This is a genomic window from Streptomyces sp. NPDC058678 (assembly GCF_042714835.1).
Classification (GTDB): Bacteria; Actinomycetota; Actinomycetes; order Streptomycetales; family Streptomycetaceae; genus Streptomyces.
This window is the reverse complement of sequence record NZ_JBHXSG010000016.1, coordinates 1-55939: the sequence shown is the minus strand read 5'-3', so window position 1 is coordinate 55939 and position 55939 is coordinate 1. Positions and strand designations below refer to the sequence as shown.

The window sequence follows — 55939 nt, the reverse complement described above, 5'->3', positions numbered from 1 at the left end:
ACGACCGCGGTGTCGGCGCCGGCGCCCTCGCGGGTGAGCTCCTGCCGCAAGTGGGCCGCGGTCGCGCGGAAGCGGTCGTACGTCTCGAGTGACGTGTCGGAGCCGGGGACCAGGACCGCTGTGCGGTCGGCGTGGGCCAGGTCGCCGAAGACCTCCGTCGCGCGGCCGGAACCACGGCCGTCGAAGGAGAGGAAGTCACGGGACGGGTCGGCCATCGCCCGGTCCGCCGCGGCGCGCTCCCGGTCGCCGTGGGCGGCGGCCATGCGGGACGCCTCCTCGGCGTTGGCTCGGTTCGCCGCGTACGTCTCGTCCAGCGTGGCCGCCGTCACCGGGGCGAGGGTGGCCGGAGCCGGGGCGGGGACCTGCGGTCGGGCGGCGGCGGAGAGGGGAGCGACGACCGCGGCCGTGATGAGTGCGGCGAGGAGGCCCCGACACCATCTCTGCGCACGGCGCCGCCTGCCGGTCGCGCCAGCGGCCGTGGCCGCCTCGACCTCGGCTGCCGTAACCGCCTCGACCTCGGCTGCCGTAGCCGTCTCAGCCCCAGCGGCCGTAACCGCCTCAAGCCCAGCGGCCGTAGCCGTCTCGGCCTCGGCTGCCGCCGGCTTCGAACTCAGTGCCGTCGTAGCCCTTGAGGTCTCCCCCGTTTCGCGTCCCACGATCGCCTGCCCTCCCCATCCGCCGGCCCGTCGGGCCTGTCCGGATTGGAAGTTACGGATCCGTGGTCGTCGTCCGCGTCACGCCAGGGAGCTCACCTGCGGCCTAGCTCCCAGGTACTACGGGTACCTCCGGGTGGGCAACCACCGGGATGGGCTCCCCCGGACTGCCCACAGGGTCGGCCACTCCGGGGCGGGTCACCACGCCAACTGCGCGATCTCCTCCGCCACCACCGCACACGCCTCCGCCGCCGGGTCGATCAACGGGAAGTGGCCGACGTCACCCAGGAGTGTCAGGCCCACCACTTCCCCCGCCTTCGCCGCCGCGTCCGCGTAGGACTCGGCGACCGCCTGCGGGACGACCACGTCGGTACGGCCCTGGACGAGCGTCGTCGCGATGCCCGTCGGAAGCAGGAGGGCGGGGTCGGCGTAGGGCCGACGCTCGGCGAACGCGTCCTGCCCGCCGAGGAGTTGACGTACCGCTCCACCGCACACGTCCAGCTTCTCCGCCACCGCGAAGTCCGCGATCGGAGCGAGGGCGACCACCCCCCGCAGCGGCACCGGGCGGTCCGTTCGCCAGGGGGCGTCGGCCGGCAGCAGGTGGCGGGCCGCGGCCCACAGGGCGAGATGGCCGCCCGCCGAGTGGCCGACGACCAGCATGCGGCGCGGGTCGGCCTGCGGGAGGATCTCGCGGACGAGCGCGGGGAGCGCGTCCAGCGCGGCGGCGACGTCGTCGAAGGTGTCCGGCCAGCGCCCCGCGACCGGCGCGGACGCCCCGGACCCGACCTCAGCCCCAACCGCGTCCGCGGCTCCAGCCATTGGACCTGAACCAGACCCTGCCCCTGCCCCTGCCTCCACTCCAGCCCGGGCGTCCACCCCGGCCCCGTCCTCCGCCCCGGCGCCCTCATCCCCCCGCCGATACTCCACGCTCGCCACCGCGAACCCCCGACGTGCCAGGAAGTCCGCGAACGGCGAGATGTGACGGCGGTCGTACGGAGCACGCCACGCGCCCCCGTGCAGCACGACGACCAGCGGGGCCGGAACCCCGGGCACGACCTCGTAGTGCGGGGCATAGAAGTCGATCACCTGGTCGGGGTGATCGCCGTACGCCGAGGTGGCATCGGGGTCGACCGCCTGGTGCGAGAAGGCCGACTCCTCTTCGGCGGCGGCACGGGCAGCTGCGGCAGTGCGCGCTGCGGCGTCGTCCGGCATGCTCCAACCTCTCAACGACGATGGGGGTACCTCCCAGGCTTTCGGCACTGGGGGAGGATTTGGCGGACCGGGAGGCAATCCCGTTGGGAGATTCGGCCGTTGGCGGGGACGCTATCAGGCCCATGACGTGCGCGGACCCGGGGATGTCACGCTCGGTGAGGCTTAAACGGTTCTGCTGTTTCGTTACGCTGGCGCCGGGGACCGCGTACCCATCAACCCTGGCCCCCGCACATGGATCAAGGAGGCCGATATGTCCGCCGAGCCCGGCACCGTGCGCCCCGGAGGGCGTACCGCGCGAGTTCGTACGGCCGTACTGCGGGCGGCGGGGGACGTGCTGGCCGAGCAGGGCTTCGACCGGCTCGACCTCGCGGACGTGGCCCGGCGCGCGGAGGTCGGCAAGACGACCGTGTACCGGCGGTGGGGCTCGGTGACCGGCCTGGTCGCCGACCTGCTCGCCGACATGGCCGAGCAGTCGCTGCCGCGCACGCGCACCGGTTCCGTACGAGGTGACCTGCGTGCGAACGCCTCGCTGGTCCGGCGGACCCTCGCCGACCCGCGGCAGGGCGCGCTGTTCCGCTCGGTCATCGCCGCCGCGGCGTGCGACGACCGTACGGCCCAGGCGCTGCGGCGCTTCTACGAGGTACGGGTGGCGGAGTGGGCGCCATGCGTGGCGGAGGGCGTAGCCCGGGGCGAGCTGCCGGCCGGCACGGACGCGGCGACCGTCGTACGGGCGGTCTCGGCCCCCCTCTACTACGGCTTCCTCACCACCGGCGTCGCCCCCGGCCCCGCCGACGCCGACCGCGCGGCGGACGCGGCGGTCGCGGCGGCGGAGGCCGGCGTGTACACCGCCGCGACCTGACCGCACCGACACCGGGACGGCACGGCGGCGAGACGGCGGGAAGGGACAGCGCCAGGACGGCACAGCGGCACAGCGGCACAGCGGCACAGCAGACCGCAACTCGGCCGCCGCGCCGAGCGCCACCCCCAACGCCAACCCGACCCCGAGCCCCCGCCCCCAAGCGCCCGCCGCCCCCGTCAGCCGTCGCTTCCCGCACGCACCCGCAGCGTCTCCCCCAACACCCCCGCCGCCCGCTCCACGTCCGCGAATCCGACGTACAGCGGGGTGAAGCCGAAGCGGAGAACGTCCGGGCGCCGGAAGTCCCCGACGACCCCCCGTCCGATCAGCCGCTCCATGACCTCACCGGCGATGGGGGTATCTCCCGCTCGAGCGAAGCCGAGAGTGGGGGAGCACCGCAGGGCCACCTGGCTGCCGCGTTCCCCGTGGGCCACCGGCGTAAGTGACTCCACCAGGCCCGGTGGGACGTACTCGGCGACGCACTCCAGGAAGAAGTCCGTCAGGGCGAGTGACTTGGCCCGGACGGTGTCGATCGAGACGCCGTCCCAGACCTCCAGGGCCGCCTCCAGGGCGAGCATGGAGAGGATGTCGGGCGTGCCGACGCGGCCGCGCAGGGCTCCGGGGGCCGGTTCGTAGTCGGAGCGCATGCCGAAAGGTTCGGCGTGGGAGTTCCAGCCCGGCAGCGGGGAGTCGAAGCGGTCCTGTATCTCGCGGCGGACGTAGAGGTACGCCGGTGAACCCGGGCCGCCGTTCAGGTACTTGTAGGTGCAGCCGACGGCCAGGTCGACGCCGTGCTCGTCGAGGCCGACCGGCAGGGCGCCCGCGCTGTGGCACAGGTCCCAGACCGCGATCGCGCCCGCCGCGTGCACGGCGGCGGTCAGACCGGGCAGGTCGTGCAGCCGTCCGGTGCGGTAGTCGACGTGGTTCAGCAGGACGGCGGCGGTGCGGTCGCCCAGCACGCCGGGCACCTGGGCCGGCGTCACGGGGCGCAGGGTGCACCCGGTCATCCGGGCGGCCGACTCCGCCATGTACCCGTCCGTCGGGAAGGTCGTCGCGTCGACGACGATCTCGTCGCGGGCCGAGTCGCCGAGCCTGGCCAGTCGCACCGCTCCCACCAGTGCCTTGAAGACGTTGACACTGGTCGAGTCGCCGACCACGATCTGCCCGGCCGCCGCCCCCACCAGCGGGGCGATCCGGTCGCCGATCCGCTCGGGCGCGGTCCACCAGCCGCTCTCGTCCCAGGACCGGATGCGCAGCTCGCCCCACTGCCGTCGTACGACGTCGTCCACGCGCCCGGGGACGGCCGCCGGCAGCGCGCCGAGCGAGTTCCCGTCGAGGTAGACGACATCGTCGAGCACGAACCGGGACCGCACCCCTGCCAGCTCGTCGCCGGCGTCCAACTCCCGTGCTTTGAAGGCGAGTTCGGTGATGTCAGACATGAGACCGCGCCGTCCACAGCTCGGGGAACACGTTCTTCTGCGCGCGCTTCTCCAGCCAGGCGACGCCGGCCGAGCCGCCGGTGCCGGTCTTGGAGCCCATCGCGCGCCGGGTGGCGACGAGGTGGTCGTTGCGCCAGCGCCAGACCAACTCGGCCACGTCGGTCAGCGCCTCGCCGAGGCGGGCGAGTTCGTCGCTCTCGTCACCGGAGTAGAGGGCGGTCCACGCCGCCTCCACCTCCGGCGACGGCTCGTAGCGGCGGGACACGTCACGGTCGAGAACCGAGGCCGGGATCGCGTGCCCGCGCCGCGCCAGCAGCCGCAGCACCTCGTCGTACAGGCTCGGCTCGTGCAGCGCCTTCTCCAGCTCCCCGTGGACGCGGGGCGCGCCCCGGTGCGGGACCAGCATGGACGCGGACTTGTCGCCGAGCAGGAACTCCATCCGGCGGTACATCGCCGACTGGAAGCCGGAGCCCTCGCCGAGGGCACTGCGGTACGAGTTGAACTGGGCGGGCGTGAGCTGGCCGAGCGGCTTCCAGGAGGCGTTCAGCGCCTCCAGTTCCCGTACGGACCGCTTCAGCGCGGCGACGGCCGTGGGCACGTCGTCGGAGCGCAGGGCGTGTGCCGCGGTCTCCCACTCGTGGACGATGACGGTGAACCACAGCTCCATCACCTGGGTCGTGACCAGGAAGACCATCTCTCCGGGATCGTCGGAGAGGGTGTGCTGGAGGTGGGTGAGCACGTCCGCCTTGACGTAGTCCTCGTACGGCGTCGTGCCTGCGAAGTCGAGATGCGGAGTCTCGGGCTCCTGGGATTCGTGAGCCTCGTGGGACATCGCTGTCTCCTGATGTGTACTCCGGGTAGCGGTCCGCCCCTGCCGTTACCGACACGGGGGCCCCGGTCCCCGCCGGGCATCTTCTTCGATGGTCCGCCGAAATGGCAAGGCCCGCCTGATCACATCAGACGGGCCCGGGAGAAGGACGACGACTAGCCCAGGGTCTGGGCCGCCGCCGGTGAGGAGTCCTTCAGGAACTGCGAGCAGCGCTCGTACTCCTCCTGCTCGCCGATCGCCTGCGCGGCGCGGGCGAGGCCGTGCAGGGCGCGCAGGAAGCCGCGGTTCGGCTCGTGCTCCCAGGGGACCGGGCCGTGGCCCTTCCAGCCGTTGCGGCGCAGCGAGTCCAGGCCGCGGTGGTAGCCCGTACGGGCATAGGCGTACGACTCCACGACGCTGCCCCGCTCGAAGGCCTCGTCGGCCAGCTGGGCCCAGGCCAGCGAGGAGGTCGGGTACTTCCCGGCGACGTCCGCCGGCGCGGTGCCGTTCGCGAGCAGCTCCCGCGGCTCCGGGTCGTCGGGGAGGTGGGTCGGGGGCGGTCCCCCGAGAAGGTTTTCGTGAATGGACATGGGCCAAGTCTCCTCCATCCGACGCGCGACGGAGCGACGCGGGACAGAGCAACGCGGGACAGAGCGACGCGCGACAGGGCAACGCATGGCGGAGCAACGCATGGCGCGAGCAGTCGTGCCGCTACGCCAGCCGCTTCCGCGCCCGCTGTCCCTCCAGCGGCGGCGCCGTCACCGATGCGTGCGTGATGCACTCCGGCCTGCGGCAGTCCGGCGGAAGCTTCCGCACCGTCGCGAAGGCGACCACCGCCCCCACCACCAGCACCCCCGCACACACGGTCATCGCCCGTCCGAACGCGGCGTCGAAGGCGCCCGGCGAGCGGTACGCCTCCTCGCCCATCCCGGCGATCAGCGGCAGCGCCGCCACCGCGATCAGGCCCGCCGCCCGGGCCGCCGCGTTGTTGATCCCGCTGGCCAGCCCGGCCCGCGCGGTGTCCACGGACCCGAGGACCGTCGCCGTCAGCGGCGCGACCAGGGTCACCATGCCCAGCCCGAGGACCAGCAGCGCGGGCAGCACGTCCACGACGTACGACGCCCCCGGCCCGACCCGCAGCATCAGCAGCATCCCGGCGGCGCACAGCAGCGGCCCCACGGTGAGCGGGACACGCGGCCCGATGCGGGTGGCCAGGGCGCCCGAGCGGGCGGAGAACAGCAGCATCAGGGCGGTCGTCGGCAGCAGTGCCGTGCCGGCGCCGAGGGCCGAGTAGCCGACGACCACCTGGAGCTGGAGCGCGGCGAGGAAGAAGAACCCGCCGAAGGCCGCGTACACGCACAGGGTGACCAGGTTGACCGCGGTGAACTGGCGGGAGGCGAAGATGTCCGTCGGCATCATCGGATCGGCCCTGCGCCGCTCGACGACCACGAAGACCACGGCGGCGGCGACACCGAGTACGGCAGTCAGCACGACGACGACGGAACCCGCCCGGGCCTCGATCAGCGCGAACGTCACCAGCGCGAGCGCCAACGCGCCGAGCACCGCCCCCAGCACGTCGAAGCGGGTGTGCGCACGGCCGTCCCCCGACTCGGGAACGTGCCGTACGGCGATCGGCGCGCACAGCAGCGCCAGCGGCACGTTGAGCAGGAACACCCACCGCCAGCCGGGCCCGTCCACCAGCCAGCCGCCCACGAACGGCCCGACCGCCGCCCCGACCCCGCCGAACCCGGACCACAGACCGACGGCCCGTCCCCGGTCGTCGGGATGGAAGGAGGCCTGGATGATGGCGAGGGAGCCCGGCGTGAGCAGCGCGCCCCCGACCCCTTGAAGCGCCCTGGCGGCGATGAGGAACTCAGCGTTCGGGGCGATCCCGCAGAGCAGGGAGGCGGCGGCGAACCAGAGCACGCCGATCACGAAGATCTTCCGGCGCCCGAACCGGTCCCCGAGGGCCCCGCCGAGCAGGATCAGCCCGGCCAGCGTCAGCATGTACGCGTTGACGGTCCACTGCAGGGCGGCGAGGTCGGCGTCCAGGTCGCGGCCGATGCGGGGCAGGGCCACGTTGACGACGGTCGAGTCCAGCAGCGCCATGCTGGAGCCGAGCACGGTGGTGAACAGGATCCACTTGCCTTGCGGCGAGGACAGCCGGACATCGGGCATGCCCCCAGGTATACAGCGAGCCCGGTGCCGTGGCACCGGGCTCGCCGCAATCGCGTATGCGCTGCCGCTACTTGATCTTCGTGCCGCTGGAGCGCAGGTTCCCGCAGGCCTCGACGACGCGCGCGGCCATGCCGGCCTCGGCCAGCTTGCCCCAGGTGCGCGGGTCGTAGGTCTTCTTGGAGCCGACCTCGCCGTCGACCTTCAGGACGCCGTCGTAGTTGCGGAAGACGTGGTCGACGACCGGGCGCGTGAAGGCGTACTGCGTGTCGGTGTCGATGTTCATCTTGACGACGCCGTTCTCCAGCGCGGTCGCGATCTCCTCCGCGGAGGAGCCGGAACCGCCGTGGAAGACGAAGTCGAACGGCTGGGAGCCGGCCGGCTTGCCGTACTTGGCGGCGATGCCCTCGTTGAGGTCCTTCAGCAGGTCGGGGCGCAGGACCACGTTGCCCGGCTTGTACACGCCGTGGACGTTGCCGAAGGACGCGGCCAGCAGGTAGCGGCCCTTCTCGCCGAGACCGAGAGCCTCGACGGTACGCACCGCGTCGTCGACGGTCGTGTACAGGGAGTCGTTGATCTCGTGCGAGACGCCGTCCTCCTCGCCACCGGTCGGGGTGATCTCGACCTCGAGGATGATCTTGGCGGCGCGGGCGCGCTCCAGGAGCTCCTGGGCGATGGACAGGTTGTCGGCCAGGGTCTCCGCGGAGCCGTCCCACATGTGGGACTGGAACAGCGGGTTCTCACCGCGCGCGACGCGCTCCTCGGAGACGGCGAGCAGCGGGCGTACGTACCCGTCGAGCTTGTCCTTCGGGCAGTGGTCCGTGTGCAGGGCGACCGTGATGTCGTACTTCTTGGCGACGATGTGCGCGAACTCGGCCAGGGCGACCGCGCCGGTCACCATGTCCTTGCTGTGCTGCCCGCCCAGGAACTCGGCGCCACCCGTCGAGATCTGGATGATGCCGTCGCTCTCCGCCTCCGCGAAGCCTCGCAGGGCCGCGTGCAGGGTCTGGGAGGAGGTCACGTTGATGGCCGGGTAGGCGAACCTGCCTGCCTTCGCCCGGTCGAGCATCTCGTTGTAGACCTCGGGGGTTGCGATGGGCATCTGTCCGCTCCTTGGTATGTGCGGGTTGGCGTTCTGCGTACTACGGCCCTGACCTAGACCTTGGGGGTGACGTCATCGTCGGCCCCATCTTTCCAGACTTGGCCGGATGGTCCCTCCCTCGTGTCCAGCCTGTGGATAACCGGCCGGACAACGGCCGGATCAGTCCAGACCGAGCTCGTCCTTCGAGTACGCGAAGCGGTACGGCACCCCCGCACCTTCCTCGATCTTCTCGGCCGCACCGGTCGCCCGGTCGACGATCGTCGCGACGGCGACGACCTCCGCGCCGGCCTCCCGCACGGCCTCCACGGCGGCCAGCGGGGAGCCGCCGGTGGTGGACGTGTCCTCGACGACCAGCACCCGGCGGCCCGCGATCTCCGGCCCCTCCACGCGCCGCTGCAACCCGTGCGCCTTCGCGGCCTTCCGTACGACGAAGGCGTCCAGCTTCCTGCCGCGGGCGGCCGCCGCGTGCAGCATCGACGCGGCCACGGGGTCGGCGCCCATGGTCAGCCCGCCCACCGCGTCGAAGTCGAGGTCTTCGGTCAGGTCCAGCAGCACCTGACCCACCAGCGGGGCGGCCTCGCCGTCGAGGGTGATGCGCCGCAGGTCGACGTAGTAGTCGGCCTCCAGACCCGACGACAGGGTCACCTTGCCGTGCACCACGGCCTTGTCCTTGATCTGCTGCAGCAGCGTTCCGCGTACTTCCGTCATGCCAGCCAGCTTAGAGGCGGCGCCAGGCCCAGCTGGTCGAGGCCTCCAGCGGCTCCAGCGGCGTGACCAGGCGAGGCAGCGAGTTCAGCCCGTCGGGCGGCCCGGTCTGCGGCTCCACGCACACGGCCGCCTCCTGCTCGTCGTACACGACGACCCACTGCTCGGGACTGGTGACCTTCAGCTCCAGCTGCCCCGGCCAGGTGAGCGTGACGTCCACGCCGTCGGGCATGCCGAAGCAGTCGTCCCAGGGGCCGGGCTTCGGGTCGAGGCGGTTGCCGGTGGGCAGGTGGTCCTCGCCGCGCTCCTCCTGCCAGGCGGCCCGGAAGCCGAGCCGCACGTCCTCCTGCCCCAGGTTCCGGTTGAACCACGGGTGCCAGCCGATCTGGGCCGGGAAGGAGGAGTGGTACGTCTCCACGGACATGGTCAGCGTCAGGGCGTCCTCGGTGAGGGCGACGACCTGGGTGACCCGGCCCGGGTAGGGCCACGGGTCGACGAGGTCGTACGTGATGACCGCCTCGTCGGCGGTGGTGCGGGCGGTGCGCCAGGCACCGTCGCGCACGGTGCCGTGGATGGCGTGCGGCGGGGAGTTGAGGGGCATCTGGTGGACGGTCGCGCCGTCCCGGAACCGGCCGTCCCTGATCCGGCCGCACCAGGGAACCATCGGGAAGCAGCCGAAACGGTCGCCCTGGCGCAGGAGTTCGACCCCGCCGACGCGGAGCCCTCCCACCCGGCCGCCGTTGCCCGGCTGCACGGTCACTTCCGCGTCGCCCGCGGTCAGCGTGATGTCTTCGTTACTCACGGGACGACCCTACTGGGCTGATCAAGAGGGCAGTCGGGGGCGGACCGCAAGGACGGGGTGCCTGCGAGGACCCGGGGCAGTCCGAGCGCGCCTTCAGTGACGCCTGCGCAACGCCCTGCTCACCACGATCGCCGACGCCAGCGCCAACGCCGCCGCCGGTGCCGCCCAGCGGAGCGTCTGGTGGGGGGCGAAGCTCTGCGGGGCGGGGACGGGGGCGTACCGGCCGCGCGGCGGCGCGTGGTCGACCTCCTCCGCGCTGCGCCCGATCATCGTCCGCCGCGCGTGCGCCGCCTCGGCGGGGGGCTGGGCGGGCTCCTTGAAGTCCTCGGAGGCGCCGGACGGGGGGCCGGGTGGAGGGACGGGCGGTGGGGCCTCGGCCTCGAAGGCGGAGGGGGGCTCGGGTGCCGCATCGGGAGTCTCGTGGGCCTCCGGCGCGTCCGGCGCGTCCGGCGCATCCTTGGCTTCCAGCCCCTCCGGCGTCTCCGGACCCTCCTGCGCGTCCGGACCCTCCTGTACGTTCTTGGCTTCCGGACCCTCCTGCGCGTCCGAGCCCTCCGGCGCGTCCGTGGTGTCCGGAGCGTCCGGCGCCGTCGGATCCTCCGCCGCGGCACCCAGGTTCTCCGCGAACCGGTCGAGCAGTCGTGCGGCCGCCGAGGCCACGGCGTCCGGCGGGAGTTCCGTGACGCGGCCGTCCGCCGACGCCGTGCCGTCGAAGGTCACCGTGGAGCCGCCGTCCGTGTCCCGCAGGCGGAGGGTGAGCGTGAGCTTGACCGCGCCGGTGCCGCGGGCCTCGACGGCGTCGCCCTCGACGGCGTACGAACCGTCCGGCCGTGCGGATACGCGTGCGGAGCCGCGGTAGGTGACGGAGTGACTGCCGACGCGCACCTTCAGTCGCCCCGCGACGGGCTCGGCACCGGCGTCCTGCTGGAGCCCGGGGACCGCCCGGGCGACCCGCGCGGGGTCGGCCAGCGCCTCCCTGAGCCGATCGACCGGAACCGGAACGAACACCTCATGCTCCATAGCAGCCGAGACTACCCAGTGAGCGCCGTCGTGCACCCTCGTTGGTCGAAAGTGACCGCGCGTCGATGCGGGCCCTCCTCAGAAGCGCCCACCACCGCCCCACCACCGCGTCGGTACCGCCTCAGTACCGCCTCAGTACCGCGGATGTACCAAGGTCGAAGCCGGTAACTCCGGGATGCGCAGCCCCGCGGCCGCCCTGCCGTCGGCTCTCAGCGAGGCCTGCGTCATCGTCCGGGGGCGCGGCCCGTCCGGGTCCAGCCGCAGTCCCGGCCGCTCCCCCGGTGCCGCGAGCACGAACCCCCAGTCGTGCGGGGCTCTCGACGCGCCTGCCGAGCGGTCGGGGCCCGCGGCGAAGCCGGAGTCGCGGCCGCCCACGCAGTAGGGGCTGGTGCGGAGGTCGGCCGCGCGCATGGTCGTCTCCACCGTCCAGAAGACGCGTGGGCGGGAGACGACCGTGCCGGCGTGGACGACGAGGCGGCCGTCGTCGGTCAGTGTGCGCCGGGCCAGGCCGTAGAACTCCTGCGCGTACAGCTTGGTGCTCGCGGTGATGCCCGGGTCGGGCAGGTCCGCGATCACCACGTCGTACGTCGTCGGCGGCGCCCCGCGCAGCCAGTGGAAGGCGTCCGCGGTCGCCACGTGGACGCGCGGGTCGCCGTAGACGTGGCCGTTGAGCTTCGCGAGGGCGGGGTCGCGGCGGGCGAGTTGGACGACGGCCTCGTCGAGTTCGACGACGTCGACCCGGCGGACGCCGTCGTGGCGCAGTACCTCGCGGGCGGCGAGTCCGTCGCCGCCGCCGAGGATGAGCACGCGCGCGTGCGGGCCGCTCATCGCGGGGTGGACCAGGGCCTCGTGGTAGCGGTGCTCGTCGCGGCCGCTGACCCGCAGGCGGCCGTCGAGGAAGAGGGCGAGGGGGCGGCCGTCGGTGCCGCCGGTGAGAACGATCTCCTGCACGTCGCTCTGCAGCGCGACCCGTACGTTCGAGCCGTACACCGCGTGCCGCGCGGCCCGTTCGAAGTCGTCGACGAGGACGGCGGCCGTGGCGAGGACGGCGAACACGGCGAGGTTGCCGAGCAGCAGGAGCCAGCGGGCGCGGCGGGTCAGGTCGCGCCCGAACAGGCCGAGGACGAGTGCCCCGCCGGCGATCAGGTTGACCGTGCCGGTGAGCAGTGCGCCGGTCAGCTGGCCGAAGAGGGGGAGGAGGAGGAAAGGGAACGCCAGGCCGCCGACGAGTGCGCCGACGTAGTCCGCCGCGAACAGGTCGGCCACCGCGTCGCCCGCGTCCTGGCGCCGGATGCGCTGGATCAGCTCCATCAGCAGCGGCACCTCGGCGCCGATCAGCAGGCCGATGGCCAGGGAGAAGGCGACCAGGAGGCAGCGGGGTCCGCTCGCCCACAGGCCGCCCCAGTCGCCGGTCCAGGCGAAGACGGCGTACAGGGCCAGCGCGCTGCACCCGCCGACGAGGGCGAGGGCCGCCTCCAGCGCTCCGAAGGCGGCCGCCGCCCGCCAGCACAGCCGTTTGGCGGCGAGGGAGCCGATGCCCATCGCGAAGACCATGACGGACAGGACGACGGAGGCCTGGGTGACCGAGTCGCCGATCAGATAGGTGGCGAGGGCGACGAGTTCGAGCTCGTACACGAGTCCGCAGGACGCGCAGACGAAGACGCAGGCGAGGACGAAGAACCGGGCCGTGCCTGGGCGGACGGGCAGCCGCGCGGGGCCCGCCCAGGGCGGCGTGGTGCCGGGTGGGGCGGGCGCGTGCGGTTCGATCACGCTGCGACGTTACGTTACTGCAAGGGCACGCTTCGTCACCCACACGTGTGGAACTCTCGGTCAGTTGAGTACCCGGGGGTTTGGATCCTGCCGTGATCCCGCCGGGATCGTGTCGGCGTCCTGCTGGGCTCCCCGGACGCCGGACGGGCCGAGATGCACCTGCCGCGTCCCGCGTCGGGCCGCCGGCGCTCTCACCCCCACCCGCGTCCAGGTCGCCACCAACTGCCCGTCCTGCGGGTAGGCGTGCCAGGTCCGCCAGTGCACCTGCCCCTCGTGGCGCTGGGCCAGCAGCGCCGTGAAGGCGTGCGGGCTGCCGGGGAAGACGCCCGCGAGGCCGTTCGGATGGTCGGCGACCAGGGCCAGCAACTCCTGGGCGCGGCCCGCGAAGGAGCCGGGCGAGAGGACCTCGACCCGGGCCGCGAACTCGTACTCCCAGTCGCCCACCCGCTTGGCCACGCCCAGCGGGAGCGGTGTGCTGCTGCCCGAGATGCACGCCACCGTCTCCGAACAACTGCCCCGCTCCTCCTCCAGCAGCACCTGGTGGGACGCGCCGAGGAGTCTCAACTGAAGCTTTGTGCCCGCCAGTTCGAGGTCGAGCGTGGCCAGGGCGGGGAGCGGCTCGCGCCCCAGCGCCCAGGCGAGGTCGGCCGCGCGCGTGTCGGTGTAGGAGGTCTTCAGGGTCGTGAGCATGGGTCGGCTCCGCTAGCACGCAAGAAAGGGAGGTGTGGATCCGGCGCACCCCGGTCGGCACCGGGGATTCGGCCCGGTCGGCCCAGTCGGCGTGTGGGTCGGGTGTCCGCGAAATGTCCGAGGGGCCGGGTTGGCGATTTAGAGGGAATCATGAACTGTGGTGGCGCCACAGCGTTTTTACCCAACTTCGTGGCGTTTCCATCCCTCAGAGGGCTCCACAGCTCAACTGTTCAACCACGGCGTGCGCCGGGGCGGTCGGGGCGTGCGCCGGGGTGCTGTGGTATCGGCCGGGTGCCGGACGCAGAAGCGGGGGCGGGGGGGGGGGAGCGCAAGAGCCGCACCCACCCCCCCCGCGCCCGCAGGTGGCGTGGGGGGGCGCCGGCCGCCCCAACCACATCCGCACACCACGCCCCCGCGTCCCCCCGATGCGGATGCGGTTCCCCCTTCCGGGAGCTCAGCTGCCCCGTGTCAGCTGCCTCCCCCGCATCCGCCACCACCGCCGCCCCCGCAGGACGAGGACCCGCCACCGCAGGACGACGACGATCCGCTGCCGCAGGACGACGATCCGCTGCCGCAGGAGTGGCCGCCGGACGAGCCGCCGTCGTGCCTCGGGCCGCTGTCGGACGATCCCGAGCCGCCGTCACCGGTGGCGACGCCGCCGGCGGCCCACCAGCTCGCGTCGCTGCCGCTGCTGTTGTGGTGGCTGCTGCCACTCGACGACCGGCGGCCCCCACCGCGGCCCGCCGGCCGTACAGCGCCGCGTCGGCGGCTGTTGCCGACGGCGACGAAAACCCCGACAAGAACGAAGCAGACGATCGCCAGGATGATGCCGATGACCATGGCGTCACCCTCCTTCCGATTCCCCCGAAGCGGCCCCCCGTGGGCGCCTCGCTTGGTGCGTGCCGTGGAGATGCCCCTCCGCCACACCCGCCAAAGCAGAGTTGAGGAACTTCAGAGCCTTCTCGCGGGGCAACGGCCCCTGACCTGCATATAAGGGCAGTTCAGGGGCCGTCCGCACCTCACTGGGCCGTCTGTGGGCCGTGATCTTCCTGGGGGCCGCGCTGAAACACCATGTCGATGGCGCGGCGGGCACGCTGGCGACTGTCGGGCATCAGGTGGGCGTACACCCGCAGCGTCAACCCCGGGTCGGCATGTCCCATGTACTCGCTGACGGCCTTGATGTTCTCTCCTGCGTCCAGCAACGCGGAGGCGTAGAAGTGCCGCAGGGCGTGCATCCCGTGCTCGCGCGCCGAATCGTACTTCCCGTTCTCATCCGCTTCCGGCGAGATGAACCCCGCGGCCGCGAGAGCGGGCTTCCACTCCTTGCCGTTGAAGTTGCTCCGCCACACCATGCCCCCTTGTTCCGCCGTGAAGATCAGCCGGGCGCACACCTTCGGGCCCTCCGGCACGTCCCACGGCAACGTGATCTCTACGGGCTTGAAGGCGTCCATGTGCGTACGGAGGGCTTCCGCCACGGAGCCGGGCAGAGGCACGTCCCGCCTCTTGCCGCCCTTGGGGAGGGCGAACACCGGATGCCCTTCCACGTGCTTGATCTGCCGGACCACGTGGAGCGTGCGCCCGTCGGCGTCGATGGCGTCCTCCGCCAGTCCGAACACCTCGCCCTGACGCAGACCGCACCCGGCGCCAACATCGACCATCGCTCGGTACCGCTCCAGAAGAGCCGCTCGAACGGCGAACACCTGAGCGGGCACCCACGGGACCACGGGATGCGCGTCAGGCTTAGGCCGCCGCACGGTCCGCGCACCGCACGGGTTGCGCGACAGAAGGGTGTCATCGACAGCGGCAGACAGGACCGACTGAACGTCCGCGAAGATGTTCCGGGCGTAGGAAGGGCCCACGCCCGACTTCGCCTCCAGGGCCGAGACAAGCTCCCTGATGTGCTCCGGCCGAAAGGTCCCGATCGGCCGGGATCCGAGCACCGGGTAGACGTGCAGCCGCAGGCGCCGGCCGAGTTCCTATGCACGACGACGATACTGGCTTTCGTTGTGTGGCGACGCCAGAGCAGATGAGCTCCCGCAAGCGGTGATGGTAGGGCGCACAACGGAGCTCCGCTGAGGTTCCGACCATTTACAAGAGGGTCACCGCTTGACTCGTCCCCGGATCGCCAGCACGGCGAGACCGAGCAATACTGGTTCAGAAAATCGAGAAGCCATCTCGATGTAGCCGCCGGCTGTCGTCAGGTCTTGCCCGCTGGAGCGGAAAACCACTGAATTGAGCGTGACGCTGAGCGCCTTATCGAAGCGCTCTCCTGTGAAGTGATCACCTTGAGGATTTTGCGGGTCCCCTTGAGTGATCTCAAAGGTGACCTTCCCACCGCCAGACGGCACGGTCCCGATAGCTTCCTGTTTGGGGGAATCTTGCGGTAGGCCCACGCCCATCATTAACAGAATCGTTGTCAGCATCGCCAGGGATAGCCACGCGAGTGCTCGCGAAGCACGTAGTCCGTAACCGGACAGAAGCCAGTATGCCTGGAGCAGCCACCGCTCTGCCTGACTCCATGCGCGGCTGTGACGCCGCATCTCCATCTCGCCGTAATAGAAATCGGCGGCGCCTGGTTCGTCTTTCGCGTCCTCCCTGGCCTTGCGTAGCTGACGATAGACGATGGTGAGCGAAGCGAGGTTAGGAGCGGTCGGCTGCCTTTGAGGAAGGACTTCCCATCCTCTACGGAGATGAGCCGGACGGTCAGGAAGCGCGCGCCACTGGCGTTCTTCGTTGATGACGTTTCGCTGCGTCCATTTGAAAGGGAATCCCGAGCGCCATCGGCGTCCGAGTGGCGGGGCGCCAAATGTGCGATTGCCTTCAAGTCGTAGTAGATCCAGGTTCCTTGCGCCAACAAACGCACAGGCTGAAAGGTCGACATCTGACACGGTCAGGAAAGTGCAATCGACTCCCGCCAGGGACGCAATCTGAACGCCGGATGCATCAGTATCAGATGTAGACACTCCACTAAGGGATATGGAAAACGGTTGAGTTATTACTGCGTCCGATAGATCGACTATTCCGGACGATATTCGAACGGAAGCGATAGCTTCCCATCGCGCCATTCTGAGATCGATATTCTTTGTTGCCCCAAGAAATATCCATGGCTCACAGAATGTGGTGAGCGATAGATCTGCGGTTCTTGCGCAAGATATTGGACCCAATGTTCGAGATTTAGTGAATACGCTACCCTTCAGGTTAAAGTCTCGGCGGAACCTGCAACCGGCGAAGTTCGCTCTATCTGAAAATGAGCAGTCGTTGAAATCCGCGCGCGACCCAAAAGTGGTATTCTCGAAAATTGCGTATTGCAGGCTGGCGCCAGTGAAGATGCACGATTCAGTGAATTGCGCACTGTGGACAGAGAGTGCACCCGGACCCGATGAAGAGACGCCGTCGAACCTGGCTTGGCGCACGAATCTGACCGAATCAAATTTGACTTGCCCGGTGAACTCGGATCTGGCGAATGCGGCCGCGCCATTAAAGGACGAGTATGAGAAGTCGATCTCCTTGGCGCTTTTAATTTGGATAAATGTGGCGTCATCTTCAAAGGTGGCCGTTATGGTGCAAGTGTCAAGGAACTCTGAATCGTCAAATTGCGCGAAACTTTGAAACGTCGTCTCGGTGAAGTCTGCATTGCCGAACGTGCACTCTTTGAAATGCCCTACACCTTGAAAGATGGCACGCACGAAACTCGCGCGAGTGAATTCAGATTCTGCAAATATGCTTCCGCCTTGAAAGGTCGCTCGATTAAAGTCCGCCAGCCCTCGAAATTTACATCTATTGAAGAGCGCTAAATGCTCAAAAAGTGAATCGCTAAAATCGATATTCCCCTCAAAGGTGCACTCTTCGAAATTGGCGAGGCGTATACGTGCATTAGATTCTTCGTCTTCGGTGGCGTGGAGCAGATCGCGAAGCATCGACCCGGCGAAGCGAGTTCCACGTAGGTCGATATCGTCGCCAGGACGTAGCGAGGACAGGAAATCGTGGTATTCACCTGGCTCCAGGTGCGCGAGACATGCATCGTAGGTCCCCGCGACGTGGCCACGGCACCCAATGGGATCGTCAGGAGAGTTGGCCCTGAATCCGCAGTGAGGCCAGTCTGGAGGCTGGGAAGTCGACGACGGATCACTCATGCCCTATCGGTACCTCATCCGCGCAGAGGTGTCCGGGAGTTGCGCCATCTCGGACAGTCTGATCAAGGGAAGCAGACTCAAGGCCAGAGTGGGGAGATCCTCCCCTCAGTGGGCTATGCGTGGGCCAAAGACTGGGCATTGAGGCCCTCAATGACCGTCTTTGCAGGTCAGGACGGTTTCCGTACATCTCAGTGCGACGCTCTTGAAAACCGCGGCCCTCCGCCTGTCGTCTTCGAGCAGAGGGGCCGCGATCATACGCGATGCTGGCGGCGCTCACCGAGCGCAATCATAAAAAAGAGAGGTCCTGGTCTGGATGCCAAGACCTCTCTCAACCTGTCCGCGTCTCCTACAGGATCACCGTGAAGATCAGACCTTCCCGTTGGCGCCTCCGAAGGGTGGTGGAGGTTAGCCGACCGCCGATGTGCTCTTGATCAAGACCTGTTGACGTAGGTCAAGACCACGAAGATGAAACCGCCCAGCCCGAGTGCAGCTAGAGCCCCTGTGCTGATGGCCTCGTAGTACGAGACCCCCTCCATCGTTCGACGGAGGATGCCCGCGAAGCATCCGCCGATGATCGCGACCAGGACCGTGATCACGGCTTCCGTCTTCCTGTTCCTCGAGGACTCGTTCCCGGGCCCCGAGAGTTGCGGGTTGTTCTGCGTTGCCGTCATGGCTCGCTCAGCCTTCGTCAGCCGCCTGTGAAGGATGACCTGTCGGATTCGGGCTGGCGAAGTTGCCCGGCCGCTGACGCGGCTTCACCCCAAGGGCTGCTCGTTCGGTCATGGCGTGACCGCTCCGGCGACCCGTCGTGCTTGGGTCCTCCACTCCTGCCGATCCACTCCTGTCGACAGAGCATCCGGGCAGCAGCAGGACTCGGCGTCCGCTCAGATGGCCCCGTCGCCTGTGACGGGGGCTTGTCGTGGAAGAGATCGTGACGCACGCCACCTCGAAAGTCCCAACGAAACCGGACGTTTGGTGGGGATGGTCACCACCAGCCTGTTCGGCAGTGAAAAACGATCAATCCCCTTTTGGTCAACCTGGAGTTGATGTTCCGTCAGGTGTGAAGATGCGAACGAGGCGCGGGCGCACTGAGATCAGGCGGGCTAGCCGACCTGGTGATACGGGCACGTGGATGGTGCGCCTTGATTCAGATTCCCGTTTTCGGCATGCAGGGAACGGCAGCAAAAAACGTACGGATCGTACAGTCCCTTTCCGGAGCCTTCAGCTTCGGCTCGTTGTCCTGGTCTTTGTCCAGTACGCCGGCGGCCGCCACTGTTCACCGCCGTACGCGCGCCCCCTCCGACCTGGCCCGTGAACCCCTACGAACGCCTCGATGACCACGGGTGCGCTGACCGGGGTCAATGATCAGATCGAGGACATCGAGCGCGAGGGATGGCGCTTGGAGCACCTCTCGGTCGGCGAAGGTAAGGCCATTACAGGCGAGCGAGTAGCGATCATCTGTCTGCTCCGTCGAGCGTTGAAGGCCTAGCACCCCCGCTGTGCCCCTACCGTGCCCGATGGGCCGGGAACTGACGGGGAACCACGGTGATTGACGGGCAGTGCGCGTGAGAACGGCCCCCGTCCGTGGCCTGCCCGGTTGGGGATCAGGCGGATGCAAGCAGGTGGCGGCCGTCGTGGGCGCGTCCGTGGGCGTGGCCGTGGCGGGAACCTACGCGTAACTCGCAATCAGGGTCCCGATACCCGTAACTGGGATCTGGCCCCCGAAAGTCGACCCAGACTGGTGAAGATGCACACCAGGGGGAGTCGGACTAGCCTGGAAGCAGAATTATCGCATGCCCCGATGCAGCGGTATCACCCTCTACGTAGCCAGTAGAACTGGAAGTGCTTCGGATGCGCGATCATAGCCCTGAGGAATTTCTGGCCAAGCTGTCGACTGGCGAATTGCCCGACCCTAAAGAAATGTCAATTGTTGGCATGGTGAAGACTGTTGAAGGGTCCTCGTCGGTTGTGAGCTTCACAACGTCACTCTCGTGTGAGGACTGGCTGTCGCTTCCGATCGAGATAGTTGAATCTTTCGCTCATCTGAGAAATATCAGATGCAAAGACCACGAACACCCTCTTGTCAAGGTCACGTTCAAGTGGCCCAGTGAATTGCGACAGGACGTGGCGTTCTTTTTGGGTCTGTATTCTCGGATGCAGTCCTCCTTGGCTCGCGCTCGGCTGGACGCACTGTCCACTCCCCCCGCGCGGAGATTTGACGGCGGTGCTTCGACGCAGGATTGTGAAATCCTTACCTTCGATGGCGAGGCGTATGTCTGCTGCGATGGCGAATGCGGGGGGATTGTGTAATAGCGACGTGCCATGACGAGTCGTTTCTCGGGGTCGCTGTGGTACGTGAAGGGCCCAATCCATGCATGTGCTACGGCCCGACCGACCGTCGGCGTTGCTGCTCGGGTCATCAGGGCACTGATGTGGCCCGGCCATGGCGGCGTCTCGGGCAGCTCGTCAGCCCAGCAGGTGGCCGCAATGGGTGCGGTACAGCAGCGAAGTACAGCAACCACACCGACCGCGGCCGACCGCCACCTGCCGCAGGACCACCGATGGCGAGCCGAAAAGACCTCAGTGACCGCCTCGCCGATAGTTCGCATCGAGGGGGCTGAGCTTAAAAGACCCAGACGGCCCCGGCTCAGCCGGGGCCGTCCGAGGGCAGCCGACGACGACAGTTGCCGACCACTCTCCCCCTGCTCAGGGGCGGGACGTCAGATACCGGCGCAGGTGCCAATTCCCGAAGGCAAGTCGAGGGACCAATTCAGCCATTCGGCCTAGCGATAATTCTCTGAAATCGCACCCCATTGGCGTCGCCAGTAAAGTGTGCCCTGTCTGCGCCAGTAGGAGGTCGCCATGGCTACGCACCCACATCGAGAAGCAGAAGAAGAAGAGCCGGAAGAAGAGAATGCATATGAGGACGAGGAGGAGGAGTACGAGGACTACGCGTACGAGGACGAGGACGAGGCCTCAGCGACAGACACGCAATTCGGTGTCTTTAGGTTCGAGAGCCAATCCGGAATACCCGTCGATGACCTGTGCAGCCTCCTCCAAGCCCTAAATGCTGCATATTCCGAAATCGGCGAAATCAGAGGAGCCGTAGCGCTCGCTTTGGGACCTCGCAGCCGCGCCCCAGAGCGCGTCTATACTGGCGATTATATTCCTGATTATCTAGCCACTACTCACCGCTTGGTGTTCATGTCGGCACACGTTGACTCCCCGGGAGTATGGGAGTTCCTGGGCGTATTGAATCCCCTCCAGCAGATTCGCGAATACCTCAATGATAGGCACGAGCGCAAGAAAGACTACTCCTATCGCAACGAAACCGAAAAGCGTCAACTTGTGGCTGCCGCGACGAAGGCGGAAGTAGATGCCGTGAGTGACTTCGTAGCTCTTCTGCTTCAGGCCGGCTACAGCGAGGCCGAGATTCGGCAACGGCTGGAAGAAAAGTTCTTCCAGCCCATGCGTCAGCTTGAGTCATTTCAAGACCGGGGGCTCATTGTGGAGCCTGAAGTCTTGCTCCTTCCCGCTTCCGAGTAGCATCGGCACCATTAGACACAGTCGGAAATCCTCGATCTTCCGCCTGATCACTCTGCCGGGTCTCGTCCAAGCTCCGTCGCCGTGAGCATTTGGGTGCCGGACGGCTGCGAGACGCCAACGACCCAAGAGGCTCGGATGGGACGCTCGGGTCTCGGGTCTCTCATTTCGAGGTGGGCCGCCGGGCCGTCTGTGGGCCGTCCGAGGGCGGCCCACGACGACAGATGACGACAGTCGACGACAGTCCTCCCCCTGCTCAGAGACGGTGCACCGCTCACCAGCACAGGCGCCCATCCCCGAAGGTGAGTTGAGGAACTCCAGAGCTTGGGCGCAGGATGACCGGCATGACCTCCAGCGCACGCCCCCTCCTCAACCGCCGGCTCGCCGAGTTCGGGACGACGATCTTCGCCGAGATGTCCGCCCTCGCCCTGCGAACCGGGTCGATCAACCTGGGCCAGGGCTTCCCCGACACGGACGGGCCCGAGGAGATCAGGGAGGCGGCCGTACGGGCCCTGCGCGACGGCCGCGGCAACCAGTACCCGCCGGGCCCGGGCGTCCCGGAGCTGCGTACCGCGATCGCCGCCCACCAGGAACGCCGGTACGGCCTGTCGTACGACCCCGACACCGAGGTACTGGTCACGGCCGGCGCCACGGAGGCCATCGCCGCCGCGCTGCTCGCGCTGGTCGAGCCGGGTGACGAGGTCGTCGCCCTCGAGCCGTACTACGACTCGTACGCGGCCTGCATCGCGATGGCGGGCGGCACGCGCGTGCCGGTCACGCTGCGCCCCCACGTCGACGAGGAAGGCGCCACCTTCCGCCTCGACCTCGACGAGTTGCGCGCCGCCGTCACCGACCGCACCCGGCTGCTGCTGATCAACACCCCGCACAACCCGACCGGCACGGTCCTCACCCGCGAGGAGCTCACCGCGATCGCCGAGCTGGCCGTCGAGCGCGATCTGCTCGTGGTGACGGACGAGGTGTACGAGCACCTGGTCTTCGGCGAGGCCGAGCACGTGCCCCTCGCCACCTTCCCGGGGATGCGCGAGCGGACGGTGTCGATCGGCTCGGCCGGCAAGACGTTCTCGTTCACCGGCTGGAAGGTGGGCTGGGTGACGGCCGCCCCGGGGCTGGTCAGCGCGGTGCGTTCGGCGAAGCAGTACCTGACGTACGTCGCGTCGGGGCCCTTCCAGCACGCCGTCGCCGAGGCGCTGGCGCTCCCCGACAGCTACTTCACCGCCTTCCGTGACGACATGCTCGCGAAGCGGGACCTGCTGGCCACGGGCCTCACGGAGGCGGGCTTCGAGGTGTTCCGGCCCGCGGGCACCTACTTCATCACCACCGACATCCGCCCCCTGGGCGAGAAGGACGGCTTCGCCTTCTGCCGCGCGCTGCCCGAGCGCGCGGGCGTCGTCGCCATCCCGAACGCAGTCTTCTACGACCACCGGGACGCGGGCGCGCCCTTCGTCCGCTTCGCGTTCTGCAAGAAGACGACCGTGCTGGAGGAGGCGGTGACCCGGCTCAAGACGCTGGCGGGCTGAGACGGACCGTGGGAGGGTCCGACACCGGCCGCGAGCCGCTGTCCGACGGCCGGCGCCAGACGCACGGCCTCCTGCTCGGACAGGACGAGACGCGGATCGACGCGGCGGAGCGAGGTCAGAACGGCGACTGCCTGGGGGTCGGCGTCGGAGAGTGACGCCGGTTTCTGCGGCTGGTCCCGGGCGGGGGCGGGCGCCGCTTCGGTGGTGGTTGCCGAAACGGGCGGGGCTTTCTCGGCTGCAGCGACTTCCGGGGGCGGGGCGGCTTCGGCAGTCCCGGAGGCCCGTCCGGGTCCGGATCCGGGCCACCGCCGGGTACGTCGTAGAAGTACGTTCGGGTACGGACCTGCCCGGTGGGCGTTCGCTCGCGGCGGCGCTCCAGGAATCCGGCCGCTTCCAAGTCCCTGAGCGCTCGCGAGATGAGGATCTCCCCCTCGCTGAAGTGCTCGCACAGGGTGGTGATGGTCACGGAGGAGCCGTCGGGCAGCGAGGAGATGTACGCCGCGACGCCGACCGTGACCGCGCTTCCGCGTCGCTGGGCGAGGGCGTTGGAGATCACCGTGAAGTCGGGGAGGGCGGGTGGGCGGGTAGTTCTTTCTCCCGGTTCTTTCAGGAGGTCAGTGGCCCGCCGGACCCTCGCGGACAAGGGCCCGGGGAGCCCGGAACGCGGACGGCGGCCGGGGGCCGGCCGCCTCAGGGACGGCGGTGCCCGGCCTTCAACTCGCCTATGAAGGCGGTCCAGGAGGCGGCCTCGAAGCAGAACCCCGGACCGTGCGGGACCTTGCTGTCACGGACGGGGACGACGGCCCCCGGAACCCGTCGGCCACCTCCACGCAGTCGCCCCCTTCCTGATTGCAGCTCACCGCGAGGTGCGCAACTCGCCCGGCACCGCGCCGTCCGGCGCATGGAGGAGTGGGGCTACCCGCCGGCGTCGGACGCGTCGTGCACGGTCGGCCTCCTCGTCGGCGAACTCACCGCGAACGCCGTACAGCACGGCCGAGTCCGCGGACGCGACTTCGGTCTCCGGCTCGCTCTCGACGCGGCGGCGGGCCTGGTTCACATCGAGGTCGCGGACGCCGCCTCCGCGAAGCGGCCGCCCGCGGTGCCGCCCTCGTCGTCCCCCGAGGGTGAGTCCGGCCGAGGGCTGCTCCTCCTGGACGTCCTGGCCGTGCGCTGGGGGTCGGCGCCGCCCGCCCGTAGGCAAGACGGTACGGGCGGAGGTAGCCGTCGAGGCAGCGACTCACCCGTGAGAGCTGATGGCGGCGCGGCCGCCGCGCGGAGACCACCGGGAAGGGGGGGCGCCCCCTTCGGACGGCGAGAGCCCGGCCCTGGCACGCGACCGTGGTGGTCGGCGCCCTGGCCGGGCTCTCCTTCGCCGCTACGGGCGCTACGGACCGCTAAGGCCCGGGAGGACCTACTCGTCCTCTTCGGGCTTCTCCGCGTCGTTGACCTCCTGCTCGAGGCCGAGCTGTTCGACGAGCCACTTGTCGAACTCGATGGCGGCCCGCACCCAGCTGACCGTGGAGGACACGAAGTGCTCCAGGCTGACGCCGGTGCCGATCAGCATCTGCGCCTCGCCGATCAGACGGACGGTGCCGTCGTCATGCGTGTGCGTGTAGACCTTGGGCCACAGGGTGCGCCGGTTCCAGTCGTCGATGGACTCCAGCAGCAGAGGCTTCTCGTCGATCTTGTGGGGGCGGTCGTAGAACGTCCGCACCGAGAAGACCTGCTGGTCTCCCTCACCACGGAACATGAAGTACGTACGGAACTGCTCCCACGGCGCCGCGAGGTCTCCCTCGTCGTCGACGACATACTTCAGCTCCATCTGGTCGAGGAGCTGCTTCACGAGGTCCTGATCCGGGACGACGGGGCCCGCCGGTCCTTGCGGCTGCGGCTCGGGCTGGCCCCCGAAGTTCGGAATCGAGGACGGGTCGATGGTCACCGTGATTTTCCCTTCGTACGGATCCTGCCATCCTCCCCCATGCGGGGAGGGGGGTGGCAAGCCCCGGCGAGTCTGTCAGCCCTGGGCTGACATGATCCGGTCAGCAGAAGCGGAAAGCAGGAAGCAGGTACCGACGGGTACCCGACGGAGGGGAACTCATGACGCGGAGCGGCGACGAACCCGCGACGGAGCCGCGAACGCCCGGCAGGACCCGCTGGGGCGTGTTCGCGGCGATCCTGGCGTTACCGGCCCTGCTGGTGGCCGGAGCGCTCGTGCTGCTCGTCCTGTGGCTGTTCACGGACGACACCGTGCGGACGGGGGTCGAGAAGGCACCGTGCGCCGAGGCGCTGGCCTTCGGCGGGGCGAAGCTGCCCTCCGGCGCGGACGACGCCGCCTGCGAGGTGCAGTCCGGCATCGACACCCGCTACGACGCCCGTTTCCGTATGCCCCGCGACCAGGTGCGGGACTGGCTGGCGGCCACGTACCGAGGCGGGCCCGAGCCGCGGACGTCGCAGTGCGGCGAGGCCACGGCCGACCTCTGCCTGAACCTGGGCCCCGGGGAGCTTGGCGACCACGGCGCCGTACAGGTGGACATCACTCACGACGGGCCCGACTGGTCCCGGGTGCGGTTCGTGGCGTTCACGCTGTGACCGTGACCCGGGCGGGGGCCGGGAAGGCCGGCATCCCCGCCCGTGTCGTCCGTCCGCTCAGAGCGTCTTGCCGGTCGCCGGCCCGACGATCAGGCCGTCCCCGAACACGTCCACCCGGACCGTGTCGCCGTCCTTGACCTCGCCGGAGAGGATCTCCTTGGCGAGGCGGTCGCCGATGGCGGTCTGGACGAGGCGGCGCAGGGGCCGGGCGCCGTAGGCCGGGTCCATGCCCTCGGTGGCGAGCCAGGCCAGGGCCTCGTCGCTGACCTCCAGGGTGAGGCGGCGTTCGGCCAGCCGCTGGGTGAGGCGGTCGAGCTGGAGGCGGGCGATCCGGCTCAGCTCGTCCTTGGACAGGGCCGAGAAGACGACCAGGTCGTCGAGCCGGTTCAGGAACTCCGGCTTGAAGGAGGACCGGACCACCTCCAGCACCTGCTCCTTCTTCTCCGCCTCGCTCGTGATCGGGTCGACCAGGAACTGGCTGCCCAGGTTCGAGGTGAGGACCAGGATCGTGTTGCGGAAGTCCACCGTTCGGCCCTGGCCGTCCGTCAGGCGGCCGTCGTCCAGCACCTGGAGGAGGATGTCGAAGACCTCCGGGTGCGCCTTCTCGACCTCGTCGAGCAGGACGACGCTGTACGGCCGCCGCCGCACCGCCTCCGTGAGCTGGCCGCCCTCCTCGTAGCCGATGTAACCGGGGGGCGCGCCGACGAGCCGCGAAACGGTGTGCTTCTCGCCGTACTCGCTCATGTCGATGCGGACCATGGCCCGCTCGTCGTCGAAGAGGAAGTCGGCGAGTGCCTTGGCGAGTTCGGTCTTGCCGACGCCGGTGGGGCCGAGGAAGAGGAAGGAGCCGGTGGGGCGGTCGGGGTCCGCGATGCCGGCGCGGGTGCGCCGTACCGCGTCCGACACCGCCTGCACGGCCTCCGTCTGGCCGATGAGGCGACGGCCCAGCTCCTCCTCCATGCGCAGGAGTTTCTGGGTCTCGCCCTCCAGGAGGCGTCCGGCGGGGATGCCGGTCCAGGCGGCGACGGTGTCGGCGATGTCGTCGGCGCCGACCTCCTCCTTGACCATGGTGTCCTTGGATGCCTCCTCCTCTGCCTGCGAGGCGGCCGCCAGGTCCCGTTCCAGGGTGGGGATCTCGCCGTACAGCAGCTTGGAGGCGGTGTCGAAGTCGCCGTCGCGCTGGGCGCGTTCGGCCTGCCCGCGCAGTTCGTCGAGCTTCTCCTTCAGCTCACCGACGCGGTTGAGGGACTGCTTCTCCTTCTCCCAGCGGGCGGTCAGGCCGCGCAGTTCCTCCTCCTTGTCGGCGAGATCGCGGCGCAGCCGCTCCAGGCGCTCGCGCGAGGCGGGGTCGGTCTCCTTGACCAGCGCGAGCTCCTCCATCTTCAACCGGTCGACGGCACGCTGGAGTTCGTCGATCTCGAGGGGCGAGGAGTCGATCTCCATGCGGAGGCGGGATGCCGCCTCGTCGACCAGGTCGATGGCCTTGTCGGGGAGGAAGCGGGAGGTGATGTACCGGTCGGAGAGGGTCGCGGCCGCGACCAGCGCGCTGTCCGCGATCACCACCTTGTGGTGGGCCTCGTAGCGCCCCTTGAGGCCGCGGAGGATCGCGATGGTGTCCTCGACGCTCGGCTCGGCGACCAGCACCTGCTGGAAGCGGCGCTCCAGCGCCGGGTCCTTCTCGATGCGCTCTCGGTACTCGTCCAGGGTGGTGGCGCCGACCATGCGCAGTTCACCACGCGCGAGCATGGGCTTGAGCATGTTCCCGGCGTCCATCGAGGAGTCCCCGCCGGCGCCGGCGCCCACGACGGTGTGCAGCTCGTCGATGAAGGTGATGATCTGTCCGTCGGAGTCCTTGATCTCGGCGAGGACGGTCTTCAGCCGCTCCTCGAACTCACCGCGGTACTTGGCTCCGGCCACCATGGCGCCGAGGTCGAGCGCGACGAGCCGCTTGTTCTTGAGGGACTCGGGCACGTCGCCCTTGATGATCCGCTGAGCGAGCCCCTCGACCACGGCGGTCTTGCCGACGCCGGGCTCGCCGATGAGCACGGGGTTGTTCTTGGTCCGGCGGGACAGCACCTGCACCACCCGGCGGATCTCCTGGTCCCGCCCGATGACGGGATCGAGCTTGCCCTCCCGCGCGGCGGCGGTGAAGTCGGTCCCGAACTTCTCCAGGGCCTTGTACTGGCCCTCCGGATCGGCGGTGGTCACGCGGCGTCCTCCCCTTGCCTTCTGGAAGGCCTCCGACAGCTTCTTCGCCGTGGCCCCCTGCCCGGAGAGTACGTCGCCGGCCGGGCCGCCCTTCGCGGCGATGCCGATCAGCAGGTGCTCGGTGGAGAGGTACTCGTCCCCGAGATCCTTGGCCCGCTCCTGGGCGTCCGCGATCACGGCGAGCAGCTCGCGGTTGGGCTGCGGGGGCGCGACGGTGGACCCGGTCACGCTGGGCAGCGAGGCGATCGCCTTCTCCGCGCCGGCCCGCACGGCGGCCTGGTCGGCGTCGACGGCGGCCAGCAGGTCGACGATGTTCTCGTTGTCCTGGCCCTGGAGCAGGGCCAGGAGCAGGTGGGCCGGGGTGAGGTCGGGGTGCCCCTCGGTCACGGCCCGGTTGCCGGCCGCGTTGATGGCGTCCCGGCTCCGGTTGGTCAGCTCGGCGTCCACGTTCGCTGTCTCCTCCTCCTGGCGTCCTTGCGTCAGCCGTCCCGTCACACTGACTCAATTAACCTACACAAACTTGAGTCTATTCCACTCAAGGTGGCCACGGGGAGGCTCCGGACGGCTAGGTTCGGTGGCATGGCCGCACATCCCCAGGACCCGGGTGCCCCGGACGCGCCGTACCTCAGCTTCTGGCGCGAACGGCACCTGTGCACCCTGACGACACCCCGCCCCGACGGCAGCCCGCACGTGGTTCCGGTCGGAGTGACATACGACCCGGAGAGCCGGCTCGCTCGGGTGATCACGGACAAGGGCAGCACGAAGGTGCGCAACATCCTGGCGGCGGGCCCGGCGGGCGCCCTAGTCGCGGTCTGCCAGGTCGCCGGCCGCCGCTGGGCCACCCTGGAGGGCCGGGCGTTCGTCCGCACGGGGCCGGAACGGGTCGCGGAGGCGGAGCGCCGCTACGAGGAGCGCTACGGGCACCCACCGCGCCCGAACCCGACACGCGTGGTCATCGAGATCGAGCTGACGCGGGCGATGGGGCGCGGCTGAGGAGGGCCCCGCCGCCGAAAGGACCGGGCGGTGGGCCTCGGAGGCCCTCCAGGACCCGCACAGAGCTGCCGGGGTCCGCACCGCACGCAAGATCGATCACTTTCGGCCACACACGGATTCGCCCGAGACCCGTAAATGTCCCCAAACTGCAGCGGCGTCACCGTGTTCAGGTCACGGTGACGCCGCTGCGGGGGGAAGCACCTGAGCGATCTGTTACGACGGGGGAATCGCGTCAGGCACTGCGGGGGGTGGCTGAGATGGTCCGTTGTGGCGGAGCGTCCTGCTCCACCAGTCGATGGTCCCGCTGGTCCAGGTTCACAAAGATCATTCCGTACCGGATGGCACACCGCACGGGCTGCGGCGCGCCCCGGGGCCGCCGCAGACACCGATAGGCCCGTACGTCCTCGTCCTCGTCCCGCGTCACGACGACCGGCTCACCGAAGACGGTCACCATCAACGAGTCACCGGCGTGGGGGATCGCGGTGACGAGGTCGATGAAGTGCCAGCCGGAGCGGTAGGCGGTGGCCATTTCGCGGCGGAAGGAGCGGTCGTCGGGTGGAGTGGTCATGCGTCCGCGTCCGCCGGGGTGGACCAGCCGACGTCATCACTGGCACCGAGGGTGACCCCCCAGCCGACGTCGCCACTGCCACCGGCGACGGTCGACCAGCCGACGTCCTTCACCGCGGCCGTGCTCGCCTCTCCAGTGGGACTCGCCCAGCCGACGTCGAGAGGACCGGCCGCACCGCTGGCCAGCGCAACAACGAAGGCAGTGGCAAGCACCGAGCGAAGCATTCTCTTTTTCATAGTCGGCTTCGTCCTCACTTGATGGCTTCCTCTCCCCCGTGAAACAAGACGATGGCTCATTCAGGCACGTCAATGCCACACAAGAGATGCATCATGTTCCTGCACGTTCAGGACCCTGGGGGGTGGAGATTTGCCATCGAAGAGCACAAAAGGGGCACATCCGCATGGCATAGCCGACCTATGCGCGGAAGGTGCGCGTATTTATGCCACCGCCCTCGGCGCAGGACGCGTCTCTCGCCGTGAGGTCGAACCTGCCCCGTGTCTGCTCGAGTTCGCGCTGCTCCACCCCGACCCGGACGACGCACAGTGGCTCCGCCCGGTTCCGCCGTCCGTCGTGCTGGCGCAGCAACTCCAGCCCCTGGAACGCGAGATCCAGGACCGACGTCGGCTCACCCTCGACCTCGCCGGAACCTTCCAGCCGTTCCTGGAGATCAGTGCCCAGAAACCCGCGACCACGCACGCCATCACCGTGCTGGAAGGCATCGACCGCATCCACTCGGCGCTCGACGTGGCGATCGCCGAGGCCCGCACCGAGGTCCTGACCGTCCAGCCCGGCGGCAGCCGGCCGGAGCACATCCTCAGCCAGGCGCTGAAGCGCAGCAAGCCGCTGATCGAGCGCGGCATCTCCATGCGCACCCTCTACCAGCACACGGTCCGGCACAGCCAGAGCACCTACGCCTACATGGACCAGATGGCCGGTGCCAAGGTGGAGATCCGCACGCTCGAGGAACTCATCGAGCGGCTCATCATCTGCGACAGCACGGTCGCCTTCATCCCCGCACAGGACGACCGGACGGTCGCCCTGGAACTGCGCCACCCCGGTCTCGTGCAGTACCTCACCAAGGTCTTCGAGCAGCTCTGGCAGCGAGCGACCCCCCTCATGGACGAGGTCCGGTACGAATCGACGCCCGAGGGCATCACGGGCGTCCAGCGGACCATCGCCAAGCTCCTCATCGACGGCCACGTGGACGAGGCGATCGCAAGGCGCCTCGGCATGAACGTCCGCACCTGCCGCGCCCACATCGCCAAGCTCGCCGCGGCCCTGGGCAGCGGGAGCCGGGCACAACTCGGCTTCCTCATCGCACAGTCGGGGATCCTGGACCAGGATCACGCGGGCCCGAAGGAAGACGGTCATCCGTGAGCGAGGCCCACACGCCTGCGACGACGACGGAGGAAGTGGGCGCGCCGCACCGGGAACACGGCGTGGAAGACCTGTGCGTGGCGGCGAGGGAGCTGTACGAGACTGCCCTGCGCGAAGGGCACGTGAGCGCGGCCGACGCGGAAGCGGCGCCCTGTCTGGTCGACTTCGGGCTCCTGCACCCCGCCGTGGCGGACCTGAACCGGCTGGAGCCCGTCGCTCCGGCCGTCGCCCTGCACCGGATGCTGCGGACCGCCGAGGAACGCATCGCGGACGAGCGCAGGCGCGAGCAGCGGCTGGCGGACATGTTCGAACCGCTGATGCGGATCGACGGCCGCGGCACGGGAACCGGGAGCACCCCCTCGGTCACCGTCCTCAGCGGCCTCGACCGCATCAGGCGGGCCATAGCCCAGGCCATGGCCGACACCTCGGGCGAGCTCCTCGCCATCCAGCCGCACACGAGCCACACCCGCCTGACCCCCGGGGTCATCGACGAGGCGGTGGTCCGCGACCAGGCTCTGCTCGATCGTGGCGGCCGCATCCGCACGCTCTACCAGCACACCCTCCGCCACGCGCCGACCGTCCTGCGCCGCTACGAAGAACTGCGGGGTGACGTGGAAGCCCGTTCCCTGGACGAGGTGACGGAGCGCATCCTCATCGTCGACCGTGTGGTGGCCTTCATCCCGGCGAACGCGGACCGGACGCTGGCCCTGGAGATCCGCCACCCGGCCATCGTCACCTTCCTGGCCGTCACCTTCGACCGCCTCTGGCGCCTGGCCACCCCCATGTACCCCCAGGCCGTCCAGCAGACCGCCATGAACGGCATCACGCCCCGCCAACGGGCCATCGCCGCCCTCCTGGTCGAGGGCCACACCGACGCCGTCATCGCCGACCGCCTCGGCCTGAACATCCGCACCGCCCGCGAGCACATCGCCAAACTCGCCTCCACCCTCGGCAGCGAGAGCAGGGCGCAGCTCGGTTACCTCATCGGACGGGCCGGGATCCTTGATCAGGAAGGGTGAGGGCCGGCCCCGAGCCCACGTCGGCCGCGTGGGAGGCGCCGTCGAGGCCCACCTGGGCGATACGGACACCCAGTTGCGTTCGGCTGGCCGCGCCGAGCGTCTCCGACAGCCGCGCGATGTGCGCCCGGCAGGTGCGGACGCTTATCCCCAGCCGCTCCGCGATCACCGCGTCCTGGTGGCCCTCCGCGAGCAGCGACGCGATGGACTGCTCCCGGTGCGAGATGCCCTCGATGCCGGTGTCGGGCAGGGGGGCGGTGAGCGGGATCGCGAGGCGCCAGAGGCGTTCGAAGACCGTGCCCAGGTACTCCACCAGCGCGGGGTGGCGTAGTTCGAGGGCCAGGGTGCGGTCCGCGTTCGCCGGGATGAAGGCCACCGTGCGGTCGAAGAGGATCAGGCGGTCGATCACCTCGTCCAGGGTGCGTGCCTGGACCGTGCCGCCCATCAGCTCCAGGTAGTTGAGCAGGCCCTGCCCGTGCCGGGCCACGTGCGTGTACAGATCGCGCATGCGAACGCCCCTGCCGCGCAGAGCCAACGCCCGGTGCAGACCCTCCGTCAGTTCGTGCTCGGGACGGATGCCACCGGGCTGGACGGTCAGGACCTCCGTCGTGCAGGCCTCCGTCGCCTCGTCCATCGCCGCCTGGATGCGGGAGAGGCCGTCGAGGACGCGGATCGCGCCGCCCTCGGGGGATGCCGCCTGCGGTTGTGGGCCGAGCCCCGCGTACCACTCGAAGGCCGCCACGGCCGAGCCCACCCGCCGCTGGCTTGCGCTGACCTCGTCGTACAGGCCGCGCAGCAGCCGCGTCATGACCTCCTGGGGTGCGGTCGGCACCAGCCAGTCCATGTCGTCGGGGTCCGGGTGCAGCAGGGCCAGCTCCAGCAGGCACGGCACCGGCCCGGCGTCCTCGCGCGGCACGCGGCCCCGCCGCACGGCCCGGGAATACACGCGATCCCCGGCCGCGCACAGTCGGTCGGCACCGTGTGGATGCTCCTCCGCCCCGTGCCCGGCCATCGCCCATCCCACCCCCGGTTCCGGCGTCTTTTGCAGCGCAACTATGCGCGGACCCGACCCGCTCCGCAACACGGCTCCTCCCTTCCCGGCAGGGAGAAAACACCGGTTTGCCCCACTGACTCCACGCCTCCACCGGTCTGGTTGCAACAAGCTGACGGGGGTGTCCCGTACCCGCCGGACGCACGGTGGAACCGCCCCGCCGCAGCCGCGAGAGCGGACGGTCGCAGGCCGCCCGCCCGGCGGGCCACACGTACCCCCGACATCACGCCGATCCCGCCCACACCCGCGTGAGCTGCCGGAAATCACGCAGAGATCAGCGCGTTACCAACCGCACTTAACGTCAGGCCATGGCGGACATATTTGACGCATACGCGTTGGCCGACGCGTGGGACGAGATGTTTGAGCGGCCGGGTGAGGTCAGGACCGCCTACGAGCCGGTGCTGGCGGCGCTGCAGCCGATCGAGCCGAGTGAACTGCGCTTCCGGGCCGACCAGATGGCCAGGGCGTTCACCGACCGAGGGGTGACCTACGCCTTCGCGGGTGAGGAGCGGCCGTGGCCGCTGGACCTCGTGCCCAGGATCCTGGACGCCCTGGAGTGGGATCTCATACAACGCGGGGTGAGCCAGAGAGTCAGGGCCCTCGAGGCCTACCTCGCCGACGCCTACGGGCCGGCCCGCGCCTTCGAGGACGGTGTCGTGCCCTGGCGGCTGCTCCTCAACTCGCCGCACTTCCACCGTGCGGCCCACGGCGTCGAACCGCCGGGCGGCGTCCGCATCCATGTCGCCGGCATCGACCTCGTACGGGACGAGGTGGGCGACTTCCGGGTTCTGGAGGACAACGTCCGGGTGCCCAGCGGGGTCTCGTACGTCATCGAGAACCGGCGCGCGATGACCCGGATCTTCCCCTCCCTCTTCGCCGAGCAGCACGTGGTGCCCGTCGACGGGTACGCGCAGCGCCTGCTCGCCGCCCTGCGGGCCGCCGCGCCCGACGGCACCACGGATCCGCGGGTGGTCGTCCTGACCCCCGGGCCGAGCAACGCCGCCTACTTCGAACACGCCCTGCTCGCCCGCCTGATGGGCGTGCAGCTGGTCGAGGGGCACGACCTCGTCTGCCGCGGCAACCGGGTGGGGATGCGGACGACCCGCGGCGAGGTACCCGTCCATGTCGTATACCGGCGCCTGGACGACGACTTCCTCGATCCGCTCCACTTCCGCCCCGACTCGGTGATCGGCTGCCCCGGCATCATGGGCGCCGCCCTCGCGGGCAACGTCACCCTCGCCAACGCCGTCGGCAACGGCATCGCGGACGACAAGCTGCTCTACACGTACGTCCCGGACCTGATCCGCTACTACCTCTCCGAAGAACCGGTTCTCCCCAATGTGGAGTCGTTCCGGCCGGACGAACCCGGCCAACTGGACGCCGTCCTCGACCAGATCGACCAGCTGGTCATCAAGCCGGTCGACGGCGCCGGCGGCCAGGGCATCGTCATCGGCCCGAAGGCCGACCGCGAAACCCTCGAACGCACCCGCGCCGCCGTCGCCGCCGACCCCCGCGGCTTCATCGCCCAACGGCCCGTCGCCCTGTCCACCTCCCCCACCCTGGCCGGGGAACGCATGGCACCGCGCCACATAGACCTGCGGCCCTTCGCCGTCAACGACGGCAACGACGTCTGGGTCCTGCCCGGCGGCCTCACCCGCGTCGCCCTCCAGGAGGGCAACCTGATCGTCAACTCCAGCCAGGGCGGCGGCTCCAAGGACACCTGGGTACTGGCCGAGGGTCCGGCGGAACAGCCCGCCGCGACCGCTCCCGGCTCGCTGCCCGACGTGGCCCCCCGCCAGCTCGGACCCGACGGCACCCCCGCCGTCGTACAGGAAGGGGCACAGCAGCAGTGAACGACGTGATCCTGTCCCGGATAGCCGAGTCCCTCACCTGGACCGGACGGTATGTCGAGCGCGCGGACAACACCGGCCGCATCCTCGACGCCTACCTGCACCGCATGCTGGAGGACCCCTGGCGCGACGAGGACATGGCCTGCCGGTCGCTGTACGCGATCCTCGGCGTCGACGCGGGCGACCAGCGCGTCGACATGCAGCAGGTCCTGGACCAGCTGGCCTTCGACGCCCGGTCCACCTGCTCCATCGAGGGCGCCCTCGGCGCGGCCCGGCTGAACGCGAGGAGCGCCCGTGAGGCGGTCTCCTCCGAGATGTGGGAGTGCCTCAACTCCACCTGGCACGCGCTCGCCGACCAACGGCTCGCGGCCCGCCGTACGGGCCCCTACGGCTACCTGGAGCTGGTACGGCGCCGGGCCGCCCTCTTCTTCGGCCTGGCCGACTCCACCATGAGCCGCGACGACAGCTGGCGGTTCGTCGTCCTGGGCCGGAGCCTGGAACGGGTGGACATGACCGTACGGCTGCTGTCGGTGCGCGTGCTGGACGCCGCCCACGCACCCGACTGGCCGACCCTGCTCAGCGCGTCCGGCGCCGACGAGGCGTACGCGCGCGTGCACAGCGGCTTCGGCGACACCCCGCGGGTGGCCGAATTCCTACTCCTGGACCGCGACTTCCCGCGCTCGGCCCTGCACGCCCTGACCACCGCCGAGGAGTGCCTGACGGCCCTCGGCCGCCCCCGCCAGGACCCGGCGCGCCGCCCGATCGGCCGGATGCGCACCCGCCTGGAATACCTCGACTCGCAGGCCATGGAAGACCAACTCCCCGCACTTCTCCGGGATCTGCAGCAGTCCTGCATGGCATCCGCCGAGGGAGTGGCCGAGCGGTTCTTCCCCTACCAGGGCCCCGTCGAGTGGGCCCAGGAAGGAGCCTGAGATGGCTCGTCGCCTCCGCATCCGGCACGTCACCCGGGTCTCCTACGCCCAGGCCGCGGTCTCCTCGCACAACGAGGTCCGCATGACCCCGCTGACCCTGCCCCACCAGACCACCCTGGACTCCCGGGTCACCATCAGCCCGACCGCCACCACCTGGTCGTACTGGGACTACTGGGGCACCCAGGTCACCGGCTTCGACCTCATGGACCCGCACGCCGACCTCACCATCACCGCCTCCAGCCTGGTCGAGACCCACACTCCGGACCCGCTCCCGCACCCGCCGACCTGGCCGGAAGTCGCCGCCCACACCGCGCGCTCCCGCCTGCTGGAGTTCGCGGGCGACACCCCCCGTACGACACTCCCCGCCGAGCTGGTGGAGCAGGCGGGGGACGCGGCGGCCGGCCTCGACCCGCACGAGACCGCCGCCGTCGTGTCGTCCCTGGTCGCCGACCGGGTCGCCTACCTCCCCGGCTCCACCGGAGTGACCACCTCCGCCGCCGAGGCCTGGGAACAGGGCGCGGGCGTCTGCCAGGACATCGCCCACGTCACGCTCGCCCTCCTCCGAGGCCTGGGCCTGCCCACCCGCTACGTCTCCGGCTACCTCCACCCCGAACAGGACGCGGAACTGCACCGCCCGGTCCCGGGCCAGAGCCATGCCTGGGTCGAGTACTGGGCGGGCGACTGGTGCGGCTACGACCCCACCAACCGGACGAGGGCCGACGAGTCCCACGTGGTGGTCGGCCGGGGACGCGACTACGACGACGTCACGCCGCACAAGGGCGTGTACCGGGGGGTGGCGGGCGGTCTGCCGGAGGTGACGGTGGAGTTCACGCGGGTGGCGTGACGGGGGTTCGGCTCAGACCCGCTTCGGGCCCGTGATCGCTTCCCCGATCACGAAGCCCTTGGCCGGGCCTTCGGGGACGGTGACCTCGGTGCCGTACGGGACGCGGTGGATGTCCTCCCAGTCGGCCTTGTCGGGGCGGGGGCCGGTGAAGAGGGTGGCGGCGCCCTGGCCGTCGTAGTCGTCGATGGTGACGTAGACGGGGATGCCGGCTCGGGCGTATTCGCGGCGCTTGCGGATGCGGTCGCGGTCTTGGTTTCGCTGGCCGGGGGAGACGACTTCGACGACCATCTCGACCGCAGAGGCCTTGATACCGAGGCCATCCTCCGCCTCGGCCAGCTCCGCGTCCCGAGGAGCTACCAACCCGTCCGGAATCCAAGCCCTGAGCGCGTGGATCACGTTCGTGTCGTTCCAGGCACCGTACTCGCTGTCGTGCAGAAAGACCCCCAGGGCGTCCCACAGACGGTTGACAACCTGGGCGTGCGAAAAGCGTCCGGTGGGCGACACCTCGATGGCTCCCTCAATGATCTCAGCGCGGTAGCCCTCGGGGAGTTCGCCGGCTTTCCATAGCTGCCACAGGACCTCGTCCAGCTCGGGGCCGTTCCCGGCCGGGGAGAAAGACTCGGTCATGGTCTCCGACCTATCGTGCGCAACAGCAGTCACGGTGGCGTCACCTCCTCAAGTGTGGGCTGGGCGTGCCTGGGGCACAAGCAACGCGATCACGGTAGGTACGGCTGTACGGCTGACCAGCGGCAACAATGCCCAGGTCACCCGTTCGAGCGGGGGCGGAACGATCCCCCGCCCCCACCCAGCTCGAACCACACCCCCTTGGCGAACCGCCCCGCCCTCTCGGCGGCGACACCCCACGTGTCCGCCATCTCCGCGACGAGCGCGAGCCCTCTCCCCCAGCAGGCAACGGCCCCTGCGGCGGGGTGCGTGACGACGGGTGGGTCAGGGCTCTCGTCGAACACGCTCACGTGGAAGCGGGCCGGGGTGAGGCGGACGCGGAGCATGGCGGTGCCCTTGGTGTGCAGGTGGACGTTGGTGACGAGTTCCGACGTGCACAGGGCGGCGGGCATGACGAGGAGTTCACGGTCGTGGGTGAAGAGAACGGCACGTACGAAGTCACGGCAGACGCGGGGTGCGGTGGCGTCGGCGGGGGCGAACAGGCTGTATTCGTGGGTGAGTTGGGTGGGGCGGTGGGCGGGGTGGCGGGCTGGGTCCACGGAGGGCTCCTGAATACGAAGGGGCTTGCCCGGCGATGGCGGTGCCCGGGTGCGGGTGCTCTTTCGGCTTACGGGCAGGGGAGGTTGGGCGGTTTCAGTGCGTTACTGATTCCATACTCAAGGTAGCGATGAACGGTTCTCGCGAGCAACCTGATCACCAGAATCGGTGGACTAACCATCGCCGACGGGGCAGACTTTGGGCCGATCACCAAGGAGAACCCGTGGGACTGCGCACCACCATCAGCGAACGACAGCGGCGACTCGGCTTCGAACTCAAACAACTGCGCGAACAGGTGGGGTTGACCACCAGTGAAGCCGCCGATCGGATCGGCATGACGCGCGGGCAGCTGGGGCACATCGAGGCCGGCCGGACCTCGATCCTCACCGAGCGACTACTCGACCTCTGCCGCGTCTATGGTTGCTCAGAGGAGCCCTACATCGAGACCTTGGTATGCCTCTCCGAGTCCAGCGGCAAAGGCTGGTGGCGCGCCTACCGGAAGCACATGGGGCCGGACTCCCTGAACCTGGCCGAGCTCGAATCAGAGGCTGCAGCCATCCGGACACACGAGCCACTGTTCATCCCGGGCCTCTTCCAGACGGCCGACTACACGCGGGCCATCTTCACCAGCGAGGACCTGGGCTTTGCGAACATCGAGGAGGGGCTGAGGTTCCGTATGGAACGGCAGCACATCCTGACGCGCGAGAACCCGCCGTCCGTGCATGCCGTCATCCACGAGTCCGCGCTGCACATGCGGTTCGGCGGCACGGAGGTCGTACGGGAGCAGTTGCTGCATCTCATCGAGCTGGCGCGCCTGCCGAACGTGACCATCCAGGTCTATCCGTTCACCTCCCAGGCGCACGCGGCTCTCACCGGCAACTTCGCCCATATCATCCCCACCAACCCGAAGTTGGGCACCGTCGTGGTCGAACAGCTACTGGGCTCCCACTACTTGGTGCAGCAGCGCCATCTCCGGGAGTACAACTCGCTGTTCGACCGGATCGCGAAGAACGCCCTCGCCCCTATCGACGTATCGTTGGCCCCCGAAACACACTCGGTAAAGGACTCGCTGGCCCTCATCCAGCATGTGCTCTACACCCTCTGAGGAGGCGCGGTGACCGAACTGCACTGGCAGAAGTCGTCGTACAGCGGCGGCCCGGAAGGCAACTGCCTCTACGTCGCCACCGCCCCCGACAAAACGATCCGCCTACGCGAGAGCGACACCCCGGACGTCATCCTGACCGCCGCCCCCGCCGGCCTCGCCGCCCTGATCCAGTACGTCACGGACGCCGACTGACAGGCCGGACACGAGGTGGGCTACTTCAGCCCGATCTCCGCGCACGCCGACTTGAAGCCGCTCGTGCAGATGTCGGACACCTTGTAGATGCCGTCCGCGACGACCGTGGACTCGATGTTGGCCTTCGTCAGGGCCACCACCGGCACCAGCTGGGCGGCGATGTCCTTGTCGGTGGGGCTGTCGACCCGGTCGGAGGCGAGGGCGTCGAACTGGATGTCCCTGCCCTGGATCTTGGCCACGGCCATCTCCGCGGCGGCCTCCGCCTCCTGCGGGTACGGCTTGTAGACGCTCATGTACTGCTCGCCCGCGACGATCCGCTGCACGGCGGAGAGTTCCGCGTCCTGGCCGGTGATCGGGGGCAGCTCGGTGACGCCCGCGGCCTCGAGGGCCTTGATGATGCCGCCGGCCATGGCGTCGTTGGCGGAGTACACCGCGGCGATGTTGCTCTTGCCGATCTTGTTGAGCGCCGCGGTCATGTTGGCCTGGGCCTCCTCCGGACTCCAGCCCTTGGTGTCGAACGACTCGGCGATCGTCACCTTGCCCTCCAGCTCGGAGCGCGCGCCCGCCTTGAACTGACCGGCGTTCGGGTCGGTGGGCGAACCGTTCATCATGACGATCTTGTCCGAGGTGTCGGCGTTCGGGCCCAGCGCTTCGATGATCGAGCGGCCCTGGACCTCGCCGACCAGCTCGTTGTCGAAGGAGACGTACGCGTCGATCGGGCCCTCGGCCAGGCGGTCGTAGGCGATGACGGGGATGCCCGCGTCCTTCGCCTTCTGCACCGTGTCGGCGATGGCGTGCGAGTCGACGGCGTCCAGCAGGATGACGTCGACCTGGTCGTCGATCATCTGCTGCATCTGGCGGGCCTGCTTGTCCGCGTCGGCCTCGCCGTTGGCGTAGATGGTCTCGCCCTTGTTGCCGGTGAGGGAGGCGACCCTCGCCTTGATGATGGGGTAGTCGAACTCCTCGTACCGCGTGTTCGTCTTCTCCGGCATCAGCACGCCGACGGTGATGTCGTTCCCCTTGGTCGGGCTCGCCTCGCTGCCACTCCCGGTCACCCCGAGCGCGCCGCAGGCGGTAAGCGAGAGGGTCATCGTGGACGCGGCCACGGATATGGCGATTCGACGCATTGGGGAGCTCACTTCTTGGTGCCTTCCGGACGTGGGCGCAGCAGTGCGACCCATGTGTCTGAAAAGCCAACGCGTCGGCGTCCCCCACCGTCAAGCGGAACTACTTAACGAGTGCGCAACGCCACGCTCCGCTTTGCATGTGAAGACATAGCGAAACTTCTCCAAACGCCCGTTACGGACTCTCCATCAAACGCACTTCCTCGGGAAGGCAAAGATCCGTACAACCAAGTCCATTCCTCGCGAGTCGTGATCACAGCGGCTGCCTCGGCCGCGCCGATCACGACCAGAGGACCGAATGAACCCAGCCAGACGCACGACCAGGGCGGCCACGACCGCCGTCGTGCTCGCCACCGCGGGCGGCCTGATCACCGCCGTCACCGCCCCCGCGTCCGCCGCGACGACCTGCACCTCGCCGGTCTTCAAGCGGCAGTTCTTCGCGAACACCACGTTCTCCGGTACACCGAAGAAAACGGACTGCGACAGCGCGATCGACCAGAACTGGGGCACGGGAGCCCCTGCCTCCGGAGTGCCGAGCAACAACTTCGGCGTCCGCTGGACGGTGACGCGCGACTTCGGCTCCGGCGGGCCCTTCGCCCTGCCCGTCTCCGCGCAGGACGGCATCCGTGTCTACCTCGACAACGTCCGCAAGGTCGACCTCTGGAAGAACGTGTCCTCGACGGTGAAGAAGACCGTCAACGTCACGATCCCGTCCGGCAGGCACACCCTCCGCGTCGACTTCGTCAACTGGACCGGGACAGCGAACGTCTCCTTCGCCTACACGCCCCGCACCTCGGCGACCGTGGACAAGGTCAAGCCCTTCGCCCCGACCGACGCGTCCGTGACGTACGACAAGGCCACCGGCAAGGCGAAGCTCACCTGGGCGAAGAACAAGGAGATGGACCTCGCCGGGTACCGCCTCTACCGGCGCCTGAAGGGCACGGCGTTCGGCAGCACACCTGCGGCGACGACCACGTCCACCTCGTACACGGACGCCACCCTGCCGGTGACCGGCGACACGTACTACTACGAGATCCGTGCCTACGACAAAGCCGGCAACACCTCGACGGGGACCGCCGACCAGGGTGTGACCACCGTCGACCGGACCGCGCCCCCGGCGCCCACCGGACTGAGCACCGCCTCCGAACCGGAGGGGCTGTGGGTCGGCTGGGGCTCGGTCTCGGGGGCTGCGTCGTACCGGGTGTACCGGGCGACGAGTGCGGAGGGGACGTACACCCGGGTCGGGAGTACGACGAGCCAGGTGTCCTACGTCGATGCCTCGGCAGCCGAGGGCAGCGCCTACTACTACCGGGTGACCGCCCTCGACACGGCCGGCAACGAGTCGGTACGGTCCGCCGCCGTCAGCGGCAGGCGCGGGGACCTCACCCCGCCGTCCGCCGTGACCGGGGTGACGGTCACGCCGACCGAGTACGGCTTCCATGTGACCTGGGACGCCAATCCGACGCCGGACCTGGCGCGTTACGTGGTGCGCCGCGGCGAGCTGCTCGGGGACGAGGAGGAGCGGATGTGCTCCCTCTACCCGGGCTACTACGTGGGCGCCGAGACCACCTCGTACGCCTACGCCACCGTTCCGGACGGCGAGGAATCCTGCTTCATCGTCGACGCCGTCGACGACGACGGGAACTCCACGTTCCAGTTGACCGGCGAGGCCCAGATCGTCATCGCGACCGAGCTCGACATGACACCGAGCACGGCGATGCCGGAGGGTCCGGCGGTCACCGCGCCGTAAGTTCTCAGAAAGAAGCCGGGCCCCCTCGTCGAGTGGGCCCGGCTTCCCTCTGGACACACTTGCCGCGCCGTAGCCCGCCCGGAAAACGCGAAGAGGGCCGGGAAACCCCGGCCCTCTCCACGAGTTGGCGTCAGCCGTCAGTCCTGCTGCCGCTTCGGCCGCCACACCACCAGCGCACTCGTCTGCTGGACCTCCTGGTACGGGACCAGGTCACGCCGGTACGACGCGTGTACCGCCGCCTCCCGCTGCCGCATCGCCGCGGCGGCGCCCTCGAGGGCCGCCTCCATCTCCGCGACGCGGGACTGCAGCGCGGCGACCTGGTTCTCCAGCTCGATGATCCGCTTGATGCCGGCCAGGTTGATGCCTTCGTCCTGCGACAACTGCTGGACGGTGCGCAGCAGTTCGATGTCGCGGGCCGAGTAGCGGCGGCCCCGGCCCGGGGTGCGGTCCGGGGAGACCAGGCCGAGGCGGTCGTACTGACGCAGGGTCTGCGGGTGCAGGCCGGAGAGCTGGGCCGCCACCGAGATGACGTAGACCGGGGTTTCCTCGGTCAGTTCATACGGGTTGCGTCGACGACCGTCCATCTCGATCATGCTCCCTTCGCGGCCTGGAACAGCTCCGCCCGCGGGTCCTCGTCCGCGGTTGCCTCGCGATACGCCTCGAGCGCTTCACGAGCATTCCCCGTCAGGTCCTTCGGAACACTCACCTCGACGGTGACCAACAGGTCGCCGCGGGTGCCGTCCTTGCGGACCGCGCCCTTGCCGCGGGCACGCATGGTGCGGCCGTTGGGCGTGCCCGGGGGCAGCTTCAGGGTGACGGAAGGACCGCCCAGGGTCGGGACCCTGACCTCGCCGCCCAGCGCCGCCTCCGCGAACGTGACCGGGACGGTCACCGTGAGGTTGTCGTCCTTGCGGCCGAAGACCGGGTGGGCGCCCACGTGCACCGTGACGTACAGGTCGCCCGCCGGGCCGCCGCGCTCGCCGGGTGCGCCCTTGCCGCGCAGCCGGATCCGCTGCCCGTCGGTGACGCCCGCCGGGATGCGGACCTGCATGGTGCGGGACGACTTGGCCCGGCCGCTGCCCTTGCAGTCGAGGCAGGGGTGCTCGGCGATCAGGCCGCGGCCCTTGCAGTCGGGGCACGGGTCGGTGAGGGAGAAGCCCCCGCCGGTGCCCCGGGCCACCTGCCCGGTGCCGACGCAGGTCGGGCACACGCGCGGTGTGCCGTTCTTGTCGCCGGTGCCCGAGCAGGCCTTGCAGGGCTGCTGCGAGGACATCCGCAGCGGGACCGTCGCGCCCTCGATCGCCTCGGTGAAACTGAGGGTGACCTCGGACTCGATGTCCTGGCCGCGCCGGGGTTGCGTACGCGTGCCCGTGCCGGCGCCGCCGCGGTTGAACAGGCCCCCGAAGACGTCACCGATGCCGCCGCCGAAACCGCCGGCGCCTCCTTGGGAGCTGCCGCCCTGGGCGCCACCTCCGAAGAGGTCACCCAGGTCGAAGTTGAAGGAGCCGCCGCCCGCGCCCGGCCCCGGGCGGAAGCCGCCGTTGCCGAAGAGGGCGCGGGCCTCGTCGTACTCCTTGCGCTTCTTGGGGTCGCCGAGGATGTCGTTGGCCTCGGAGATCTCCTTGAAGCGCTCCTCGGCCCTGGCGTTGCCCTTGTTGGCGTCCGGGTGGAACTCGCGGGCGAGCTTCCGGTACGCCTTCTTGATCTCGGCCTCGGTGGCGTCCTTGGGGACGCCGAGGACCTTGTAGTAGTCCTTCTCGATGAAGTCCTTGGTGCTCATCCTCGACGTCCCTCCTTCCACGTGGGTTCAAGCTCAGCCCTCGTCCGGGCCACCGCTCTCCTTGTCGTCGGCGGCGGAGGCCCCGGATGCACCGGATGACGTCTCCGCCTCGTCGCCCTTGACGCTCTGCGCGCCGGGCTGGGGCTCGGCCACGGCCACCCGCGCGGGGCGGATGGTGCGCTCGCCGAACCGGTACCCGGGCTGCAGAATCGCCACGCACGTCGTCTCCGTGACGTCCGGCGCGTACGAGTGCATCAGGGCCTCGTGGATCGTCGGGTCGAAGGGCTCGCCCTCCTTGCCGAACTGCTGCAGACCCATCTTCGCCGCGACGGTCTCCAGCGACTCCGCGACGGACTTGAATCCGCCGACGAGTTCGCCGTGTTCCCGCGCGCGGCCGATGTCGTCGAGGACGGGCAGGAGCTCGGTCAGGAGGTTCGCGATGGCGATCTCCTTGACCGCGATCCGGTCCCGCTCGACCCGGCGGCGGTAGTTCTGGAACTCGGCCTGGAGCCGCTGGAGGTCCGCGGTGCGCTCGTCGAGCGCCGTGCGTGCCTGGTCCAGCTGGGCCGTCAGGCCTGCCAACTGTGCTGATGCGTCCCCGGCCGGGGCCGCCCCCTCCCCGGAGGGGGAGGCGGCCTGCGGCTCGGCGTCGTCGGGGGTGGCGCCGGAAGGGACGTCGGGCTTCTCGTCGAAGCCCGGGGTCTCCTCCGTCACGCGGCACCGTCCTTGCGCTCGTCGTCCACGATCTCGGCGTCCACGACGTCGTCGTCGGCCTTGGGCGCCTCGTCACCGGCGGACGCGCCACCGGTGGCCTGCGCACCCTGCGCGTCGGCGTACATGGCCTGGCCGAGCTTCTGCGAGACGGCCGCGACCTTCTCGGTGGCGGTACGGATCTCGGCGGTGTCCTCGCCCTTGAGCGCGGCCTTGAGCTCCTCGACCGAGGCCTCGACCTCGGTCTTGATCTCGCCGGGGACCTTGTCCTCGTTGTCCTTGAGGAACTTCTCCGTCTGGTAGACGAGCTGCTCGCCCTGGTTGCGGGTCTCGGCGGCCTCGCGGCGGGCGTGGTCCTCCTCCGCGTACTTCTCGGCCTCCTGGCGCATCCGGTCGACCTCGTCCTTCGGCAGCGAGGAGCCGCCGGTGACGGTCATCTTCTGCTCCTTGCCCGTGCCGAGGTCCTTCGCGGTCACGTGCATGATGCCGTTGGCGTCGATGTCGAAGGCGACCTCGATCTGCGGGACACCGCGCGGGGCAGGCGGCAGACCGGTCAGCTCGAACATCCCGAGCTTCTTGTTGTACGCCGCGATCTCGCGCTCGCCCTGGTACACCTGGATCTGGACGGACGGCTGGTTGTCCTCGGCGGTGGTGAAGATCTCGGACCGCTTGGTCGGGATCGTCGTGTTCCGCTCGATCAGCTTGGTCATGATGCCGCCCTTGGTCTCGATACCCAGGGACAGCGGGGTCACGTCGAGGAGCAGGACGTCCTTGACCTCACCCTTGAGGACACCGGCCTGCAGGGCGGCGCCGATGGCGACGACCTCGTCCGGGTTGACGCCCTTGTTGGCGTCCTGGCCGCCGGTGAGCTCCTTGACGAGCTCGGCGACGGCGGGCATCCGGGTGGAGCCACCGACGAGAACGACGTGGTCGATCTCGGAGAGGTTGATGCCGGCGTCCTTGATGACGTTGTGGAACGGCGTCTTGCAGCGCTCCAGCAGGTCGGCCGTCAGCTGCTGGAACTGAGAGCGGGTGAGCTTCTCGTCCAGGTGCAGCGGGCCCTCGGCGGACGCGGTGATGTACGGCAGGTTGATCGAGGTCTCGGTGGACGAGGACAGCTCGATCTTGGCCTTCTCGGCGGCCTCGCGGAGGCGCTGGAGGGCCATCTTGTCCTTGCCGAGGTCCACACCGTGGCCGGACGCGAACTGCTTGACCAGGTAGTCGACGACGCGCTGGTCCCAGTCGTCACCACCGAGGTGGTTGTCGCCGTTGGTGGCCTTCACCTCGACGACGCCGTCGCCGATCTCCAGGAGGGACACGTCGAAGGTGCCGCCACCGAGGTCGAAGACGAGGATCGTCTGGTCGTCCTTGTCGAGGCCGTACGCGAGCGCGGCCGCGGTGGGCTCGTTGACGATGCGCAGGACGTTCAGACCGGCGATCTCGCCGGCCTCCTTCGTCGCCTGGCGCTCGGAGTCGTTGAAGTACGCCGGGACGGTGATGACCGCGTCGGTCACCTTCTCGCCCAGGTAGGCCTCGGCGTCCCGCTTCAGCTTCTGCAGGATGAACGCGGACATCTGCTGCGGGTTGAAGGGCTTCCCGTCCAGCTCGATCTTCCAGTCGGTGCCCATGTGGCGCTTCACCGAGCGGATGGTCCGGTCCACGTTCGTGACCGCCTGGCGCTTAGCCACCTCGCCGACGAGCACCTCACCGTTCTTGGCGAAGGCGACGACGGACGGCGTGGTCCTGGCGCCCTCGGCGTTGGTGATCACGGTGGGCTCGCCGCCCTCCAGAACGCTGACGACGGAGTTAGTCGTGCCCAGGTCGATGCCGACCGCACGTGCCATGGTTGATTCCTCCAGCGATGACTTGAGTGGAACGGACTCAAGTGTGCACGACGCCTCAGCCCTGGTCAACAGACCTGAGTCGCACGGACTCAACTCTTATCCGTTCCTTACACGCAACCGCCCTGTGACCTGCGGAGATTCCAGACGCCGAGGGCTGCGGGGGGTGTACACCCGGATCCGCAGCAGGACGAGCACGACGACCAGGACGCCCGCCGCCACCCAGAACACCCCGGACCGCGCGATCCATCCCAGATGCACGAGGACCGCGACGAGTACCCCGCCGGACGCCCCGACACCGAGCAGAAGCGTCACCCCCTGGGGGGTCAGGCCGAGCCGCCGCAGCCGGTGCGCGAGATGGTCCGGCCCGCCGCGCAGCAGGGGCCGCCCGGCGAGGCGCCGGGAGAGCAGGACGAGGGCGGTGTCCGCACCGGCGAGGGCCGTCAGCGCGAACAACACCCCCGCGCTGGACGCCGGTTCGTGCCCGGTCCGGGTGGCCACGGCGGCCGAGGCGAGCACGAACCCGGTGAACAGGGACCCGCACGAACCGAGCCCCACGCGCGCGGGAGGCCAGTTGTGCATCAGGAAGCCGGTCAGCGCGGCGGCCAGCACGCTCAGCAGCGCGGCCAGCCCGTCCAGCACCTCGGCCGCCGCGAGCACCCCCACCCCGAAGGCGGTCACGACCCCGACGGTGCCCGCCAGCGCGTCCGCGTGGTCGAGCGCCCTGAAGCCGACGGCGACGAAGACGATCCAGCCGACCGCCAGCAGCCCGCCCGCCACCCCGGTCTCCGCGTACGGCACGACACAGGCCGCCGCGACGGCCGTACCGCCCACCAGGAAGCGCATCTTGACCCGCCGCAGGTCGGCGATCAGACCCAGTGCGGCGACGGCGCCCCCGGCGCAGAGCAGCGTGCCGATGCCGGCCACGAGCGGCGCGAACCCGGTCCACTCCCCGGCCATCGTGACCAGGCACGTGACGAGCACGACGGCCATCCCGCCGAGCAGCGGGAGCGGGCGCTGTCGGCGTCGGTCGAGGACGCCGAGGCGCAGGGCCGGGACCCGCAGGGCACCGGTGAGGACGGCGGCGAGGAGGAGGGCGATGACGGCGGCGGCGATCCCGTAGAGCACGAACCCAAGCTAAGCCGAATGTCATGATTTGGTATGAATGGCGGGACCGGACCGGCGCGCCGCGTGACCCGGTCGACGCACGGTTTACTGAGGTCTGCCTCAGTAGCACAGATCACCGAGCGGCTGACTACATTGCGACACAGGATTGCGGGTACTCTCAGAGGACTGCATAAGTTACCGCTTAGTAATCTCCCGTGAAGACCCCCTCGCAGGCCCGAGGAGCCCGAAATGCAACTCGCCGCGATCATCGTGTCGCTGGTTCTGACCGTGGTCGGCGTCGCGCTGCTCGCACGCGCCATCGGCCAGTTCGTCCGGTACTTCAAACTCGGTCAGCCGCTCCCCGCCGGCGCCCGGACCGACAACCCCTACCAGCGCAGCGTGACGCTGGTGAAGGAGTTCCTCGGCCACACCCGGATGAACCGCTGGGGCATCGTCGGCTTCGCCCACTGGTTCGTGGCGATCGGCTTCCTGACGCTGCCGCCGACCATCATCACCGCCTACGGCCAGCTCTTCGAGGCCGACTGGACGCTCCCGGTGATCGGCGGCTTCCTGCCGTACGAGCTGTACATCGAGTTCATCGCCGCGATGACGACCCTCGGCATCGCCACGCTGATGGTCATCCGCCTGCTGAACCTGCCGTCCCGGCCGGGCCGCAAGTCGCGGTTCGCGGGCTCGAAGATGGGTCAGGCGTACTTCGTCGAGTACGTGATCCTCACCATCGGTCTGGCCATCTACGTGCTGCGCGGCCTCGAGGGCGCCATCCACCACGTGGAGCACTACGAGGCCGCGTACTTCGCCTCGTACCCGCTGGTCCTGGCCTTCAAGGGGCTGAGCCTCGGCACGCTGCAGAACCTCATCTACCTGACCGCCATGGTCAAGCTGGGCACGACCATGATCTGGATGATCACGGTCTCGCTCAACACCAACATGGGCGTGGCCTGGCACCGCTTCCTGGCGTTCCCGAACATCTGGTTCAAGCGCAACGCCACCGGCGGGACCGCCCTGGGCGGCCTCCAGCCGATGACCTCCGGCGGCAAGCCGATCGACTTCACCGACCCGGGCGACGACGACGTCTTCGGCGTCTCCCAGGTCGAGCAGTACTCCTGGAAGGGCCTGCTGGACTTCTCCACCTGCACCGAGTGCGGGCGTTGCCAGTCGCAGTGCCCGGCCTGGAACACCGGCAAGCCGCTCTCCCCGAAGCTGCTGATCATGTCGCTGCGGGACCACGCCCACGCCAAGGCGCCCTACCTGCTCGCGGGTGGCGGCAAGACCATGGAGGGCGAGGAGAAGGCTTCGGCCGAGGCCCTGAAGGACGTCCCGGCCGCCGCGCTCGCGGAGGCCGAGCGCCCCCTCGTCGGCACCGCCGAGGAGAACGGCGTCATCGACCCGGACGTCCTGTGGTCCTGCACCACCTGCGGCGCCTGTGTCGAGCAGTGCCCGGTGGACATCGAGCACGTCGACCACATCGTCGACATGCGCCGCTACCAGGTGATGATCGAGTCCAGCTTCCCCTCCGAGGCGGGCACGATGCTCAAGAACCTGGAGAAGAAGGGCAACCCCTGGGGCCTCGCCAAGAAGCAGCGCCTGGAGTGGACGAAGGAGGTCGACTTCGAGATCCCGGTCGTCGGCCGCGACATCGAGGACCTCTCCGAGGTCGAGTACCTGTACTGGGTCGGCTGCGCCGGCGCCCTGGAGGACCGCGCCAAGAAGACCACGAAGGCCTTCGCGGAACTCCTCCACATGGCGGGCGTCAAGTTCGCGATCATGGGCGGCGACGAGAAGTGCACGGGTGACTCGGCGCGGCGTCTCGGCAACGAGCCGCTGTTCCAGGAACTCGGCATGGAGAACGTCTCCGCGCTGAACATGGCGTTCGGCGAGGAGATGGACGACGAGGGCAACTTCACCGAGGAGTCGAAGAAGCCGAAGTCGGCGAAGAAGATCGTCGCCACCTGCCCGCACTGCCTCAACACCCTCGGCAACGAGTACCCGCAGCTCGGCGGCGACTACGAGGTCATCCACCACACCCAGCTGCTCCAGCACCTCATCGACGAGGGCAAGCTGGTCCCGGTCACGCCGGTCGAGGGCCTCATCACCTACCACGACCCGTGCTACCTGGGCCGCCACAACAAGATCTACACGCCCCCCCGCGAGATCATGACCGCCGTCCCGGGCCTGCGCCAGCAGGAGATGCACCGCCACAAGGAACGCGGCTTCTGCTGCGGCGCCGGTGGCGCGCGGATGTGGATGGAGGAGCGGATCGGCAAGCGCATCAACAACGAGCGTGTCGACGAGGCCCTCTCGCTCAACCCGGACATCGTCTCCACGGCCTGCCCGTTCTGCCTCGTCATGCTGACCGACTCGGTCAACGGCAAGAAGAACGACGGCAAGGCCAAGGAGTCCATCCAGGTCGTCGACGTCGCCCAGCTGCTGCTGGACTCCGTCAGGACGCCGGTGGACGACGAGCCCCCGGCGGGCGAGACGGACGCCGAGAGCGAGCCGGAGCCGCAGCCGGTGAAGTAGCCGGCCCCACAAGTGCGTCGAGGCGCCGCGCCCCCATGTCCTGACCGGGCATGGGGGCGTCGTCGTACGCGCGTCCGTCAGCCCAGGGAGCGGATGGACGTGAAGACGTACACCAGGAAGACGAGGAAGAAACCGCCCCCGGCGAAGAGCAGTTCCGCGATCTGCGGCTGCTCGCCCAGCAGAAGCGGCCGCCAGCCCAGGAACACGGCCGCGGCCAGCGCGGCGCGGATCGTCTGGACCGTCGGCGACCAGGCCAGTTCCTGGAGGGCGTCGGCATCGGCCGGCAGCGTGAAGACGGGCGTCAGAACACCCCCGAAGACCACCGCGAGGAGGATGAAGGCGAACAGCATCGCGTCGCCCAACTCGCTGTCCGGGAAAGCCTTCCAGCGCCCCTCGGCGATCGCCGGCAGGTCCCTGTCCTCGTGGACGAAACCGCCGAGCCGCGTCGCGGACCGGGCCCACAGGACGTCGACCTCGGTCCCCTTGCGAGGCTTCTCGGAGGTGTACGCGCCCATCACGGTGAGCCGTTCTGGCCCTCCCGCAACGGACACGACGAGCCGTGACGAATACCCCTGGACGACGTCCTCGTCGTCGACGTCCGCCCGAACCGCCGTCGGCCTGTCCACGACCGTCGCGGCACTGACCTCGGCGCCGGCGTCCCGCAGCGTCTCGGCCCTGCCTCCCGCCTCCGAACCGGTCAGCAGCGCGACGAAGAACGCGCCCGAGGAGAACGCCACGAGCAGCCATACGGCGACGGTACGGAGCTTGGTCCAGATCTCGTACCCGCGGAAGGAGAGGTCGTGGACGTCGTCCCAGTCGTCCCAGTCGCCCCAGCCGTCCCAGCGACCGCCCGAGCGGCGGTCCGGGCGGCGGTCCGAGCGGTCCGCGCTCCGCTCCTTGCTCAGTGAGACGCCGCTCGGACGCCGCCGCCGACGCCACCAGGCAACCGCGGTCGGCACCCGCAACACCCACAGCGCCAGCGCCCGCACCACCGCGCACCCCGCCGCGACGGCGCCCCACACCAGCGGCCCGTTCCACGGCCGGGGCATGGGCGCGACGCCGAGCAGCCACGTACACGCGACCGCCGTCGCCACCCAGCCCGCCAGCGCGCACAGTCGTACGACCCAGACCAGCACCCAGAACAGCACAGAGCGCATGAGCGCCCTCCCCCCGACTCCCCCAATGCGAACATCCGCATCATCACGCGTCCGGCGTCACACGCAACCCCTTACCACCATCAGCCAGCACACCACCGGCAACCCGGGCCCCCTACGGTCCAGGGGTCCCCTAGGGGATGTCACAGCTCGGCAGCAAAGCCGGGTCCGGAACGCCGGGCCCGGCACGTGACTCTCCGGGACCAGGTACGTTCGAAGACGTGGCTGGATTCAGGATCGGACGCGGCCGGGACAACGGCGCTCCTCACGCGCGACCGCAACAACCTCCGTACGGGCAGCAGCAGGCGCCCCAGGGACAGCCGTACGGCTCGTCCCAGGGACAGCCGTACGGCTATCCGCCGTCGCCGCAGCCCCACCCGGGGCAGCAGTACGGCGGCGGCACCCAGGCGGGCGGCTACGACGAGCCGGAGTACTTCGGCGACGGCGGCGGATACCCGCCGCAGCCCGGGCCCGACCCGTACGCCGCCAACAACCCGGGGCACACCCAGGCGTTCTCGGTCGACGAGGACGCCTACAACCAGGGCGGCGTCTACCGCGCCGGATCGGCCCCCACGGCCCCGATCGGCCCCCGCCTGCACTGGAAGGAACTCCTGAGGGGCATCGTCCTGGCCCCCAAGCAGACCTTCCTCCAGATGCGCGACTACACGGTGTGGGGCCCCGCCCTCGTCGTGTCCTTCCTCTACGGCCTGCTCGCGGTCTTCGGCTTCGACGGCGCCCGCGAGGACGCGATCAACGCCACGCTGTCGAACGCGGTCCCGATCGTCCTGATCACCGCCGTGGCGATGGTGCTGAGCTCCTTCGTCCTGGGCGTGGTCACCCACACCCTGGCCCGCCAGCTCGGCGGCGACGGCGCCTGGCAGCCCACGGTCGGCCTCTCCATGCTGATCATGTCCCTCACGGACGCCCCGCGCCTGGTCGTCGCGATGTTCTTCGGCGGCGACGCGAGCTTCGTCCAGATCCTGGGCTGGGCCACCTGGGTCGCGGCCGGCGCCCTGCTGACCCTGATGGTCACCCGCTCCCACGACCTGCCCTGGCCGAAGGCGCTGGGCGCTTCCGCGATCCAGCTGATCGCGCTGCTGTCGATCGTGAAGCTGGGCACGTTCTGAGGTTCCACAGCCGTACGAAGGGGGCTCTCCCGCGCGCTGCGGGGAGCCCCCTTCTCCTTCTACGACGTCCGGGCCGCGTCTGTGCCGCGTCCGTCAGGCGTCGAGAACCTGCCCAGCCCGCCTGATCACCGGAGGTTCGACGCTCCACGGGAAGTTGATCCACTCATCGGTCCGCTTCCACACGTACTCGCACTTCACCAGCGACTGGGTCTTCTCGTAGATGACCGCGCTGCGCACCTCGGCGACCGTGTCGATACAGAAGTCACGCACCAGCTTGAGCGTCTTGCCGGTGTCGGCGACGTCGTCGGTGATGAGGACCTTCTTGGAGGAGAAGTCGATGGCGTTGGGGACGGGCGCGAGCATGACGGGCATGTCGAGAGTCGTCCCCACCCCCGTGTAGAACTCGACGTTCACGAGATGGATGTTCTTGCAGTCGAGGGCGTAGGCGAGCCCGCCGGCCACGAACACGCCGCCACGGGCGATGGAGAGCACTATGTCGGGCTCGTACCCGTCGTCGGCGATGGCCTGCGCGAGCTCGCGCACGGCGGTGCCGAACGCCTCGTAGGTCAGATTCTCCCGGACACCGCTCACGCCACTCACACCTGCGTCCGGTGGAAGTTGAGGAAGGACCGCGAGGCGGTCGGCCCCCGCTGCCCCTGGTACCGGGACCCGTACCGCTCGCTCCCGTAGGGGAACTCGGCCGGCGAGGTGAGCCGGAACATGCACAGCTGCCCGATCTTCATCCCGGGCCAGAGCTTGATCGGGAGGGTGGCGAGGTTGGACAGCTCGAGAGTCACGTGCCCCGAGAACCCCGGGTCGATGAACCCGGCGGTGGAGTGCGTGACAAGCCCCAGCCGCCCCAGAGAGCTCTTCCCTTCGAGCCGCGAGGCGAGATCGTCGGGCAGCGTGATGACCTCGTACGTACTGGCGAGGACGAACTCCCCGGGATGCAGAATGAACGGCTCATCGCCCTCCGGCTCGACGAGCCGCGTGAGATCCGCCTGCTCGACCGAGGGATCGATGTGGGGGTACCGGTGGTTCTCGAACACCCGGAAGTACCGATCAAGACGTACGTCAATGCTGGACGGCTGCACCATGGATTCGTCGAAGGGATCGATCCGCACCCGCCCGGCGTCGATCTCGGCCCGGAGGTCCTTGTCTGAGAGAAGCACGTCCCGAGGATACGCAAGACGCGCGGACCGACCACCATCGGACGGCCCGCGCGCCAGCACTGCTCTCTGTACGACTACCTGTATGGACGACTACCTATACAGCTACTGCCAGGACACCTGCTCCGGCTAACGCTTCTCCAAAGCCACCGGCACCACACTGCGGAGCCGGGCACACCGAGGACACCGGACGAGCCGTCCGGGACCGAGCCGCTCGGCCTGCTGCATCGGGAACGAAGCGGTGCTGAACACGTGCCCATCGGCACAACGGACGACGGTGCGCTCCATCAAGTCCATGAGTCCCTTCCCCAAGAGCCGCGTCGTCCGGCTGCCACTCGCCTGACGACAAAAGCCACATTACGGGATCAAAGAGACGACTCTCCAGGCGGCACCCCGACCCACCCGGCCCCTCTCCCACGCCTCCACCGTACGCCCCAACTCCGGCCCCCCGCAGCCCTGTCACACCCCCGAAACGCACCGCGGCCCCACGGCTTCAGCGCCGGGGGCCGGACATGAGGTAAAGTGACTGTGCGTTCCGACACCGGTCGATACCGGCGTCTTACGCGGGTGTAGTTTAGTGGTAGAACATCAGCTTCCCAAGCTGAGAGTGCGAGTTCGATTCTCGTCACCCGCTCCAGATCGAAACCCCAGGTCGATGGCCTGGGGTTTACGCGTTGTCTAGTTCAATTTGGGAGTGGCGTGCCCTCCGCGTGCCCTAAGTCGAGGCCAATAGGGCCTTCAAGGGCCCCGCGGGCGCGAGCATTCTGGGTCTGGGCCTCCGTCGAGTTCCTCCGGCACGCCGGCGCCCGAACGCCTGCTGCTCGTCACCCCCGAACTGGCCGATGTACTGTCCTCCGTCGTCAGCCGGGTGCGGGACGCGACAGGGCGCATCCCCCTGGTGGCCTGCTACGACATCAGGGAGAGGGTGTGGAATCCCTCAATGCCGCTGCTGTTCCAGTGGCGCATCGCGGGACAGAACCGCCTGGTCACGGGCGAAAACATCCGCCGCGGCCTGACCGACCTCCTCCTCGCCTCCGGCCCCACAGACGCCTCCGGCCAACCTCTGCTTTACCAGCCCCACGACTTCCGCAGGATGTTCGTCACCGACGCCATCCTCAACGGCCTGCCCCCGCACATCGCCCAAGTGATCTGCGGGCACAAGGACATCGCCACGACCATCGGCCGGCCAGCGCCCGCCGCAGCTGATCGTTCTCGGCGCGCAGGGCGACGAGATCCTCTCCCGCGGCTGCGTTCCCCCACGTGGCCTCGGCCCGCAGTTTCCAATAGTCCTCATGCAGCAGGGTTGTGCGATGCATGGCATGTACCTCTCAATGAGTTCGACGTGTCCGGCCCGGCTGAAGCCGTCCGGAAACCGTGGCCGCCGACCACTCCACGGGGTCACCTGTGGTGTTCGTGGTCCCGACGGTCCTTGCGCCTCCAGCGCGCCCGGTTCTGGCGGCTGTAGCGGCGGTCCCAGCGGTCCTGACGATCCCGACGCTCCCGGTAGTCCCGGTAGTCCCCGAGATCGGAACCGCCGCTGCGGCTCCGGCCTCCGCCACGATCGCGGGCGTGCCGGGTCGCGCCGTAGACCAGCACCGCTGCGGCCACCCACCAGATGGGGTGAAGGAAGCCGAAGGCGAACAGGGCAGCGATGAGGATGAGGAGCAGAACGAACATGGTGGGCCTCCCCGGGAGTTGGACACAGCATCGATACCGGGGACTGGGGCCTCACACCAGAGCGTAGTCCTGCCCAACGGTTGCGGATACCGTGCGACGTCAGCGCGTCTGCCCGGCGTGGATGGCTGCTTGACACCTGTCGGGGAACTGCTGCGAGGGCTAGCGTGCGGTATGCCGCCCCTGCCCCCGGCAGCGTCGATCACCTCTCGCGCTCCTTCCGGGGGCGCACCCTGCGCATCGGCGCCGGGACCCGCCGCGTCACGAGCGAGGCCGTTCCCTCACACGCTCAGCGTCACGCGTTCCCGGCGCGCCCGATGTGCCTCAAGCGGGCAACGATCTGCTGCCCGCCGCGTCGCACGCATCCCAAACCAGGCGGCACGCATGTACGCGCTGATCGTTCCGGCTTCAACCCCCTTTGTCCTGCTCGCCGTCGTGATGGCCCTGTCCTGGTGGGAGGACCACATCCTGCCGACGTCGCCGACCGAGCCGGCCGAACCGACCGCCGAGGCTCCGTTCACCCCGGCGACCCCTGCCCAGCTCCCACAACTCCTCAGTGTCGACACCGCGTTGACAAGGGAGGATGCCGGGCGTTGATTGGCAACACGGCGTAGGGCCATGCCACTCCGGATCACTCGGTCGGCGCATTCCACCTTCCCGCTTCGCCCGGACCCCGCGGAACTCAGGAACTTCCCGCGATCCGGAGGCCCGGCAATGATCTGGTTTCTTCTCCTTCTGCTGATCCTGGTGGTGTTCGGGTTCGGCTTCACCCTGCAGATCCTGTGGTGGGTCGCCGCCGCCCTCCTGGTCCTCTGGATCGTCGGCTTCGCCAAGCGCGGGCGCGGCGGTGGCCGCCGCCGGTACAGCCGCAGGTAGTCCGTTCCGGAGCTCGATCCTGCCCGCAGGAACAACGGCCTGTACGGCGATCACGCGCGGGCGCCCACTCACCAGACAGGCAGGAGGCTGCCATGAGCGTCGGACGGACAATCAGGCACAAGGCACAGGCATTGAAGGGCCGGGTCACCGAACGCATCGGCCGGGCCAACCGCAACAGGCGACTGCAGCGGCACGGCAGGACCGACCAGGTCTCCGGAAACCTGAAGCAGTCCGGCGACAAGGCCAGTGGCGGTGGGCGCGTATCGCGCGCCCACACCATGGGGAGGACATCGTGACGTCGTCCAACACACAAGGGCGTGGCCGGGGCGCGAAGTCCGCGGCCCGTTCCACGGAGCGCGAGACGCTGACCGCCGCAGGGCGAGCGGGCTTTGTCGCGCGCGGCATCGTGTACGTACTGATCGACTGCTGTCCATCCGGATCGCCTCGGGAGCGGCGGCGGCCAGGCGGACCGGCAGCGCGCGCTGCACGAGATCGCGGCTCAGCCCTTCGGGAAAGCGATGCTCTGGGCGCTGGTGGTCGGTTTCGCGGCCATGGCGCTCTGGCGGGGAGCCCGCGCCGTGCTCACCAGGGGGCCCCGGCGGAAGGCGGGTTCGCGCGTGCTGGACGGCGGGCGGGCGGTCTTCTACGCCTTCGTCTGCTGGACCACGGCGGTGTACGCCGCCGGGGGCGGGC

General features: G+C 69.3%; 53 protein-coding genes, 1 tRNA gene, 3 pseudogenes and 1 riboswitch (1 of these 58 cut by a window edge). Of the genes and pseudogenes, 22 read left to right on the top strand and 35 right to left on the bottom strand.

The annotated features are described in order from the left end of the window. Both ACFWWR_RS17050 and ACFWWR_RS17045 read right to left on the bottom strand, forming a co-directional pair. Positions 1 to 410, bottom strand: the beginning of a protein-coding gene (locus ACFWWR_RS17050) for an alpha/beta hydrolase (protein ID WP_384304093.1). 574 nt of this gene lie to the left of the window's left edge; 410 of the gene's 984 nt are visible here — the first part of the coding sequence; the start codon lies at positions 408 to 410; the stop codon falls past the left edge of the window. A 441-nt stretch (positions 411 to 851) separates the two neighbouring features. Further along, positions 852 to 1865, bottom strand: a complete 1014-nt coding sequence (locus tag ACFWWR_RS17045) for an alpha/beta hydrolase (RefSeq protein ID WP_384303947.1) — start codon at positions 1863 to 1865, stop codon at positions 852 to 854. A gap of 250 nt (positions 1866 to 2115) precedes the next feature. On the opposite strand from ACFWWR_RS17045, the gene ACFWWR_RS17040 reads away from it, so the two are divergent. Beyond that, positions 2116 to 2724, top strand: a complete 609-nt coding sequence (locus ACFWWR_RS17040) for a TetR/AcrR family transcriptional regulator (RefSeq protein WP_383871580.1) — start codon at positions 2116 to 2118, stop codon at positions 2722 to 2724. Positions 2725 to 2900: 176 nt separating this feature from the next. Here ACFWWR_RS17040 and kynU read toward each other — a convergent pair whose 3' ends face one another. The 14 genes and pseudogenes from kynU to ACFWWR_RS16970 form a co-directional block, all read right to left on the bottom strand. After that, a complete protein-coding gene (gene kynU / locus ACFWWR_RS17035) occupies positions 2901 to 4160 on the bottom strand; it encodes a kynureninase (RefSeq protein WP_384303944.1) in 1260 nt (419 codons plus the stop codon). Further along, positions 4153 to 4992: a tryptophan 2,3-dioxygenase family protein gene (locus ACFWWR_RS17030; protein ID WP_384303941.1), complete on the bottom strand. Its 840-nt coding sequence runs from the start codon at positions 4990 to 4992 to the stop codon at positions 4153 to 4155. Before ACFWWR_RS17030 ends, kynU begins: the two co-directional genes overlap by 8 nt. Before the next feature lie 152 nt (positions 4993 to 5144). Further along, complete coding sequence (locus tag ACFWWR_RS17025) at positions 5145 to 5558, bottom strand: DUF3151 domain-containing protein (protein WP_383878144.1); 414 nt, start codon at positions 5556 to 5558, stop codon at positions 5145 to 5147. Between the two features lie 121 nt (positions 5559 to 5679). Further along, positions 5680 to 7146 (bottom strand): MFS transporter, encoded by a 1467-nt coding sequence (locus ACFWWR_RS17020; RefSeq protein WP_383878146.1) that lies wholly within the window; start codon positions 7144 to 7146, stop codon positions 5680 to 5682. A gap of 67 nt (positions 7147 to 7213) precedes the next feature. Then, entirely contained in the window at positions 7214 to 8245 is a 1032-nt protein-coding gene (fbaA, locus tag ACFWWR_RS17015) for a class II fructose-bisphosphate aldolase (protein ID WP_217242822.1), read from the bottom strand. 159 nt (positions 8246 to 8404) lie between these two features. Next, positions 8405 to 8953, bottom strand: a complete 549-nt coding sequence (gene pyrE / locus ACFWWR_RS17010; RefSeq protein WP_383878148.1) for an orotate phosphoribosyltransferase — start codon at positions 8951 to 8953, stop codon at positions 8405 to 8407. Between the two features lie 10 nt (positions 8954 to 8963). Continuing rightward, entirely contained in the window at positions 8964 to 9752 is a 789-nt protein-coding gene (locus ACFWWR_RS17005; protein WP_383878150.1) for an aldose 1-epimerase, read from the bottom strand. A 93-nt stretch (positions 9753 to 9845) separates the two neighbouring features. Further along, positions 9846 to 10772, bottom strand: a complete 927-nt coding sequence (locus ACFWWR_RS17000; RefSeq protein WP_384303938.1) for an SRPBCC domain-containing protein — start codon at positions 10770 to 10772, stop codon at positions 9846 to 9848. A gap of 132 nt (positions 10773 to 10904) precedes the next feature. Further along, positions 10905 to 12542: a polyamine aminopropyltransferase gene (locus tag ACFWWR_RS16995; RefSeq protein ID WP_383878153.1), complete on the bottom strand. Its 1638-nt coding sequence runs from the start codon at positions 12540 to 12542 to the stop codon at positions 10905 to 10907. Between the two features lie 60 nt (positions 12543 to 12602). Next, positions 12603 to 13232, bottom strand: coding sequence for a DUF2617 family protein (locus ACFWWR_RS16990; RefSeq protein ID WP_384303935.1), 630 nt, complete (start codon positions 13230 to 13232; stop codon positions 12603 to 12605). Between the two features lie 468 nt (positions 13233 to 13700). Next, positions 13701 to 14072 carry a hypothetical protein gene (locus ACFWWR_RS16985; RefSeq protein ID WP_384303932.1) on the bottom strand — a complete coding sequence of 124 codons (372 nt, stop codon included), beginning with the start codon at positions 14070 to 14072 and terminating at the stop codon, positions 13701 to 13703. 179 nt (positions 14073 to 14251) lie between these two features. Further along, a pseudogene (locus ACFWWR_RS16980) lies at positions 14252 to 15199 on the bottom strand (tyrosine-type recombinase/integrase); the annotation flags it as partial. 132 nt (positions 15200 to 15331) lie between these two features. Beyond that, on the bottom strand, positions 15332 to 17365 hold the full coding sequence (locus ACFWWR_RS16975) for a pentapeptide repeat-containing protein (protein ID WP_384303929.1): 2034 nt from the start codon (positions 17363 to 17365) through the stop codon (positions 15332 to 15334). Between the two features lie 431 nt (positions 17366 to 17796). Then, a complete protein-coding gene (locus ACFWWR_RS16970) occupies positions 17797 to 18036 on the bottom strand; it encodes a hypothetical protein (protein WP_384303927.1) in 240 nt (79 codons plus the stop codon). A gap of 7 nt (positions 18037 to 18043) precedes the next feature. Continuing rightward, positions 18044 to 18254: riboswitch (cyclic di-AMP (ydaO/yuaA leader) on the bottom strand. Between the two features lie 444 nt (positions 18255 to 18698). On the opposite strand from ACFWWR_RS16970, the gene ACFWWR_RS16965 reads away from it, so the two are divergent. From ACFWWR_RS16965 to ACFWWR_RS16955, 3 genes are all read left to right on the top strand, one after another. Beyond that, entirely contained in the window at positions 18699 to 18854 is a 156-nt protein-coding gene (locus ACFWWR_RS16965) for a hypothetical protein (RefSeq protein ID WP_384303925.1), read from the top strand. 1373 nt (positions 18855 to 20227) lie between these two features. Next, positions 20228 to 20911, top strand: coding sequence for a hypothetical protein (locus tag ACFWWR_RS16960; RefSeq protein ID WP_384303922.1), 684 nt, complete (start codon positions 20228 to 20230; stop codon positions 20909 to 20911). A 332-nt stretch (positions 20912 to 21243) separates the two neighbouring features. Continuing rightward, entirely contained in the window at positions 21244 to 22446 is a 1203-nt protein-coding gene (locus ACFWWR_RS16955; protein ID WP_383875553.1) for a pyridoxal phosphate-dependent aminotransferase, read from the top strand. A gap of 11 nt (positions 22447 to 22457) precedes the next feature. Here the strand turns inward: ACFWWR_RS16955 and ACFWWR_RS16950 are convergent. After that, positions 22458 to 23056: pseudogene (locus ACFWWR_RS16950) on the bottom strand (hypothetical protein); the annotation flags it as partial. A gap of 80 nt (positions 23057 to 23136) precedes the next feature. Further along, complete coding sequence (locus ACFWWR_RS16945; protein WP_383875556.1) at positions 23137 to 23280, bottom strand: DUF397 domain-containing protein; 144 nt, start codon at positions 23278 to 23280, stop codon at positions 23137 to 23139. Here ACFWWR_RS16945 and ACFWWR_RS16940 point away from each other — a divergent pair. After that, positions 23225 to 23693 (top strand): annotated as a pseudogene (locus tag ACFWWR_RS16940) (ATP-binding protein). The gene ACFWWR_RS16945 and the pseudogene ACFWWR_RS16940 overlap by 56 nt on opposite strands. 164 nt (positions 23694 to 23857) lie before the next feature. On the opposite strand, the gene ACFWWR_RS16935 reads toward ACFWWR_RS16940, so the two are convergent. Then, positions 23858 to 24385: a YbjN domain-containing protein gene (locus ACFWWR_RS16935; RefSeq protein WP_383875552.1), complete on the bottom strand. Its 528-nt coding sequence runs from the start codon at positions 24383 to 24385 to the stop codon at positions 23858 to 23860. Between the two features lie 158 nt (positions 24386 to 24543). Here ACFWWR_RS16935 and ACFWWR_RS16930 point away from each other — a divergent pair, with 158 nt between their 5' ends. After that, positions 24544 to 25035: a hypothetical protein gene (locus ACFWWR_RS16930; RefSeq protein WP_383875551.1), complete on the top strand. Its 492-nt coding sequence runs from the start codon at positions 24544 to 24546 to the stop codon at positions 25033 to 25035. 57 nt (positions 25036 to 25092) lie between these two features. Here ACFWWR_RS16930 and clpB read toward each other — a convergent pair whose 3' ends face one another. After that, the gene (clpB, locus tag ACFWWR_RS16925) at positions 25093 to 27690 is read right to left on the bottom strand and encodes an ATP-dependent chaperone ClpB (protein ID WP_383875549.1); all 2598 of its coding nucleotides are present in this window, start codon (positions 27688 to 27690) and stop codon (positions 25093 to 25095) included. 132 nt (positions 27691 to 27822) lie between these two features. Here clpB and ACFWWR_RS16920 point away from each other — a divergent pair, with 132 nt between their 5' ends. Next, the gene (locus ACFWWR_RS16920; protein WP_383875547.1) at positions 27823 to 28236 is read left to right on the top strand and encodes a pyridoxamine 5'-phosphate oxidase family protein; all 414 of its coding nucleotides are present in this window, start codon (positions 27823 to 27825) and stop codon (positions 28234 to 28236) included. Positions 28237 to 28468: 232 nt separating this feature from the next. Here ACFWWR_RS16920 and ACFWWR_RS16915 read toward each other — a convergent pair whose 3' ends face one another. Both ACFWWR_RS16915 and ACFWWR_RS16910 read right to left on the bottom strand, forming a co-directional pair. Beyond that, positions 28469 to 28804 (bottom strand): hypothetical protein, encoded by a 336-nt coding sequence (locus ACFWWR_RS16915; RefSeq protein ID WP_217242838.1) that lies wholly within the window; start codon positions 28802 to 28804, stop codon positions 28469 to 28471. Beyond that, positions 28801 to 29016 carry a 5'-nucleotidase gene (locus tag ACFWWR_RS16910; protein ID WP_383875545.1) on the bottom strand — a complete coding sequence of 72 codons (216 nt, stop codon included), beginning with the start codon at positions 29014 to 29016 and terminating at the stop codon, positions 28801 to 28803. The genes ACFWWR_RS16915 and ACFWWR_RS16910 overlap by 4 nt, the downstream gene beginning before the upstream one ends. Positions 29017 to 29170: 154 nt before the next feature. Here ACFWWR_RS16910 and ACFWWR_RS16905 point away from each other — a divergent pair, with 154 nt between their 5' ends. Beyond that, on the top strand, positions 29171 to 30181 hold the full coding sequence (locus ACFWWR_RS16905; protein WP_383875543.1) for a helix-turn-helix transcriptional regulator: 1011 nt from the start codon (positions 29171 to 29173) through the stop codon (positions 30179 to 30181). Beyond that, positions 30178 to 31200 carry a helix-turn-helix transcriptional regulator gene (locus tag ACFWWR_RS16900; RefSeq protein ID WP_383875542.1) on the top strand — a complete coding sequence of 341 codons (1023 nt, stop codon included), beginning with the start codon at positions 30178 to 30180 and terminating at the stop codon, positions 31198 to 31200. Before ACFWWR_RS16905 ends, ACFWWR_RS16900 begins: the two co-directional genes overlap by 4 nt. On the opposite strand, the gene ACFWWR_RS16895 is transcribed toward ACFWWR_RS16900, so the two are convergent. Then, the gene (locus tag ACFWWR_RS16895; protein ID WP_383875540.1) at positions 31163 to 32209 is read right to left on the bottom strand and encodes a LuxR C-terminal-related transcriptional regulator; all 1047 of its coding nucleotides are present in this window, start codon (positions 32207 to 32209) and stop codon (positions 31163 to 31165) included. The two genes, ACFWWR_RS16900 and ACFWWR_RS16895, sit on opposite strands and share 38 nt — an antisense overlap. Before the next feature lie 347 nt (positions 32210 to 32556). Between ACFWWR_RS16895 and ACFWWR_RS16890 the strand changes: the two genes are divergently transcribed. Genes ACFWWR_RS16890 through ACFWWR_RS16880 form a run of 3 tightly spaced genes read left to right on the top strand, consistent with a single transcriptional unit; the run spans position 32557 to position 35874 of the window. After that, positions 32557 to 34101 carry a circularly permuted type 2 ATP-grasp protein gene (locus ACFWWR_RS16890; RefSeq protein ID WP_383875539.1) on the top strand — a complete coding sequence of 515 codons (1545 nt, stop codon included), beginning with the start codon at positions 32557 to 32559 and terminating at the stop codon, positions 34099 to 34101. After that, positions 34098 to 35030 (top strand): alpha-E domain-containing protein, encoded by a 933-nt coding sequence (locus ACFWWR_RS16885; protein WP_383875537.1) that lies wholly within the window; start codon positions 34098 to 34100, stop codon positions 35028 to 35030. The genes ACFWWR_RS16890 and ACFWWR_RS16885 overlap by 4 nt, the downstream gene beginning before the upstream one ends. Position 35031: 1 nt before the next feature. Next, the gene (locus ACFWWR_RS16880; RefSeq protein WP_383875536.1) at positions 35032 to 35874 is read left to right on the top strand and encodes a transglutaminase N-terminal domain-containing protein; all 843 of its coding nucleotides are present in this window, start codon (positions 35032 to 35034) and stop codon (positions 35872 to 35874) included. 12 nt (positions 35875 to 35886) lie between these two features. Here ACFWWR_RS16880 and ACFWWR_RS16875 read toward each other — a convergent pair whose 3' ends face one another. After that, a complete protein-coding gene (locus ACFWWR_RS16875; RefSeq protein WP_383875534.1) occupies positions 35887 to 36501 on the bottom strand; it encodes a Uma2 family endonuclease in 615 nt (204 codons plus the stop codon). A gap of 137 nt (positions 36502 to 36638) precedes the next feature. Continuing rightward, positions 36639 to 37097, bottom strand: coding sequence for an ATP-binding protein (locus tag ACFWWR_RS16870; RefSeq protein ID WP_383875532.1), 459 nt, complete (start codon positions 37095 to 37097; stop codon positions 36639 to 36641). A gap of 221 nt (positions 37098 to 37318) precedes the next feature. Between ACFWWR_RS16870 and ACFWWR_RS16865 the strand changes: the two genes are divergently transcribed. Further along, positions 37319 to 38200 carry a helix-turn-helix domain-containing protein gene (locus tag ACFWWR_RS16865; protein ID WP_383875531.1) on the top strand — a complete coding sequence of 294 codons (882 nt, stop codon included), beginning with the start codon at positions 37319 to 37321 and terminating at the stop codon, positions 38198 to 38200. A gap of 9 nt (positions 38201 to 38209) precedes the next feature. Beyond that, positions 38210 to 38392: a DUF397 domain-containing protein gene (locus tag ACFWWR_RS16860; RefSeq protein ID WP_383875529.1), complete on the top strand. Its 183-nt coding sequence runs from the start codon at positions 38210 to 38212 to the stop codon at positions 38390 to 38392. 20 nt (positions 38393 to 38412) lie between these two features. Here the strand turns inward: ACFWWR_RS16860 and ACFWWR_RS16855 are convergent, their stop codons facing one another. After that, a complete protein-coding gene (locus ACFWWR_RS16855; protein WP_383875527.1) occupies positions 38413 to 39519 on the bottom strand; it encodes a sugar ABC transporter substrate-binding protein in 1107 nt (368 codons plus the stop codon). A 295-nt stretch (positions 39520 to 39814) separates the two neighbouring features. Here ACFWWR_RS16855 and ACFWWR_RS16850 point away from each other — a divergent pair, with 295 nt between their 5' ends. Further along, the gene (locus ACFWWR_RS16850; RefSeq protein ID WP_384303919.1) at positions 39815 to 41266 is read left to right on the top strand and encodes a fibronectin type III domain-containing protein; all 1452 of its coding nucleotides are present in this window, start codon (positions 39815 to 39817) and stop codon (positions 41264 to 41266) included. A gap of 137 nt (positions 41267 to 41403) precedes the next feature. Here ACFWWR_RS16850 and ACFWWR_RS16845 read toward each other — a convergent pair whose 3' ends face one another. The 5 genes from ACFWWR_RS16845 to ACFWWR_RS16825 form a co-directional block, all read right to left on the bottom strand. Further along, a complete protein-coding gene (locus ACFWWR_RS16845) occupies positions 41404 to 41850 on the bottom strand; it encodes a heat shock protein transcriptional repressor HspR (protein WP_217242850.1) in 447 nt (148 codons plus the stop codon). 5 nt (positions 41851 to 41855) lie between these two features. Then, on the bottom strand, positions 41856 to 43046 hold the full coding sequence (gene dnaJ, locus ACFWWR_RS16840) for a molecular chaperone DnaJ (RefSeq protein WP_383875523.1): 1191 nt from the start codon (positions 43044 to 43046) through the stop codon (positions 41856 to 41858). A 33-nt stretch (positions 43047 to 43079) separates the two neighbouring features. Further along, positions 43080 to 43760 (bottom strand): nucleotide exchange factor GrpE, encoded by a 681-nt coding sequence (gene grpE, locus ACFWWR_RS16835; RefSeq protein WP_383875521.1) that lies wholly within the window; start codon positions 43758 to 43760, stop codon positions 43080 to 43082. Then, positions 43757 to 45601 (bottom strand): molecular chaperone DnaK, encoded by a 1845-nt coding sequence (dnaK, locus tag ACFWWR_RS16830; RefSeq protein WP_383875519.1) that lies wholly within the window; start codon positions 45599 to 45601, stop codon positions 43757 to 43759. Before dnaK ends, grpE begins: the two co-directional genes overlap by 4 nt. 96 nt (positions 45602 to 45697) lie before the next feature. After that, on the bottom strand, positions 45698 to 46726 hold the full coding sequence (locus tag ACFWWR_RS16825) for an MraY family glycosyltransferase (protein WP_383875517.1): 1029 nt from the start codon (positions 46724 to 46726) through the stop codon (positions 45698 to 45700). Positions 46727 to 46954: 228 nt separating this feature from the next. Between ACFWWR_RS16825 and ACFWWR_RS16820 the strand changes: the two genes are divergently transcribed. Beyond that, the gene (locus tag ACFWWR_RS16820; protein WP_383875515.1) at positions 46955 to 49246 is read left to right on the top strand and encodes a heterodisulfide reductase-related iron-sulfur binding cluster; all 2292 of its coding nucleotides are present in this window, start codon (positions 46955 to 46957) and stop codon (positions 49244 to 49246) included. A gap of 77 nt (positions 49247 to 49323) precedes the next feature. On the opposite strand, the gene ACFWWR_RS16815 is transcribed toward ACFWWR_RS16820, so the two are convergent. After that, entirely contained in the window at positions 49324 to 50403 is a 1080-nt protein-coding gene (locus tag ACFWWR_RS16815) for a hypothetical protein (protein ID WP_384303916.1), read from the bottom strand. A 137-nt stretch (positions 50404 to 50540) separates the two neighbouring features. Between ACFWWR_RS16815 and ACFWWR_RS16810 the strand changes: the two genes are divergently transcribed. Continuing rightward, the gene (locus ACFWWR_RS16810; RefSeq protein WP_383875511.1) at positions 50541 to 51527 is read left to right on the top strand and encodes a Yip1 family protein; all 987 of its coding nucleotides are present in this window, start codon (positions 50541 to 50543) and stop codon (positions 51525 to 51527) included. 93 nt (positions 51528 to 51620) lie between these two features. On the opposite strand, the gene ACFWWR_RS16805 is transcribed toward ACFWWR_RS16810, so the two are convergent. After that, complete coding sequence (locus ACFWWR_RS16805; RefSeq protein ID WP_384303913.1) at positions 51621 to 52118, bottom strand: phosphoribosyltransferase; 498 nt, start codon at positions 52116 to 52118, stop codon at positions 51621 to 51623. Between the two features lie 5 nt (positions 52119 to 52123). Further along, positions 52124 to 52699, bottom strand: a complete 576-nt coding sequence (gene dcd / locus ACFWWR_RS16800; RefSeq protein WP_383875507.1) for a dCTP deaminase — start codon at positions 52697 to 52699, stop codon at positions 52124 to 52126. A 560-nt stretch (positions 52700 to 53259) separates the two neighbouring features. Between dcd and ACFWWR_RS16795 the strand changes: the two genes are divergently transcribed. Beyond that, positions 53260 to 53333 (top strand) — tRNA-Gly (locus ACFWWR_RS16795). A gap of 761 nt (positions 53334 to 54094) precedes the next feature. Here ACFWWR_RS16795 and ACFWWR_RS16790 read toward each other — a convergent pair. Next, on the bottom strand, positions 54095 to 54373 hold the full coding sequence (locus ACFWWR_RS16790; RefSeq protein ID WP_384303910.1) for a hypothetical protein: 279 nt from the start codon (positions 54371 to 54373) through the stop codon (positions 54095 to 54097). Positions 54374 to 54754: 381 nt separating this feature from the next. Between ACFWWR_RS16790 and ACFWWR_RS16785 the strand changes: the two genes are divergently transcribed. From ACFWWR_RS16785 to ACFWWR_RS16770, 4 genes are all read left to right on the top strand, one after another. Then, positions 54755 to 54967 (top strand): hypothetical protein, encoded by a 213-nt coding sequence (locus tag ACFWWR_RS16785; RefSeq protein WP_384303907.1) that lies wholly within the window; start codon positions 54755 to 54757, stop codon positions 54965 to 54967. Positions 54968 to 55084: 117 nt separating this feature from the next. Then, a complete protein-coding gene (locus ACFWWR_RS16780; RefSeq protein WP_383875502.1) occupies positions 55085 to 55246 on the top strand; it encodes a hydrophobic protein in 162 nt (53 codons plus the stop codon). Positions 55247 to 55338: 92 nt separating this feature from the next. Beyond that, complete coding sequence (locus ACFWWR_RS16775) at positions 55339 to 55542, top strand: CsbD family protein (protein ID WP_383875500.1); 204 nt, start codon at positions 55339 to 55341, stop codon at positions 55540 to 55542. 186 nt (positions 55543 to 55728) lie between these two features. Continuing rightward, positions 55729 to 55939: DUF1206 domain-containing protein (locus tag ACFWWR_RS16770; protein WP_384304091.1), on the top strand; the 211-nt coding region annotated here is incomplete at its 3' end.

What these genes read in the sequence shown, in the direction of transcription:
- ACFWWR_RS17030 (WP_384303941.1), bottom strand. Translation starts at nt 4,992, where the DNA reads ATGTCCCACGAGGCTCACGAATCCCAGGAGCCCGAGACTCCGCATCTC.
- ACFWWR_RS16920 (WP_383875547.1), top strand. Translation starts at nt 27,823, where the DNA reads ATGGCCGCACATCCCCAGGACCCGGGTGCCCCGGACGCGCCGTACCTC.
- ACFWWR_RS16855 (WP_383875527.1), bottom strand. Translation starts at nt 39,519, where the DNA reads ATGCGTCGAATCGCCATATCCGTGGCCGCGTCCACGATGACCCTCTCG.
- ACFWWR_RS16985 (WP_384303932.1), bottom strand. Translation starts at nt 14,072, where the DNA reads ATGGTCATCGGCATCATCCTGGCGATCGTCTGCTTCGTTCTTGTCGGG.
- ACFWWR_RS16880 (WP_383875536.1), top strand. Translation starts at nt 35,032, where the DNA reads ATGGCTCGTCGCCTCCGCATCCGGCACGTCACCCGGGTCTCCTACGCC.
- dnaK (WP_383875519.1), bottom strand. Translation starts at nt 45,601, where the DNA reads ATGGCACGTGCGGTCGGCATCGACCTGGGCACGACTAACTCCGTCGTC.
- ACFWWR_RS16785 (WP_384303907.1), top strand. Translation starts at nt 54,755, where the DNA reads ATGTACGCGCTGATCGTTCCGGCTTCAACCCCCTTTGTCCTGCTCGCC.
- ACFWWR_RS16975 (WP_384303929.1), bottom strand. Translation starts at nt 17,365, where the DNA reads ATGAGTGATCCGTCGTCGACTTCCCAGCCTCCAGACTGGCCTCACTGC.
- ACFWWR_RS16850 (WP_384303919.1), top strand. Translation starts at nt 39,815, where the DNA reads ATGAACCCAGCCAGACGCACGACCAGGGCGGCCACGACCGCCGTCGTG.
- ACFWWR_RS17000 (WP_384303938.1), bottom strand. Translation starts at nt 10,772, where the DNA reads ATGGAGCATGAGGTGTTCGTTCCGGTTCCGGTCGATCGGCTCAGGGAG.
- ACFWWR_RS16890 (WP_383875539.1), top strand. Translation starts at nt 32,557, where the DNA reads ATGGCGGACATATTTGACGCATACGCGTTGGCCGACGCGTGGGACGAG.
- ACFWWR_RS17045 (WP_384303947.1), bottom strand. Translation starts at nt 1,865, where the DNA reads ATGCCGGACGACGCCGCAGCGCGCACTGCCGCAGCTGCCCGTGCCGCC.
- pyrE (WP_383878148.1), bottom strand. Translation starts at nt 8,953, where the DNA reads ATGACGGAAGTACGCGGAACGCTGCTGCAGCAGATCAAGGACAAGGCC.
- ACFWWR_RS16965 (WP_384303925.1), top strand. Translation starts at nt 18,699, where the DNA reads ATGACCACGGGTGCGCTGACCGGGGTCAATGATCAGATCGAGGACATC.
- dnaJ (WP_383875523.1), bottom strand. Translation starts at nt 43,046, where the DNA reads ATGAGCACCAAGGACTTCATCGAGAAGGACTACTACAAGGTCCTCGGC.
- ACFWWR_RS16780 (WP_383875502.1), top strand. Translation starts at nt 55,085, where the DNA reads ATGATCTGGTTTCTTCTCCTTCTGCTGATCCTGGTGGTGTTCGGGTTC.
- ACFWWR_RS16895 (WP_383875540.1), bottom strand. Translation starts at nt 32,209, where the DNA reads ATGGCCGGGCACGGGGCGGAGGAGCATCCACACGGTGCCGACCGACTG.
- ACFWWR_RS17025 (WP_383878144.1), bottom strand. Translation starts at nt 5,558, where the DNA reads ATGTCCATTCACGAAAACCTTCTCGGGGGACCGCCCCCGACCCACCTC.
- ACFWWR_RS16970 (WP_384303927.1), bottom strand. Translation starts at nt 18,036, where the DNA reads ATGACGGCAACGCAGAACAACCCGCAACTCTCGGGGCCCGGGAACGAG.
- ACFWWR_RS16875 (WP_383875534.1), bottom strand. Translation starts at nt 36,501, where the DNA reads ATGACCGAGTCTTTCTCCCCGGCCGGGAACGGCCCCGAGCTGGACGAG.
- ACFWWR_RS16960 (WP_384303922.1), top strand. Translation starts at nt 20,228, where the DNA reads ATGGCTACGCACCCACATCGAGAAGCAGAAGAAGAAGAGCCGGAAGAA.
- ACFWWR_RS16790 (WP_384303910.1), bottom strand. Translation starts at nt 54,373, where the DNA reads ATGTTCGTTCTGCTCCTCATCCTCATCGCTGCCCTGTTCGCCTTCGGC.
- ACFWWR_RS16815 (WP_384303916.1), bottom strand. Translation starts at nt 50,403, where the DNA reads ATGCGCTCTGTGCTGTTCTGGGTGCTGGTCTGGGTCGTACGACTGTGC.
- ACFWWR_RS16915 (WP_217242838.1), bottom strand. Translation starts at nt 28,804, where the DNA reads ATGACCACTCCACCCGACGACCGCTCCTTCCGCCGCGAAATGGCCACC.
- ACFWWR_RS16955 (WP_383875553.1), top strand. Translation starts at nt 21,244, where the DNA reads ATGACCGGCATGACCTCCAGCGCACGCCCCCTCCTCAACCGCCGGCTC.
- ACFWWR_RS16775 (WP_383875500.1), top strand. Translation starts at nt 55,339, where the DNA reads ATGAGCGTCGGACGGACAATCAGGCACAAGGCACAGGCATTGAAGGGC.
- fbaA (WP_217242822.1), bottom strand. Translation starts at nt 8,245, where the DNA reads ATGCCCATCGCAACCCCCGAGGTCTACAACGAGATGCTCGACCGGGCG.
- ACFWWR_RS16820 (WP_383875515.1), top strand. Translation starts at nt 46,955, where the DNA reads ATGCAACTCGCCGCGATCATCGTGTCGCTGGTTCTGACCGTGGTCGGC.
- ACFWWR_RS16810 (WP_383875511.1), top strand. Translation starts at nt 50,541, where the DNA reads ATGTCACAGCTCGGCAGCAAAGCCGGGTCCGGAACGCCGGGCCCGGCA.
- ACFWWR_RS16845 (WP_217242850.1), bottom strand. Translation starts at nt 41,850, where the DNA reads ATGGACGGTCGTCGACGCAACCCGTATGAACTGACCGAGGAAACCCCG.
- ACFWWR_RS16990 (WP_384303935.1), bottom strand. Translation starts at nt 13,232, where the DNA reads ATGCTCACGACCCTGAAGACCTCCTACACCGACACGCGCGCGGCCGAC.
- ACFWWR_RS17040 (WP_383871580.1), top strand. Translation starts at nt 2,116, where the DNA reads ATGTCCGCCGAGCCCGGCACCGTGCGCCCCGGAGGGCGTACCGCGCGA.
- ACFWWR_RS17020 (WP_383878146.1), bottom strand. Translation starts at nt 7,146, where the DNA reads ATGCCCGATGTCCGGCTGTCCTCGCCGCAAGGCAAGTGGATCCTGTTC.
- kynU (WP_384303944.1), bottom strand. Translation starts at nt 4,160, where the DNA reads ATGTCTGACATCACCGAACTCGCCTTCAAAGCACGGGAGTTGGACGCC.
- ACFWWR_RS16930 (WP_383875551.1), top strand. Translation starts at nt 24,544, where the DNA reads ATGACGCGGAGCGGCGACGAACCCGCGACGGAGCCGCGAACGCCCGGC.